50 protein-coding genes, 1 tRNA gene, 2 pseudogenes and 1 CRISPR repeat array (1 of these 54 running past the window's edge) are annotated in these 57,671 nt (G+C 42.1%); of the genes and pseudogenes, 28 read left to right on the top strand and 25 right to left on the bottom strand.

Features of this window, described 5'->3' with window-relative positions:
* Positions 1-20: 20 nt before the first annotated feature.
* The 14 genes and pseudogenes from J5A56_RS02000 to J5A56_RS01935 all read left to right on the top strand — a co-directional run bounded on the left by J5A56_RS02000 (position 21) and on the right by J5A56_RS01935 (position 13,527).
* On the top strand, positions 21-1,832 hold the full coding sequence (locus tag J5A56_RS02000) for a reverse transcriptase/maturase family protein (RefSeq protein ID WP_021671007.1): 1,812 nt from the start codon (positions 21-23) through the stop codon (positions 1,830-1,832).
* 101 nt (positions 1,833-1,933) lie between these two features.
* Positions 1,934-2,374: pseudogene (locus tag J5A56_RS01995) on the top strand (TraG family conjugative transposon ATPase); the annotation flags it as partial.
* A 27-nt stretch (positions 2,375-2,401) separates the two neighbouring features.
* Positions 2,402-3,031: a DUF4141 domain-containing protein gene (locus tag J5A56_RS01990; protein ID WP_004353763.1), complete on the top strand. Its 630-nt coding sequence runs from the start codon at positions 2,402-2,404 to the stop codon at positions 3,029-3,031.
* Positions 3,032-3,063: 32 nt separating this feature from the next.
* A complete protein-coding gene (traJ, locus tag J5A56_RS01985) occupies positions 3,064-4,101 on the top strand; it encodes a conjugative transposon protein TraJ (protein WP_211815472.1) in 1,038 nt (345 codons plus the stop codon).
* A 21-nt stretch (positions 4,102-4,122) separates the two neighbouring features.
* Positions 4,123-4,746, top strand: coding sequence for a conjugative transposon protein TraK (gene traK / locus J5A56_RS01980; RefSeq protein WP_004353758.1), 624 nt, complete (start codon positions 4,123-4,125; stop codon positions 4,744-4,746).
* 4 nt (positions 4,747-4,750) lie between these two features.
* Positions 4,751-5,053 (top strand): hypothetical protein, encoded by a 303-nt coding sequence (locus tag J5A56_RS01975; protein WP_021826045.1) that lies wholly within the window; start codon positions 4,751-4,753, stop codon positions 5,051-5,053.
* Positions 5,046-6,314 (top strand): conjugative transposon protein TraM, encoded by a 1,269-nt coding sequence (traM, locus tag J5A56_RS01970; protein ID WP_211815471.1) that lies wholly within the window; start codon positions 5,046-5,048, stop codon positions 6,312-6,314. Before J5A56_RS01975 ends, traM begins: the two co-directional genes overlap by 8 nt.
* A gap of 49 nt (positions 6,315-6,363) precedes the next feature.
* Positions 6,364-7,314, top strand: a complete 951-nt coding sequence (gene traN, locus J5A56_RS01965; RefSeq protein WP_211815470.1) for a conjugative transposon protein TraN — start codon at positions 6,364-6,366, stop codon at positions 7,312-7,314.
* Entirely contained in the window at positions 7,308-7,898 is a 591-nt protein-coding gene (locus J5A56_RS01960) for a conjugal transfer protein TraO (RefSeq protein ID WP_021670991.1), read from the top strand. The genes traN and J5A56_RS01960 overlap by 7 nt, the downstream gene beginning before the upstream one ends.
* Before the next feature lie 12 nt (positions 7,899-7,910).
* Positions 7,911-8,369 carry a DUF3872 domain-containing protein gene (locus J5A56_RS01955; RefSeq protein WP_211815469.1) on the top strand — a complete coding sequence of 153 codons (459 nt, stop codon included), beginning with the start codon at positions 7,911-7,913 and terminating at the stop codon, positions 8,367-8,369.
* 11 nt (positions 8,370-8,380) lie between these two features.
* Complete coding sequence (locus tag J5A56_RS01950) at positions 8,381-8,887, top strand: glycoside hydrolase family protein (RefSeq protein ID WP_021670988.1); 507 nt, start codon at positions 8,381-8,383, stop codon at positions 8,885-8,887.
* Between the two features lie 114 nt (positions 8,888-9,001).
* A complete protein-coding gene (locus tag J5A56_RS01945) occupies positions 9,002-9,703 on the top strand; it encodes a hypothetical protein (RefSeq protein ID WP_021670987.1) in 702 nt (233 codons plus the stop codon).
* Positions 9,704-9,710: 7 nt separating this feature from the next.
* Positions 9,711-12,005, top strand: a complete 2,295-nt coding sequence (locus J5A56_RS01940) for a DEAD/DEAH box helicase (protein ID WP_036918934.1) — start codon at positions 9,711-9,713, stop codon at positions 12,003-12,005.
* A gap of 415 nt (positions 12,006-12,420) precedes the next feature.
* The gene (locus J5A56_RS01935) at positions 12,421-13,527 is read left to right on the top strand and encodes a PIN domain-containing protein (RefSeq protein WP_021670984.1); all 1,107 of its coding nucleotides are present in this window, start codon (positions 12,421-12,423) and stop codon (positions 13,525-13,527) included.
* Between the two features lie 115 nt (positions 13,528-13,642).
* Here J5A56_RS01935 and J5A56_RS01930 read toward each other — a convergent pair whose 3' ends face one another.
* The 9 genes and pseudogenes from J5A56_RS01930 to J5A56_RS01895 all read right to left on the bottom strand — a co-directional run bounded on the left by J5A56_RS01930 (position 13,643) and on the right by J5A56_RS01895 (position 19,577).
* A complete protein-coding gene (locus J5A56_RS01930; RefSeq protein ID WP_211815468.1) occupies positions 13,643-13,903 on the bottom strand; it encodes a hypothetical protein in 261 nt (86 codons plus the stop codon).
* Between the two features lie 4 nt (positions 13,904-13,907).
* A complete protein-coding gene (locus J5A56_RS01925) occupies positions 13,908-14,162 on the bottom strand; it encodes a hypothetical protein (RefSeq protein ID WP_013265154.1) in 255 nt (84 codons plus the stop codon).
* A gap of 27 nt (positions 14,163-14,189) precedes the next feature.
* Positions 14,190-15,464, bottom strand: a complete 1,275-nt coding sequence (locus tag J5A56_RS01920) for a PcfJ domain-containing protein (RefSeq protein WP_021670982.1) — start codon at positions 15,462-15,464, stop codon at positions 14,190-14,192.
* A gap of 66 nt (positions 15,465-15,530) precedes the next feature.
* A pseudogene (locus tag J5A56_RS13350) lies at positions 15,531-15,830 on the bottom strand (PcfK-like family protein); the annotation flags it as partial.
* A 62-nt stretch (positions 15,831-15,892) separates the two neighbouring features.
* On the bottom strand, positions 15,893-16,324 hold the full coding sequence (locus J5A56_RS01915) for a hypothetical protein (protein ID WP_211815466.1): 432 nt from the start codon (positions 16,322-16,324) through the stop codon (positions 15,893-15,895).
* A gap of 657 nt (positions 16,325-16,981) precedes the next feature.
* Positions 16,982-17,329 (bottom strand): hypothetical protein, encoded by a 348-nt coding sequence (locus tag J5A56_RS01910; protein WP_036918906.1) that lies wholly within the window; start codon positions 17,327-17,329, stop codon positions 16,982-16,984.
* Positions 17,330-17,467: 138 nt separating this feature from the next.
* The gene (locus tag J5A56_RS01905; RefSeq protein WP_021670976.1) at positions 17,468-17,935 is read right to left on the bottom strand and encodes a DUF1896 domain-containing protein; all 468 of its coding nucleotides are present in this window, start codon (positions 17,933-17,935) and stop codon (positions 17,468-17,470) included.
* A gap of 25 nt (positions 17,936-17,960) precedes the next feature.
* Positions 17,961-19,193 (bottom strand): site-specific integrase, encoded by a 1,233-nt coding sequence (locus J5A56_RS01900; RefSeq protein WP_021670975.1) that lies wholly within the window; start codon positions 19,191-19,193, stop codon positions 17,961-17,963.
* Positions 19,194-19,503: 310 nt separating this feature from the next.
* Positions 19,504-19,577 (bottom strand) — tRNA-Ile (locus tag J5A56_RS01895).
* A 163-nt stretch (positions 19,578-19,740) separates the two neighbouring features.
* Here J5A56_RS01895 and ribF point away from each other — a divergent pair.
* The 6 genes from ribF (at position 19,741) to J5A56_RS01865 (ending at position 25,882) form a co-directional block, all read left to right on the top strand.
* Positions 19,741-20,712 (top strand): riboflavin biosynthesis protein RibF, encoded by a 972-nt coding sequence (gene ribF / locus J5A56_RS01890; protein ID WP_021670974.1) that lies wholly within the window; start codon positions 19,741-19,743, stop codon positions 20,710-20,712.
* 11 nt (positions 20,713-20,723) lie between these two features.
* Positions 20,724-21,551 (top strand): CPBP family intramembrane glutamic endopeptidase, encoded by an 828-nt coding sequence (locus J5A56_RS01885; RefSeq protein ID WP_021670973.1) that lies wholly within the window; start codon positions 20,724-20,726, stop codon positions 21,549-21,551.
* A gap of 258 nt (positions 21,552-21,809) precedes the next feature.
* The gene (locus tag J5A56_RS01880; protein WP_036918900.1) at positions 21,810-22,166 is read left to right on the top strand and encodes a winged helix-turn-helix transcriptional regulator; all 357 of its coding nucleotides are present in this window, start codon (positions 21,810-21,812) and stop codon (positions 22,164-22,166) included.
* A gap of 6 nt (positions 22,167-22,172) precedes the next feature.
* Positions 22,173-23,006 carry an alpha/beta fold hydrolase gene (locus tag J5A56_RS01875; RefSeq protein WP_021670971.1) on the top strand — a complete coding sequence of 278 codons (834 nt, stop codon included), beginning with the start codon at positions 22,173-22,175 and terminating at the stop codon, positions 23,004-23,006.
* Positions 23,007-23,015: 9 nt separating this feature from the next.
* Complete coding sequence (locus J5A56_RS01870) at positions 23,016-24,017, top strand: NADP-dependent oxidoreductase (RefSeq protein WP_021670970.1); 1,002 nt, start codon at positions 23,016-23,018, stop codon at positions 24,015-24,017.
* A gap of 134 nt (positions 24,018-24,151) precedes the next feature.
* Positions 24,152-25,882, top strand: coding sequence for a GH25 family lysozyme (locus J5A56_RS01865; protein WP_021670969.1), 1,731 nt, complete (start codon positions 24,152-24,154; stop codon positions 25,880-25,882).
* Between the two features lie 142 nt (positions 25,883-26,024).
* On the opposite strand, the gene J5A56_RS01860 is transcribed toward J5A56_RS01865, so the two are convergent.
* Positions 26,025-26,846 (bottom strand): AraC family transcriptional regulator, encoded by an 822-nt coding sequence (locus tag J5A56_RS01860; RefSeq protein ID WP_036918897.1) that lies wholly within the window; start codon positions 26,844-26,846, stop codon positions 26,025-26,027.
* Between the two features lie 276 nt (positions 26,847-27,122).
* Between J5A56_RS01860 and J5A56_RS01855 the strand changes: the two genes are divergently transcribed.
* The gene (locus J5A56_RS01855; RefSeq protein ID WP_021670967.1) at positions 27,123-27,968 is read left to right on the top strand and encodes an aldo/keto reductase; all 846 of its coding nucleotides are present in this window, start codon (positions 27,123-27,125) and stop codon (positions 27,966-27,968) included.
* A gap of 700 nt (positions 27,969-28,668) precedes the next feature.
* Here the strand turns inward: J5A56_RS01855 and J5A56_RS01850 are convergent.
* The 6 genes from J5A56_RS01850 to porQ form a co-directional block, all read right to left on the bottom strand.
* The gene (locus J5A56_RS01850; protein ID WP_021670966.1) at positions 28,669-30,279 is read right to left on the bottom strand and encodes a beta-N-acetylhexosaminidase; all 1,611 of its coding nucleotides are present in this window, start codon (positions 30,277-30,279) and stop codon (positions 28,669-28,671) included.
* Between the two features lie 186 nt (positions 30,280-30,465).
* Positions 30,466-31,281: a hypothetical protein gene (locus tag J5A56_RS01845; RefSeq protein ID WP_036918894.1), complete on the bottom strand. Its 816-nt coding sequence runs from the start codon at positions 31,279-31,281 to the stop codon at positions 30,466-30,468.
* Positions 31,282-31,422: 141 nt separating this feature from the next.
* Complete coding sequence (locus tag J5A56_RS01840) at positions 31,423-32,706, bottom strand: Na+/H+ antiporter NhaC family protein (protein WP_021670964.1); 1,284 nt, start codon at positions 32,704-32,706, stop codon at positions 31,423-31,425.
* 338 nt (positions 32,707-33,044) lie between these two features.
* Entirely contained in the window at positions 33,045-34,109 is a 1,065-nt protein-coding gene (locus tag J5A56_RS01835; protein WP_021670963.1) for a LacI family DNA-binding transcriptional regulator, read from the bottom strand.
* A 478-nt stretch (positions 34,110-34,587) separates the two neighbouring features.
* Positions 34,588-35,148: a hypothetical protein gene (locus J5A56_RS01830; protein WP_021670961.1), complete on the bottom strand. Its 561-nt coding sequence runs from the start codon at positions 35,146-35,148 to the stop codon at positions 34,588-34,590.
* Positions 35,149-35,233: 85 nt separating this feature from the next.
* Complete coding sequence (porQ, locus tag J5A56_RS01825; RefSeq protein WP_021670960.1) at positions 35,234-36,178, bottom strand: type IX secretion system protein PorQ; 945 nt, start codon at positions 36,176-36,178, stop codon at positions 35,234-35,236.
* Positions 36,179-36,318: 140 nt separating this feature from the next.
* Here porQ and J5A56_RS01820 point away from each other — a divergent pair, with 140 nt between their 5' ends.
* The 6 genes from J5A56_RS01820 to J5A56_RS01795 all read left to right on the top strand — a co-directional run bounded on the left by J5A56_RS01820 (position 36,319) and on the right by J5A56_RS01795 (position 42,401).
* Entirely contained in the window at positions 36,319-37,116 is a 798-nt protein-coding gene (locus J5A56_RS01820; protein WP_036918889.1) for an energy transducer TonB, read from the top strand.
* 65 nt (positions 37,117-37,181) lie between these two features.
* Positions 37,182-38,156, top strand: coding sequence for a polyprenyl synthetase family protein (locus tag J5A56_RS01815; RefSeq protein ID WP_021670958.1), 975 nt, complete (start codon positions 37,182-37,184; stop codon positions 38,154-38,156).
* A 229-nt stretch (positions 38,157-38,385) separates the two neighbouring features.
* A complete protein-coding gene (locus tag J5A56_RS01810) occupies positions 38,386-39,198 on the top strand; it encodes a TatD family hydrolase (protein ID WP_021670957.1) in 813 nt (270 codons plus the stop codon).
* 147 nt (positions 39,199-39,345) lie between these two features.
* On the top strand, positions 39,346-40,038 hold the full coding sequence (gene cmk / locus J5A56_RS01805) for a (d)CMP kinase (protein ID WP_021670956.1): 693 nt from the start codon (positions 39,346-39,348) through the stop codon (positions 40,036-40,038).
* A gap of 183 nt (positions 40,039-40,221) precedes the next feature.
* On the top strand, positions 40,222-40,929 hold the full coding sequence (locus tag J5A56_RS01800; RefSeq protein ID WP_021670955.1) for a glycoside hydrolase family 25 protein: 708 nt from the start codon (positions 40,222-40,224) through the stop codon (positions 40,927-40,929).
* Positions 40,930-40,991: 62 nt separating this feature from the next.
* On the top strand, positions 40,992-42,401 hold the full coding sequence (locus J5A56_RS01795; protein ID WP_021670954.1) for a zinc ribbon domain-containing protein: 1,410 nt from the start codon (positions 40,992-40,994) through the stop codon (positions 42,399-42,401).
* Between the two features lie 575 nt (positions 42,402-42,976).
* Here J5A56_RS01795 and J5A56_RS01790 read toward each other — a convergent pair.
* From J5A56_RS01790 to J5A56_RS01770, 5 genes are all read right to left on the bottom strand, one after another.
* Positions 42,977-43,360, bottom strand: coding sequence for a hypothetical protein (locus J5A56_RS01790; RefSeq protein ID WP_021670953.1), 384 nt, complete (start codon positions 43,358-43,360; stop codon positions 42,977-42,979).
* Positions 43,361-43,390: 30 nt separating this feature from the next.
* Entirely contained in the window at positions 43,391-43,873 is a 483-nt protein-coding gene (locus tag J5A56_RS01785) for a hypothetical protein (protein WP_036918885.1), read from the bottom strand.
* Between the two features lie 530 nt (positions 43,874-44,403).
* Positions 44,404-44,919, bottom strand: a complete 516-nt coding sequence (locus tag J5A56_RS01780) for a MarR family winged helix-turn-helix transcriptional regulator (protein WP_021672807.1) — start codon at positions 44,917-44,919, stop codon at positions 44,404-44,406.
* A gap of 250 nt (positions 44,920-45,169) precedes the next feature.
* Positions 45,170-45,634 (bottom strand): MaoC family dehydratase, encoded by a 465-nt coding sequence (locus J5A56_RS01775; RefSeq protein ID WP_021672806.1) that lies wholly within the window; start codon positions 45,632-45,634, stop codon positions 45,170-45,172.
* Between the two features lie 173 nt (positions 45,635-45,807).
* The gene (locus J5A56_RS01770; protein ID WP_021672804.1) at positions 45,808-47,151 is read right to left on the bottom strand and encodes a lipoprotein 17-related variable surface protein; all 1,344 of its coding nucleotides are present in this window, start codon (positions 47,149-47,151) and stop codon (positions 45,808-45,810) included.
* A 751-nt stretch (positions 47,152-47,902) separates the two neighbouring features.
* On the opposite strand from J5A56_RS01770, the gene nrdG reads away from it, so the two are divergent.
* Positions 47,903-48,388: an anaerobic ribonucleoside-triphosphate reductase activating protein gene (nrdG, locus tag J5A56_RS01765; RefSeq protein WP_021672802.1), complete on the top strand. Its 486-nt coding sequence runs from the start codon at positions 47,903-47,905 to the stop codon at positions 48,386-48,388.
* Between the two features lie 169 nt (positions 48,389-48,557).
* Positions 48,558-50,994: direct repeats of the CRISPR family, unit length 37 nt; unit sequence CTCCGAGAGTATCTTCCATTAGAACAAGGATTAAGAC.
* 696 nt (positions 50,995-51,690) lie between these two features.
* Here nrdG and J5A56_RS01760 read toward each other — a convergent pair.
* The 4 genes from J5A56_RS01760 to J5A56_RS01745 form a co-directional block, all read right to left on the bottom strand.
* Positions 51,691-52,332, bottom strand: coding sequence for a hypothetical protein (locus J5A56_RS01760; RefSeq protein WP_021672796.1), 642 nt, complete (start codon positions 52,330-52,332; stop codon positions 51,691-51,693).
* Positions 52,322-53,047, bottom strand: coding sequence for a DUF5932 domain-containing protein (locus J5A56_RS01755; protein WP_021672795.1), 726 nt, complete (start codon positions 53,045-53,047; stop codon positions 52,322-52,324). The genes J5A56_RS01760 and J5A56_RS01755 overlap by 11 nt, the downstream gene beginning before the upstream one ends.
* Before the next feature lie 26 nt (positions 53,048-53,073).
* Positions 53,074-56,613, bottom strand: coding sequence for a DUF5112 domain-containing protein (locus tag J5A56_RS01750; protein WP_021672794.1), 3,540 nt, complete (start codon positions 56,611-56,613; stop codon positions 53,074-53,076).
* A gap of 239 nt (positions 56,614-56,852) precedes the next feature.
* Positions 56,853-57,671: the 3' end of a putative transporter gene (locus J5A56_RS01745; protein ID WP_021672793.1), read on the bottom strand. 882 nt of this gene lie beyond the right edge of the window; only the last 819 of its 1,701 coding nucleotides appear in the window; the start codon falls outside the window, past its right edge; it ends in the stop codon at positions 56,853-56,855.

Below are 57,671 nucleotides of genomic sequence, written 5' to 3'. Positions count from 1 at the left end.
CGGAAAATGTGAGAGACATTATGAGAAGTCCAGAAAGAGTATTAAACAGTCTATCAGAACACAGTAAGGATGCAAGCTATAAGTTCGAACGTCTTTACAGAATTTTGTTCAATGAGGAAATGTTTTATGTTGCCTATCAGCGCATATATGCCAAAGAGGGTAACATGACTAAAGGTTCGGACGGTCAGACTATTGACAACATGAGCCTGAAACGAATTGAAAAGTTGATTGATACGTTAAAAGATGAGACGTACCAGCCCCAACCGTCAAAGAGGGTGTACATACCGAAGAAAAACGGTAAGAGAAGACCTCTTGGCGTACCGACTTTCAATGACAAGCTGATACAAGAAGTGGTAAGAATGGTATTGGAAGCCATATATGAGGGAAATTTTGAATACACCTCGCATGGTTTCCGTCCCAATCGAAGCTGCCATACTGCATTAACTCATATCCAAAAGGAGTTTAGCGGTGCAAAGTGGTTTGTAGAGGGAGACATAAAAGGCTTCTTCGATAATATAAACCATGATGTGTTGATCAATATTCTCATGGAGCGTATTGCGGATGAACGATTCATCCGATTGATACGCAAGTTTTTGAAAGCTGGATATATTGAAGAATGGCAATTCCACAATACTTACAGTGGCACACCGCAAGGGGGTATCATCAGCCCGATATTGGCTAATATATACCTTGACAAACTGGATAAGTATATAAAGGAATACATAGCCAAATTCGACAAAGGGAAGAAACGAAAATTCAGTAGAGAAAGTATGGACTTTGGCAATGCAAGAAAACGTATTGTGCGAAGATTGAAATCCGTAAAAGACGAAAGGCAAAGGGCAAAGCTAATCCTTGAACTGAAAGCAATAGAACAAGGACGGGCTAAATATCCCAACGGTGAAGAAATGGATACTGATTACAGGAGAATGAAATATGCAAGATATGCAGATGATTTTCTCGTGGGAATTATCGGAAGCAAGCAAGATGCGCAACTGATAAAGGAAGATATTAAAAACTTCCTTGCTGCCAGACTGGCATTGGAACTGTCTGATGAAAAGACACTTGTCACCCACACGGAAAGAGCTGCCAAGTTTCTCGGATATGAAATTACTATAAGAAAATCCAACGACCAAAAACGGGATAAAAGAGGAGCATTAAGAAGAACCTATGGTAAAAGGGTCTGCTTGAATATCAGTACGGAAACTGTCCGTAAGAAACTTTTCGATTGGGGAGTCTTGGAACTGACAAACCGTAACGGAAAGGAAATATGGAAACCGAAATGTAAATCGGGACTGATATTCAATGACGACCTTGAAATCCTTGATAGTTATAATCGGGAAATCGTGGGTTTCTATAATTATTACTCCATGGCCAACAACTGCGCCCATGCCTTGAATAATTTCAAGTACATCATGGAATACAGCATGTACAAAACGTTTGCAGGCAAATATAAGTGCCGCACACGTGGGGTAAACAAGAAATATCGTAAGAACGGTAGGTTTATCGTAACGCACATGACTAAAACAGGTGTAAAGGAAAGATACTTTTACGATGGTGGCTTCAAACGAAAGAAGCCCACCTATAAATCGGAATGTGACATCATGCCACGGACAATCTATACTGCGGGGCGGACAAGCCTTGTTGAAAGGCTGAAAGCCCGTGAGTGTGAATTATGTGGAGCGACAGACGACCTTGTTATGCACCATGTAAGAAAGCTAAAGAACTTGCAGGGTAAGGAAAGCTGGGAACGACACATGATTGCCCGCAAACGCAAGACGATTGCCGTGTGCAGGAGTTGTCACAAGAAGATACATGACGGAAAGATAGACTGAAATTAGTGGAGAGCCGGATACGCTGAGAGGTGTAAGTCCGGTTCGGGGGCGAGCATTTGGAAACCTACCATAGAAATATGATAAGGCGCTGGGTGCTTAGCCTACATAAGACGGTGAGAAAATATTTCGGGGAAGCCATTGTCGTAACGCAGGAGGTGGACGATATCATTCAGTCGCCTATAGTCAAGGAAAGTATTATTAATAACTCCGACTGCAAGATACTGCTTGACCAGCGCAAGTATATGACCAAGTTCGACGGCATACAGGCGATGCTCGGTCTTTCTGAAAAGGAAAAGAGCCAGATTCTCTCCATCAACCAGAACAACGACCCGAACCGACTCTACAAGGAGGTGTGGATAGGCTTGGGCGGTATGCAGAGTGCAGTCTATGCTACGGAAGTGAGCATGGAGGAATACCTGACCTATACCACGGAGGAAACCGAGAAGGTGGAGGTGATGAACAGGGCGGCACAGCTTGGTGGAGACATCGAAACGGCTATCCGTCAGCTTGCCATAGAGAAAAGAAACAATAAAAAGAAATAAGTACAAACCATCAAAACTATAGTAACAATGAAAAAGTACATTTTCATGGCTCTCTTAGGATTGAGCCTTTCTGTTCCCAAAGCCCACGCACAGTGGGTAGTAACCGACCCTGGCAATTTTGCCGGCAATATCGTCAATTCGGTCAAGGAGATTGCCACCGCCTCGAAGACGGTGAAGAATACCCTTGACGGGTTCAAGGAGGTGGAGAAGCTTTACAACGACACCAAGAAGTATTACGATGCCCTGAAGAAAGTGAACAACCTCATCGGCGATGCCTACAAGGTCAAGGAGTGCATTCTGATGGTGGGCGACATCTCTGAGATTTACGTCACCTCGTATAAGAAGATGCTTTCGGACAAGAACTTCCGCCCTTCGGAACTCGCGGCGATGGCTTCGGGCTATGCCAAGCTCTTGGAGCAGAGCGGTGAGAGTCTCAAAGAACTAAAGTCCATTGTTAAGAGCAATGTCTTCTCCATGAACGACCACGAGCGCATGCAGGCCATCGACCGCATCTACACCACGCTGAGGGAAAATCGTTCTCTCGTGTCGTACTACACAAGGAAGAACATTTCCGTGAGCTACGTGCGTGCAAGGGAAAAGAACAACCTTGCTTCTGTCAAAGCGCTCTATGGTAATACGGCAAGCAGATATTGGTAATTGGTCATTCATACATCTAAACACACTTGCTTATGGATTTTGCCAGTTTACATGAGCTGCTACGCTCAACCTATGACGAGATGATGCCACTCTGTGCCCAGATGACGGGCATTGCCAAAGGCATTGCGGGCTTGGGTGCACTCTTTTATATTGCTCTTCGGGTATGGGCTTCCATTGCCCGTGCCGAGGCGATAGACATCTTTCCCTTGCTGCGCCCCTTCGTGCTGGGCTTTTGCATCATGTTCTTCCCGACAGTCGTACTGGGTACGATGAATGCCGTTCTCTCGCCCGTAGTGCAGGGAACGGAGATGATGGTACACCAACAGGAGGGGAACCTTGCAGAACTTACTGCCAAGCGAGACAAGTTGCAAGAGGAAGCCTACCTTAGAAATCCTGAGACAGCCTACCTTGTTTCCAACGAGAAGTTCGATGAGAAGATAGAGGAAATGGGCATCATCGGACCTGAAGATGCCGTGACGATAGCGGGTATGTATGCCGAGCGTGCTGCCTATCAGACCAAGCAGTGGATCATGAAGATGGTACACGACCTCTTAGAACTCCTATTCCATGCTGCAGGGCTTATCATCGACACGCTACGCACCTTCATACTCATCGTTCTTGCCATTCTCGGTCCGATAGTCTTCGGCATTGCCGTATGGGATGGTCTTGCAGGCTCACTTACGGCATGGTTCTCACGCTATATCTCTGTTTACCTGTGGCTGCCTGTCAGCTCTATTCTTACGGCACTGCTTACAAAAATACAGGTGCTGATGATAGAGAAGGATATCGAAGCGCTCAGTGACCCTAACTACCTGCCTGATTCGGGGACGTGGTACTACATCGTCTTCTTCCTTATCGGTATTGTAGGCTACTTCTGTGTACCTACCGTGGCAGGTTGGATTATCGAAGCGGGAGGCGGTATCGGCTCTTACGGTCGTAATGTCAACCAGACAGCACAGCATGGTGCGCAAGGCGCATATACTGGTGGCAAGGCTGCTATGGCTGGCGCAGGTGCTGCTGTGGGAAATGTCGGAGGACGTATCAAGGGTGCACTGCTCAAAGGAAAATAATCAATCAAAAAAGAAGAAAAAATGGAATTCAAATCACTTGGTAATATCGAGACTTCATTCAGACAGATAAGGCTCTACGCCTTTGTCTTTGCTATCGTCTGCGTGGCAGTAAGCGGTTATGCTGTCTATGCCTCGTACAGCTTCGCTAAGGAGCAGAGGGAGAAAATCTATGTGCTTGACCAGGGAAAGTCGCTCATGCTTGCCCTCAGTCAGGATGCAAGTCGTAATCGTCCCGTAGAAGCAAGGGAGCATGTACGTCGTTTTCATGAGCTGTTCTTCACCATTGCACCCGACAAGGATGCCATTGAGAAGAATATGGAGCGTGCCTTCGTGCTGTGTGACAAGTCGGCTTTCAACTATTACAAAGACTTGGCAGAGAAGGGCTATTATAACCGTGCCATATCGGGTAATGTCAATCAGCGCATAGAGGTGGACTCTATCCACTGTAACTTTAATACTTACCCTTATGCGGTAACGACCTATGCACGGGAGTTTATCGTCCGCCAGAGTAATGTCACAGAGCGTAGTCTTGTTACGACCTGCACGTTGCAGAACTCTGTCCGTTCGGACAACAACCCACAAGGCTTCCTGATGGAGAACTTCCTCGTTAAGGAGAACAGAGACATACAGACTTATAAACGATAAGGCTATGGCAAGGAAAAGAAACTTTTTATTCTCACGTCACTATCTGCGCTTTCACCTATGGCTCCGCCATCGTTGTGAACGGCTCACGATAAGGCAGAGAAAGGAAATCGTCTATGGGCTGAGCTTCATCTATCTGCTCTGCTCACTCTGGATGATAGCACAGTTTTTCCTTCCTCCAAAGAAGGAGAAACTACCCATCCCCACGGGAAAGCTGACGGACAGTCCGATACGGACGGACAGCACTTTACAAGAGTTACACGGCAATTTTTACCTACAACATCATCAAACAATCAAAGAAAATGGATAATAAACAGAAAGAACAAATGAAGAAAGGCTTGGTCTTCGGAGGTCTGGGACTGCTGTTTGCCCTTTCAATGTGGTTTATCTTCGCACCTTCGGGCAAGGATAAGACCGCAGCGGAGCAGGGACTCAATGATAGCATCCCACAGGCAACGACGGAAAAGCTCACCGAGAATAAGTTCAAAGCCTACGAATTAGGCGACAAGGCACACGAGGAGGAACAGACCCGTGAGGAGATGGGCAGACTATCGGACTATTTCGCACAGAACACTGCCCCATCAGAGGCGCAGCGTGCAGAGACAGATGCTTCTACGGCAAAGATAGAAAATTCCATGCATCGCTATGAGGAGAATAACCGTCTCTTGAACTCTTTTTATGCTCCTGACCCACACGAAGAGGAACGTGAGGCAATGAGACAGGAGATTGACAACCTTAAAAAAGAACTCTCTGCCAAAGACAGCAGGGAGGACAATGAGGAGAAACGGCAGCTTGCCTTGATGGAAAAGAGCTATCAGATGGCAGCGAAGTATCTTCCCAAGGCTTCAACTCCACCATCTTTGGGTAATGACTTTACCGAGGGTAAAGGGCAAACGTCAACGGACAAAGGTCAGAGTATGGGCAGTAATATAAGCGGAGGTTCGGCCGACTTGCCTGCAATGGAAATCTTGGCGGAACGCAAACAGGTAGTATCCTCACTGGGGCAGCCGATGAGCGACGCTGACTTCATCAAGGAGTATGGCACGAAAGCACGCAACTTGGGCTTCCATTCGCTCGCAAGCACGACTGCACCTACAATGCGCAACACACTCAGAGTGGTGGTGGACAGGACAACGACGCTCAAAGAGGGAGATAATGTCATGCTCCGTCTGCTGGAAAGTGCCAAAGTACAGGGACTGCACATTCCACGGCAAAGCCGACTCATAGCCGTCGCCAAGATAGAAGGTAACCGTATGCACCTGCTTATCAAAAGCATTGAGGTGGACGGACATATCATAGCCGTCAAGCTCTCGGCATACGATACGGACGGACAGGAGGGCATGTATATACCAGGTTCGGAGGACATCAATGCACTTAAGGAAGTCGGGGCGAACATTGGTGGTTCAATGGGAACATCTTTTACCTTCGCTTCCTCTGCCAAGGACCAGATTATCTCCGAGGCTGCCCGTGGGGTGATGCAGGGTGCAAGTCAGCTACTTCAGAAGAAGCTGCGCACCATCAAGGTAACGCTCAAAGGGAGCTACCGCCTTTTCTTGGTTCAGTCCAAATAAAACAATCGAAAATGATAAGTAAAAAATAACATCAAATAAAAGAGGAACAATGAAGAAAATTATTTTATCAATGGCTATGCTTGCCATGGTGGGAGCAACAGCCACAGCACAGAAAAACAATGATGGTCTGACACCAAGCCGTCCGCTTACTTCGGGAGAGCTCTTTCAAGGTATGAGCCGTGCCATACCAACGGGGCGTGTCGTACTGCCGTATGGTCTTGACGTTACCTTTGACAAGACCGTGCATCTTATCTTCCCTTCTGCCATCCGCTATGTAGACTTAGGTTCGCAGAACATCATCGCAGGGAAGGCGGAGGATGCTGAGAACGTACTACGTGTAAAGGCTTCGGTGAAGGATTTTGAAACGGAAACCAATATGAGTGTCATCTGTGAGGACGGCTCTTTCTATGCTTTCAACGTAAAGTATGCTGATGAGCCAGAGAAGTTAAGTATCGAGATGAAAGACTTTCTCTCCACGACGGAAGGTAGACTGCCGAGCAATCGCTCTGACATTTACTTTAAGGAACTTGGTAACGAGTCGCCCGTATTAGTAAAGCTGATGATGCAGACTATCTATCAGAACGACAAGCGTACCATCAAGCATATCGGTGCACAGCAGTTCGGCATGAAGTTCCTGCTTTGTGGCTTGTATGCCCATAACGGCTTGCTGTATTTCCACACTCGTATGGAAAACGGCACGAATATGCCGTACTCAGTGGATTTTATCACCTTTAAGGTGGTTGATAAGAAGATGGCAAAGCGCACCGCTATACAGGAACAGGTGTTGCAGCCGCTTCGTGCCTATCATCAGGTGATGCGGGTGCGTGGCATGGGCAGTGAACACTCCGTGTTTGCGCTCGAACAGTTTTCTCTTGCAGAAGACAAGCAGCTTGAAGTGACGCTCTATGAGAGAAATGGCGGTCGTACACTGACCTTTTATGTGACGGCAGAAGACCTGCAGTTGGCAAAGAAGATTGATAACCTCAAACTGAAATGGTAATGAAGAAGAGCAATATCATTCTGACAGTATGCGTTGCGGTGGCCATGACTTTCAGTCTGCCATCGCAGGCACAGCGACTGATACCCAAGCAAAGGGGAATAGAGGTCGTAGGGAGTGTTCCACTTATCAAGGGAGAAAAGTTCCTTGCTGCCGACAATTTCGGCATGGGAGCATCACTCACCCGATATCTGGGGCGTGAGAATTATACCTTTGTTATGGCAGAGTATGAACAGCAGAATATGCCGTACAGAAGTTATAACGTAAAGCTCAAGGATGCTCTCTTGCAGGTGGGCTATATGCACCCTGTTCTCTCCGACAGAGGTAAGAACGTGTTTCTCTATGGTGGCATATCCGCTTTGGGGGGCTATGAGCAGCTGAACGAAGGCAAAAAGCTACTGCCCGATGGGGCAACACTGCTCGACCGCTCCCACTTTGTCTATGGTGGTGCCGTGCATGGTTCGGTAGAAGTGTTTCTAACAGACAGAGTTCTCTTTCTTGTAAAGGCGCAGGGGCGGTTGCTCTTCGGCTCGGACGTGTATCGTTTTCGTCCGGCTGTTTCAGCAGGACTAAGGTTTAACTTTTAAGTAGAAGAAAAGATGAAGAAGATATTGAATACGATTTGGGTAATGGGTGTGCTGACCCTTGCTGTGTTTTGCCTATCTGCTTGTGATAGGGATTTGGATGTTCAGCAGTCTTATCCGTTTACGGTGGAGACAATGCCGGTTCAGAAGGACATCATAAGGGGGCAGACGGCTGAGATACGCTGCACGCTGAAGCGAGGCGGTGAGTTTGCTGACACTCGCTATACGATACGTTATTTCCAGTCTGATGGCAAGGGCTTGCTAAAAAATGACAACGGTACTGTCTTCAAGCCGAACGACCGCTATCCGCTAACAAAAGATGTGTTCCGCTTATACTACACCTCGCTCTCAGCCGACCGCCAGACAATTGATGTATATGTGGAGGATAGTTTTGGTAAGGTTCAACAGCTGACCTTTAGTTTCAACAACGAGCGAGAAGAGGGCAAGGACAAACCTGCATCTTCTCGCCACTAATAACATAATTGATGCGAACGATAAATGCTTTCATTTTACTTTGTGTATTCTGCCTGTTCTGTCAGCCGACCCTTGCTCAGCGCAGGGTCCGGCTGGCAGACTTACCACCTTTTGAGCGTGCAGTAGTTGTAGTGAAATACTTTGAGGGACTGCACGGCTGGAAGAATTATCCGTATGTTGGGTATGGGCATCAGCTGCAACGGGGAGAGCACTTTACGGCGGATATGACGGAACGGCAGGCAGACTCCCTGCTCCGTGCCGACCTTTGGAAATGCTTTGAACACTTCAAAGGCTATGGTAAGGATGCCCTGCTGCTGACCTTGCTTGCCTATAACGTGGGTGTAGGGAGATTGATCGGTTATGGTAGGCATCCAAAGAGTAAGTTGCTGCGAAAGATAGAATCTGGAGACAGGAACTTCTATCAGGAGTATGTTTCCTTTTGCAGGTACAAAGGAAAAGTCTTGAATGGGTTAGTCAAACGGAGAAAGGTTGAGTTTGTCATGTTTTATATGCCCTGATTTCACAAAGTGCGCCCCTTGTGCAAGTTTTATCGGCTTACAATGGTTTTTTCTTTCTGTTTTATTCTCCTTTATCACTATGAATGAGTAAATTTGCAGGAAAAAATTTATAAAATGGCTGAAAATGGGCATGGCTATAAAATTATCGAGAATCGTGAAGTTGAACCTCATATCAGATTCTTTAGAATACGACCAACAGATATAAAACTGACATTGAGGTCAGTTTTTGAATCATTGTCAAATAATAGTTGGATAATGAAATTTGACAACAGTTTTTTGAAGCAAACGTTTTCTGTCCGATTCCAAAGCACAATAGATTATATTTCTTCTAATATTATTCATGAAGGAGATGATTCCTTAACATCAGATTCTGCAGAATATGTCATTTCTGAAATTGCTCGAAGCGCAATAGTAGAGCAATTAGATTACTTAGACATTCCCTTAGGAGAGCTTATTAAGGAGCAAAAATCAGGGAATCCCGGTTTTGATTTCTATTCAATGAATAAGTCTGATATAATCTTATTCGGAGAAGCTAAGTATGTTGCAAAGCAGAATGCTTATGGCAGAGCGTTGGAGCAAATATATAGATTTCACACAGAGCAAAGAGATGTCGCAGATTTACTCGATATACAAAACTTATGTCCAGAAGCTTCATGTAATGAAGTATGTAAAGGAAATAAGGGGTTTATTGCTGCATTTTCAAGTAAGACTACTCCTACAGAAAAACTTATCAGTAATATCAAAAATAACGTTAATTACCAGAAACTTTTCTCTCATAAAGAGCTCATATTAGTTGCTGTAGATATTTGTCAATAGAATGATAATGGAAAACTTAATATATAAAATAAAAAACGGAGAGAACATTGAAGAGATTGTCTCTTTCGTTGTAAATCGGATATATACTAACGGACCAACAAATATATCTGATATGGAGATCCTTTCATATCTATCCCTTTACCAGAAAGACGTTTTTGAAAAATATAAGAAATCAATACTCAACTATATAGGAGCTTTCTACAAAGGGGCAGAATCTAATTCGCTTAAATCCAAGGTTTTTTCTTTATACCGTGATTGTATCTGGGAAGAATTTGCCCATTTATACACACCTGTTCAAGCAAATATAGTACATAATATATCGAATAATAAGTGTTTTAGTTTCTCTGCGCCAACAAGTACTGGTAAATCGTATGTCTTTTTAAATCTAATAAAAGAATCTCAACGCGATGTTGTAATTATCGTTCCGTCGAGGGCATTGATAAATGAGTTTTATATTAAACTTAATAGTTCTATTACTGATAAGAGTGTAAATATCCTTACATTTATTGATAAGATAAACACAAGAAAGGCAAATCGCAATATCTTTATTGTAACTCCAGAAAGGTGTCGGGAACTATTTAAATACGAAGATTTTAATGTGGAACTTTTCTTATTTGACGAGGCACAATTAAGCGACGAGGAAAGTAAGCGAGGGTTGTATTTTGATAGTATAGTGAGACGATGCCAAAAATCTTTTCCAGAGGCAAAATTTGTTTTTGCTCATCCATTTGTAGCCAATCCAGACTCCCAGATAAAGAAAAATCATTTTAATGAAGAGACATCTAAAGCATTTCGATATGAACAGAAAAATGTTGGACAGTTATTCATGTGTATGGATGAGGGGAGATTCTATCATTTCGGAGTGGAAAAAGATTTAATGGGAAAAACAAAAGTTTTATACGAAGGCGATCCTATAGAGACAGCCATTTGTAATGGTAAATCCATTTTGTTTTATGTGTCAAAATCTTCCATTCTCAACAAGTCATTTCTCAATAAATTTGAGAAATACATTAATCTTTGCGCAGATTTGAATATAGAAGATGTTGATATTTATCTCGATAATCTGAAAAGATATACAGGAGGAGATACTGTTGCAAATAAAAATTATTTTTCACAAATGTTATCTTTGCTAAGAAGAGGTATTGTTATACATCATGGTTCTCTTCCTTTACAAACAAGAATTATAATAGAGAAATTCACAAAGTCTGGTTTTTGCCGTTTGTGCTTTGCTACATCAACATTGGAACAAGGTATCAATATGCCTTTTGATATTGTGTTTTTGGATAGACTTGAAGGAAGTAAGCCATTGTCGGTTAAGAATCTTATAGGAAGAGCAGGTCGTTCTACAACAGATTTGGATTTTGATTTTGGGTATGTTATTATTAATTCATCTACGATGTCAAAATTTAGAAAAATAATGCTTCAGAATGAAATCCTTGACGACGTCTCTGCACTTGAAAAAGAAACTACACATGATGATGATTATAACACTTTTAAGGATGCCATACTAAATGGCACATTTTCTGATGACTACAACCTAACAAAAAGTGAACTACAGAAAATGGAAAGTAATGAAGTTCATGATATAGTAAATAGGCTTTTAGATTTAGTATTTCCAGATAATACTCTTATTGGTATAAATGAAATCAGTAGTGATTTGAAATGTAAGCTCGATTTGTATGAGTATTTCATAATATTGTATGAAATGTATCTCGGCAGAAGTCTAGTAGATGCTGAGAGAGATGTATTATCGACTGCTATCAAAATAATGTTATGGCGCGTTTATGGGAAAACATTTAAGAATATCTGCTGGTATAGATATTCTTATGCAAGCAAAACAAAAGAACGGGAACAAAGAGAAAGACAGGGAAAAGATACAAATAGAATATTTGTTAACTACTTGGTTGGATTTCACGATATTCCTGATAAGATGCTGAAACGTTATCCTTTATTTGATGCGAAGACCCTTGCACGAGATGTTGATTACGATTCCATCGTTTATGATACATATGATTATTTGGACAAACTAATAGGCTTTAAGCTGAGTGATGTGTATTATGCAGCATTGAAAAAATACTATTTGTCAAATCACGATGAGAGAGCTCTTAAATTGGCAAAGTATATTAAATATGGAACAGATAATGAACGATATATTTGGATGTTACGTTATGGAATGAGTTATGAGGATATTGAAGTCTTAGGAGAGCATATTGAAGACATAGATGAAAGGCAAATCACTTTCAAACCCTCTATAATTAATGTGCCAGAAGAAGACAGAACTGTGATAAATAGATTTATATAATCGCTATAAAAGAAATTTGGGATAATGGCTTTTTATTACTTTTGAGCCGTCTCAACTCACTGTCAAAAGTAACGAGATTTTTTCATAGGGGTTTCTTTGCTCCTTTCTTTGTCCGCCTGAAGCTCACGGTCTGTAAGGCTGTCGACTACTTTGGTCTGTCTGTTGTTCTTTATGGGTAACTGTTACGCTCTGCTAAGTTGAATATAAATTTCTGTAAGGGAATTAAGAGGTAGAGCTGAGGATAGAAGTATCTACTGCGAATTTGTCCCTTTCTGTTGTTATAAGGGAAAATCGTAAAAGAGTTAATAAAGCGACAATTTATCAAACTTCAGCTTTTATACATTAGATAATTAGTAAGTAAGAATAAAACAATATTAAGTTAAAAAAAGTAGTAACTTTGCAGAAAATATAATTTATGAAAGTAGTATTAGATACAAATATTATTTATAGCGATTTTCATTTGAATGGAGCTAAAATTAAAGATTTATGCGAATCAGCAAAATCTATAGGGGCTACAATTTACATTCCTGCAGTAGTTATAGATGAGTCTATAAATAAATATTGCGAAAAAATACAAGATTGTAAAACGAAAATAGATAAAGTTTTTTCCGACTTTGAAAGATTGACTGACAAAAAAGTGAATTTGTCTCAAAAATCAATTGATGTTATCACAAAAGAAAAAGAAGAATATGCCAAATTTTTTTATGCTCAAATTAGGCGTCTAAATATAAATATTATACCATATCCTTCTACTTCTCACAAAGATTTAGTAAGTCGCGACCTTGCTCGTAAAAGGCCTTTTCAAGAAAGTGGGAAAGGGTATCGAGATGCTCTTATATGGGAGAGTCTCCTTACAATATGCACTAAACCTAATGATTTGTTCGATATGCCACAAGTGGTGTTTATAAACAAGAATCATAAGGACTTTTGCTTAGAAGGTGATCTACATCCTGATTTGCGAGAAGATTTGTCTAAATTAAATATAAATGAAGATCATGTTGAAGTTGTAGAGAATATTGATGTGTTCATTAAGAAGTTTGCTAAGCCCAAACAAAAAATCCTTCAAAAAATCAAAGATGATTTTCAATCCCATGGTAGCTATGCAGATATTAATATTATTCATGAAACTGAACAGCGTTTAGATAAATTTTTATTATATCGACAATTTGATTACGAGAATAGTCCGTTTAGGCAGGAATTTGAAAATCCCTCTGTGGTAGAAATAGGAAAGCCTGAAATTAAATTAGATGAAGTACGACAAATATCAGAAAATGAAGTTGTAATTGAGTATACTGTCAATGTAGAATGTACTTTTGATTTCTTTTTATTTAAGGCAGATGCAATGTGCATGGATGAAGAAGAATTACCTCAGGTTTGGGACAATGATTGGAATAAGCATTATATGGCGGCATCTGACACAGCTACAATAAATCTGAAATTTTTCTTAATTGTAGATAATTCATTTACAAAAGTATTGTCAGATGATATTGAAATAATAGATAATGCCGACTATCAAAATTAAAGGACTTTAAAAGATATTTCCTGCGACTTTCTTTTGCTTCTTTTCTTTGGTCGCCTACTCGTTCAAAGAGAAAGAAAAGAAGCCACGCAATTCTCAATTTACGTGGCTCTTGCTATTATTCAGAAGGATATTTTTGCACTTTCGTTATTCTGTCTATTCGTTTGTTGGGATGTCTGTCAAAAGTCCACGAGTTGTTGAGAGCATTGCTCGAAAAATTTATCTCATCATCGGGCAAAGTGCTGTGAATGCTTCCACCCATGACTAGCCCACAATTTTGCAGGATTTTTTGCCGTGCTTCTTCTTTGTTCTCCGCAACCACATCAAACACTCCCTCGAAAATGTATTGCGTCCGTATTCTGTAAACTTTCTTCTTCATAATCTTAAAATTCAACCTTTAATAATCTGTATTCCTTTGGCTCTCCATTGGATAATTTGCGGTGTTTGAGCCAAAAGTGATGTGCGCCATAACCGTATGCAAAGAACTTGTCAAGTTCTGTTTCTTCAGCTATTTTGTTGATAGCTGACCTTAACTCCTCTTTGCTGTCGGATAGGGTTATTGCGTTGATAACCCTAATGAGAATATGCGGTATCTCATCTGCATAGTTATAGATGATGTTTTCAATCTCTGTTTTCATATCTCTGATAATTTAATGGTTCATACTTTATGCGGTTGCTTTCATTCTTCGGCTTATAAGTCCTCGATTAGCGTTGACAAGGTTTACTATCTGCTCGTGGTATTCTGTATTCTTGTTGCACACCCCACGACTTTGCACCACTTCCAAAGTTCGTAAAGATACTTCAATGGTTTCTATCCGCTTGCCCTCAATGGTAGCCGATAGGATAAGTGAGTCCTCTTTAAGATAATATTCGTTGGAGAATACGCAATGGTGCATGGTTGCTCCCTCCTCCAAATGTTCCTGCACGCTCTCCAATACGTGGACTTGGATAGTGCCGTCCGTGAAACAGATACCGAAAAATTTTGATTTGAGTTCCTTGAAACGTTTTTCGTCTTCCATTGCCTTCTTTTGCTTCTGTTCTATTTCCTCTCTTTCACGCTGTCTGAGAAGTTCCTCGTATCTGCGGTCGTGTTCGCCTTTAAGGTCTGTGGGGCATAAATATTTTGGATTATGAATATCCTTGCCTAATCTTCTAAGTGTATCTACATAATCACTCCAAAGGGAAATATCTGTAATATCATAACCCTTACGGACTGCAATCTTGTAGGACTGCCATAGTTCTTCAAAAGTTCTCTTGTTGCCAAGAAAGTAACGTAAGTGGTCTATACGACCAGCCTTTAGCAATGTTTCCACTCGGCTGTCTGTGAGCAATGCAGGAATAAGCTGGGTAGGCACGATGCCATAGAAATTATCCTTAAAACCATTTCTACGAAGTATGTCTGTAACCTTGAACTTCGGATATATCGGTGAGTAGGCAATATGCTGATAGGCTTCATTATCGTTGCGTATCGCCATAGGACTATAATAGGAAAAGGTATCAACATAGTGTCCCAAAACCCTCTGTATGGCAACCATAGCTTTTCGTCCCTGCATATTCCACCAATATTGCCCAATCTCAATGATTGAAGTTTGTGCTTTGTAACCTTTTTCCATACCCACAATAAGTAGGAACATACGTAATACTTGAAACTCTCCACAAGTGGTAAGTAGGGTGAAATACTGCTTCTGCTGCAACTTGCGCTCGTATGTTTCCTTGACCTGCAACTTTGCCCTACAATGAGGGCAAGTGCAAGTTTCTCTATGTTTGTTCATTATCCAACTATGCCCACAATCCATACAAGTGGTGCGACCTTTTGGCAAGCGGTAGGCAAAGTGGTCTATGCACTCACGGAATGCCCACTTGCTTTGTTGCTTGGTTATCGGGAGAAGGTGCTTGCTCTCTGCAAGTACTGCTTTCTCAAACTTGTTTCTCGGTTTCATAGGCTTAAAATCGAATAAGGATGGTTGTACTTGGGTTGTTGTATTCTCAGTCTTCTTCACTCGTGCGTTACGGCTCTGTATCTTTGCAAGTTCTTCACGCTGATATTGCTTAATGGCTTTCTGCCTTGCTTCAGCTTTTTCTTCCTCCGTGAGTTCTACAATGTGATTAACGGCAACTTGGCAAGAAATAGCCTTACCCACCTCTATATCGTCCTCATCATAGTAGTGAACAGCCATAGAGAAGATTTCATCATCATCAAAGCCGTTGCAACCGCTTTTCTGCACTTCATTAAGAATGTAGGTGATGCACTCCTCAATATTCTTGTTCGGTTTCATCAAGTTAGGGGCAAACAAGGGGTCTGTCATAGCACGCTGATTGAGATACTCGGCTATTGTCCGTGTGAAATGTTCTGTTCCTTTCATATTGCTTAGTATTTTGGGATTTCTACTATTTGATTGATACGCCCATATAGGTAGGCTCTTAGGCTTGTTCTGTCGGGTGCGTAAAACTCTGTCCATTGTCCGTACTGATTGACAAGGTATTTCTTCAGTACGTCAAAGAAGTCAAAGCGATAGCCTTGTAGGGGAACGGCTGTGCGGAAATAGGTGTTTGAGTTCACCGCCTCACATAGCCAATTCTTTTCCTCACGGCTCATACACTCGCCACGATTGAGTTTCACACGCAGGAGATATACTTTGCTATTACAAAGGCTCTCCAAAGGGAGTACGTCCCATTGTACAAACTTAATTGCCAACACTTGCTCACTCTTTTCAGCCGTAGGGTTAATGCGGTAATGAGAGGAGGAGCTATATCCTTTTCTGTTCATCGAAGATGTTGTATTTACTTTTTGCTTATCCATAGCGACATTTTTTTTATGCGTCCAAAGATCGGAGTATGCTGATTCCTTTTTGTAGCAAAATAGAGGTAGCGGGGCGGGCTTGCACAAGGTTTTGGCGGAAAATACAACCCGTAGGTGTGGAGATTTTCCAGACAAACCAAGCGGCACAGACCTTTTGAAAGCCACAAGCCCCGTACTACCTTTGCGGATAAAAAGGGAACAGCATCCGTCTCCTTGTCATCGCATATCGTGGAGCATTGGAAAAGAAGCAAAAGTGCAACGCTCGTAGTGGAAAATAGAAAAGGTGGCTATCTCAATATGCGAGATAACCACCCGATAAAAACCGCCCATCAGCTGGCAAGGCTGATAGGACTAAACATATTACCTTTTAGGGTAACTTCTACAATGCTCTCTTACAAACTCCCACTTGCCAAGGCGAAAACGTGTATACGCACGAACATGTACAGGCTTGTTCTAACAACACTGGACCTTTTTGAGATTTTGAGACAGAGCTCTATTCCATAAGGTCTAAAAAGAATAGAGATGTCTAATATTATGTATCTTCATAATTTTAACCTGTAGCTTTTATCCATTGAACTTTATTGTCCAGTGGGAACTACAAGGAATGCAAAGGTACATAGTTTCATAGAAATAAACAAAAGTTATTCCTTTTATTGCTCAAAGCAAGCAGAGCAAAATTGCACCGAGAAAGGCAATCCAAAATATGTATTTTAGCAGCGTAAAGGTAACTTGGAGAATGACTCTGACAATAAAGCGCAGTATCAGAAAACCTGCAATGACAGAGACGGCAGTTACGACTTGCGGCGTTACAATCTTCGAGATAAGCCAAATGGCACCGATAACGATAGAAAGCAGGATAGTGAGTTCGATGAAGCGTGTCCAACCGAAGTGGCGGACTTGCTTGGGAGAAGTCGGCTGCTGCCTGTTCCTCTCGGTTTTGTTCGATACGTCTGCCTTGATGAAGGCAGGTGTGTGCACGTCTTGATTCATGATGATTGTATTCATATCGGAGCTTTTAATAGTTCAAGAGCAGTTACAAGATACTCTTCCTCACAAAGCCAAGTGTTTGTTCAAACTCTTGGTGTGCGGGGAAGAATAGTTATCTTGGCTCTTGACACTACAAAAACTCCCGATGGTGTTACATCAAGTCATGTTCTCACTATCAACGGTTGGCAGACCATTAACCTCGATGATCAGAACGATTGTCCCTGTCAGTTCGGTGTAGAGTTTCTCATACTCTGGCGTTGCGCCAAAGTCGTCTGTCAGTTCATACTTGTCGAAAACGCTTTGCACAGCCTTATTCTTCAAAAGTATTGGTGTTAGTCTTTCTGGAAGAGGAGAAGGGAGTTCTTTCTCGAACTCATTCTCTAAGACAGAAACAAGGGTGTCGTACTTGGAGAAATGCAGTCCTTGATACAGAACTTCGCTTGCCATTACCTCTGCCTCTGGATGAGAAAAGCCTTGTGCTACTGCATCACAGTAGACAGTAAGGGCTTCATCGGCTCTTGACGTTATGAATGGTTTATCACCCAGCATTTCGGGGAAATGCTCACTGAGGTAGTTCTCTAACTTCAAACGGAAGTAAGAAAGTTCTTTCTTTGTTGTTGTCATAATCTTCTTGGTTTAGGGTTGTACATTATTTTGAGTTGATGCCCATAGCAACTTTGAACTTGTCTAACTTGCCAGCCAGTTCTTCCATGTCACGTTCAACTTTCTTGTTCGTTATTCGTGCATAAATCTGGGTTATTCTGATATTTGTATGTCCAAGCATCCTTGATACAGACTCCATTGGTACCCCTTTGGATATAGACATAGTGGCGAAAGTATGCCTTGCCATGTGGAAGGTCAGATTCTTTTTTATGCCACAAAGGTCGGCAATTTCTTTCAAATATGAGTTGATACGCTGATTGCTCATCATAGGAAAGACTTTCCCCCCTTTTCTATTGATGTCGTAGTACTTTCTTATAATGGCAAGTGGAATGTCAAGTAACATGACGTTTTCATCTACGCTTGTCTTGTATCTCTTGGTGATAAGCCATTGTCTGTCTTCTACGGTAACAATTTTATCGTAGGTAAGATTATATACGTCAATGTAGGCTAATCCTGTGAAGCAGGAAAAAATAAAAATATTCTTTACTAACTCCAGCCGTTCTATGTCAAAGTGCTTCTTCATAATACGGAGTACCTCTTCTTCTGTGAGATAGCCACGATCTACCAATTCATAGCGCAGCTTGTGATTCGCAAATGGATCATGCATGATAAGTCCTCTGTTCCTCGCATAGTTCACGACCGTTTTCAGGTTTCTCAATTTCTTGGTGATTGTGTTATGCACACCACCTACAACAGATGTAAGGTATAATTCGAAGTCCTGAACAACGGCACTTGTCAGTTCTGTCAGTCCAATATCCTTGCGATGATACTTTGCTTGTAGGAAATCCTGAAAGTTCTGCCTCACCACCTTATACTTATAAAAAGTACCCTTTGTTAATGTCTTACCAACTTGTTGTGTGATGGAGTCTATATACTTGTCAAAGACTGGCAGAAAAGTGGTATATTCTTTGTCTGTACCAAGGAATACTGACCTGATAAGGTCTATGGAAAGTTCCTCTGATGTTTCATATTTCCTGTAAATCTGCATCAGTGTTGTTGTCAGTGCATCTATAGAAGCATTAATGGAGAGTGCTTCTGCTGTTCTGCCAATCATTCTGCTGGTTTTGTTACTCCACTTGGATTTATCCACAAAAATTTTAGTGGATCCAAGATTTGCCTTTTCGCCACCGAGATATATTCGGAGCATTACAGGTGATTTTCCTTCTTTGTTCTCATAGTTGGAACGTAGGTAGTAGGATACCTTGAAAGTCGTTTTCATAACGCATCATTTTAGTGTAGCTTTTTGGCTACAAAGTTCGACATAAGTTCTTGAAAACGAAAGTTTTGCATGCCGTCAATTTAATAGTCATTTTCCATTCATTGCTACATTTTTTTGAGAGCCTGCTTTTGTGTAGCAATTTCTGTAGCAGAAAATGACCGAATGATGACTATCAAAAGGTATAGTTTGGCAGTCAAACGGATATGGATAAAAAACAAAAAATCGCTGTAAAACCTTGATTTTACAGCGATTACCCTTGTTCTGATGGCTAAAATGACGTGTTGTTTGACATCCTTTTGAAACCTATTTGTGGACCAGCCTGGGCTTGAACCAGGGACCTCCAGATTATGAGTCTGTTGCTCTAACCAACTGAGCTACAAGTCCTGAATTTCGTGAATTCGGGTGCAAAGATAATGAAATAAATGGAAAAAGGAGAATAGATGGTAAGGAAATTTAATGTTTTAACACATTTTGTTTGAGCGGAAGAGGGTTTATGAGTGATTTGGAGTACCTTTGCAGAGAATAAAGGATTTTTAAGACAGTTAGATTGAATACTATATATATAAAGCGAGGCGAGGAGTATGAACTTGTAGAACAGGTTGCAACCATCGGATTCTTTGATGGTGTGCATCGTGGACATAAGTTCTTGATTAGTCGTGTCATTGATGAGGCTGGACAATCGGGAATGGCATCGGCAGTCATCACCTTCGACCGACATCCGCGTCAGGTGCTACTGGCTGACTACCAGCCACAACTGCTGTCGACACTCGACGAGAAGCTATTGCTACTCTCGAAGACACGTATTGATAATAGCTTCGTACTACATTTCGATGCTTCATTGGCTTCACTCTCTGCGCACGACTTCATGCAGGAGGTGTTGTGCAAACAGCTGAACGTGAAGAAACTTATCATTGGTTATGACAACCGTTTCGGACATAACCGTTCTGAGACTTTTGAGCACTATGTTCAGTATGGCAAAGAGTTGGGTGTTGAGGTTATTCGTGCCGATGCCTTCCTACCAGATGACGAGAAGGTAAGTTCTTCGATTATCAGGAATTACCTCCGTGAGGGTAAAATAGAGGTTGCCAATCGTCTTTTAGGCTATAATTATACAATTGAAAGTCGTATTGTAAACGGATACCAAAATGGGCGAAAGATGGGTTTTCCAACAGCCAATCTTGATGTGAGTGGCTGTCAACAACTTCTTCCGGCATCTGGTGTTTATGCTGTGATGGTGCGTTTGAAGGATTCTGTTGGATGGAAACGAGGGATGCTGAATGTTGGACAACGACCGACTTTCAACGGCACAACCACTTCGGTAGAGGTGAACCTTTTTAATTTCACAGGTAATCTCTATGGGCAGGAAGTCCTTGTTTGTTTCATTAGTAAGATAAGAGACGAGCGTAAGTTTGAGTCATTGGAAGCCTTGGCAGAGCAGTTGAAGCAAGATAAGAACCGCGTCAACCGCTTGTTTGATGAGGCTTATAACATACAAGAGAATATTATTAATACACCCTAAGATTCGCAGAAATGAACAATAAAAACGTTTTGAGCGCAACGCTTTATATCATCTTATTTGTTTCACTTTTCATCTTGATACAAAGTCTTTCTTTCGAGGGAGGTAAGCAGCTTGTACGTCTACTTGGAGTGGTAGGGACTGCTGATGGGGACTATCTGACGAAAAATGGTGAGATACTTGCAATAACAGCAGTCATCAGTAGTCTTGTAACCTTTATCCTCTTCATCAGTACAAAGTGGGCACCCGTATCTGGCAACTATTTGAAGACGCGTCCTTGGGGAGTACTCATGTGGTCAGCCCTCATAGTTTTAGGTTCGATACTCCCTATGCAATTCCTTGCCGAGAAGATTAATCTAACGATGCCAGAGGGAACAGAAGAGATGTTTAAAAGTATCATGAAGGTGTCTTGGGGCTATGTCGCCTTAGGAATCATGGTACCCTTCGCTGAGGAGATAGTCTTCCGTGGAGCTATTCAACGCGTATTGCAAAACGCGTTAGGCGAGCGAAACCGATGGATAGCCATTGTCGTTTCAGCCCTCATCTTTGGTGTTATCCATTTAAATTTAGCACAGGGCTTACACGCTTTCTTGATTGGTCTGCTATTGGGTTGGCTCTATTCGAAAACGGGTAGTATCCTGCCAGGCTTCGTATTTCATTGGGTGAACAATACGGTGGCTTATCTTATGTTCAACCTCATGCCACAGATGAATGACGGAAAACTCATCGACTTCTTCCACGGCAACGACCGCATGATGTATGGTGGCTTGTTCTTCTCACTCTGCATCTTTGTCCCAGCACTGTTCCAGTTATGGGTAAGAACAGAGAAAGGAAAAAAGTAACACACAAAATCTGTTAGGAAACAACATAATTCTTATTTATATGTTGCTTCCTAACATCTTTTATTTTCTTGTTGTCATCTTTTCTTTCTTTGTAAGTTAACGTAGCCCACTACTCCTGCGTTACAAAGGCTGTCAATCTGTTCGACAATAAAACAAAATCAGTTTAGGCTCTAATGGCTGATAAAGGTTAAACGTTTTCAACTAACTTTCTGATAGTAAGTATACAACTATTCGTTGGAAATGTGTAAATTTACAGCCATGAAGACGATTAGTAAAGAAATAGATTCACGATATTCGGCTTGTCCAATTCGTCAAGTGATTACTCGCATTGGTGATAAATGGTCAATGTTAACCCTCTATATACTCGGTAAATCGGATAAGAAGAAGATGCGTTATTCAGAGATTCATGAGTATATGCTTGACTGTTCGCAGAAGATGCTCTCTCAGACGTTGAAGAATCTTGAGAAGAACAAATTGGTAAACCGCAAGGTATATCCCGAAGTTCCACCCAGAGTAGAGTATAGTCTCACCGAATTAGGTCGATCGTTCCTCAGTCCGCTTGATGCGTTAGTTGGTTGGGGAGCAGATAATATGTATAAAATGATAAAAGATTAAATAGGTGTGCTAAATAGAAGCTATTCAAAAGCTACGACTCAAATATTACAAGTAAAGACTGAACAGGTAGCGTACAGGCAGGTAGGTGATGTGAATAATCCTCCACTACTTTGCCTTAATCACCTTGCAGCAACATTAGATAATTTCGACCCAGCAATAATGGATGGGTTGGCAGAACATTTCAATGTAATCGGAATTGATTACATAGGCGTAGGTAAGTCTTCTGGCAAGTCACGCCTAACGATTGAGGAGATGGCAGACGATGTAATTGATTTTGCTCATGCTTATGGTCTTAAAGACATTCGTCTTCTTGGATTTTCATTGGGTGGATTTGTTGCACAGCAGGTTTTGCTTCGTGCGCCAGCCTTAACCACGAAGGCTATTCTTGCAGGAACAGGCGGCGCTGGTGGTGTAGGCATAAAGAATGTAGCGAAGATTACGTATTGGGATATGTTCAGAGCCTTTCTCACAGGTCGTGATCCTAAGTATTATCTCTTTTCCCCAACGATTGAGAAAGGTAAGAAAGCAGCGAATGACTTTCTGAAGCGCATTGCACGTATAGAGGATAAAGATGACAAGATAAAGCTTTCTTCTTTCCAAAGACAGCTAAAAGCCATTGGTGTATGGGGAAGACGAGAGAAAGACGATTTGTCGAAGATCAAGGTTCCTGTATGGGTTGTCAATGGTGATAATGATAGGATGGTTCCTACGCCTAACTCGTATGACATAGCAGAAAGATTGCCCAATGCTCATCTGACGATTTATCCAGATGCAGGTCATGGAGGTGTTTTCCAATACCATGAGGTGTTTGTTCCAAAAGCAATAGAGTTTTTTAAGTAGTAAAAAGATATGAAAGCAATACAGATAGACGGATATAAGAAAGGTGATGTTAAGGTAGCCTTACGTGATATAGAAATACCAAAGGTGGGCGATAACGACTTGTTAGTAAAGGTGAAGGCTGCTGCTGTCAACCCGTTAGAGTTGCTTATTGCACATGGAGATGTGAAGATGGTTGTACCTTACCGCTTCCCATTGACCATCGGTAATGAGATGTCAGGTGTGGTAGAGCAGGTTGGTGCGTCGGTAAAGGACTTTCAGATTGGTGATCGTGTGTTTGGTAGACTTCCTATCAATCGTATCGGTGCCTTTGCAGAATATGTTGCAGTGGATGCTGCGACAGTTGCTAAGACGCCAGATTATCTTTCAGATGTTGAGGCTGCTGCTGTGCCATTGACCGCACTGACAGCTGAGCAGGCACTTGATATTCTGAAGTTAAAGTCAGGCAACAGTTTGTTTATTTCTGGTGGCTCTGGTAGCTTCGGCGCTATGGCTATCCCATTGGCTGCAGCACGTGGATTGAAGGTTATTACCAGTGGTGGTGCAAAAGCCAAAGAGCGCACGATGGAACTTGGTGTGAGCCAGTATTTCGATTACAAAACAGAAGATTACACCAAAGTGCTGAAGGATGTTGACGGTGCAATAGATTCACTCGGAGATAAAGAGTTGCCAGGACTTTTCTCAGTTCTTCGAGAAGGTGCAACGGTTGTTTCATTGAAAGGTATGCCTAATGGAAGTTTTGCTAAGTCGTTTGGCTTACCACTCTGGAAGCAATGGCTGTTCAAACTGGTCGGTATGAAGAATGAGAAGTTGGCAAGCAAACGCAATCAGCATTATCATTTCATCTTCGTGACCGCTGATGGTGCACAGTTACGAAATGCAGCGTCTATCCTCGAAGTTCGTCAGATACGCCCAGATATAGGTAATGTTTATACGTTAGAACAAGCAGAAGAGGCTCTGCGCGATGTTGCTAACCATCGCTCACAAGGGAAGGTAATTATCTGTAATTCATAATTCTTTTATAATTCAGAATTATTCGAACGGAGTTCTCATCAGTACGTCATAATTATGTCAGCCGTTTTTCTCATAATCAGTGGGCCAAATTACAGAATTATTGGTAACTTTGCAAAGATTTTAAATTTATTTTGATGTTTAATTACCGCCCATCAAGGCGAACCCAGTATATAGGAGGGGGCATTTTGCTTGCACTCCTATTTATATATATTGTCTTTCGTTGTCTGCCTCCTTCGCAAGAGGAGGTGGATAAGTGTGCTGTGACGCTTCGTCAAGAGGCTTATTATACGTTAGTGGCTGACGGTAAGGCAGTGGCTTACTTTGCTGATTATGCCGACTCGATGTTTGTGAGCGGCTCGGTCAAAAAGGATTCAATCCATGCACGAAGTATTGTACAGCGCGGTTATTGGGTGAACAGATTGTCCACAGTGCCTTCTTGCCATGGACGTATTCTGATACGTTGGGATTACAAACCGTCAACAATCGTTAATCTCAAGGCGAATGGCGTAAAGGCTTTGCTTTGTCACACAATCAATCAGATGTATGCAGAGTTGGACGGATTGCAGACGAAGCGCAATGAGATGGGCTATTATCTTCGTGTACATAGCGTTCAGGATTACGGCTACAATAAGATTGCAGACTATCAGACTGACGTGATACATCAAATGGATTCGCTCCGATGGATGATAAAGGTGCTCGATTCTGTTTCTTCTTCAGCTGTTCAGCTGCGCATCTTACAAGAGAATCGCTATGCTATTCAGCCATCCTCAAAGAAAGGGAAACCCACTCGCTGCAACCGATTGAGTATTGATAAAGAGGCGGGTTGTGTACTCCTGCAAACCGAAAGCAAAACAACTCCTATTCGGGTGATTACTCGTTTGCAAAAGGGTGGGGCGGTAGACGCATTGAACGCATACTATAAGACCCACGTGGCAACTATCAGCAGCCTTGCAAAAGGCATTCGTATTGCAGGCGGACGATACGAGGGTGAGAGTCAGAAGAATGTCCCGAATGGTTATGGAAAGTTCTATGGTGACGATGGTAGCTTCTATGACGGACATTGGAAGAACGGCAAACGTGATGGATTCGGTATCTATGTCGCACCTCACGAGTATCTGCAAGTGGGGGAGTGGAAGGCAAATGTGTTCAAGGGTGAGCGTCTTACCTACACAGCCGACCGTATCTATGGTATCGACCTGTCACGCCATCAGCACGAAAAGGATAATAAGGTGTATAAGATCTATTGGGACAGGCTACGTATCACCGACCTCGGTACGCTGAGTACGAAGACTATCAAGGGGAAGGTGGATTATCCTGTTTCCTTCGCTTACGTGAAGTCTACGGAGGGTTGTACGGTGCTAAACGCTTATTACGAAGCTGATTATAAGGCAGCACGTGCGCATGGTATTCGAACAGGTACCTATCATTTCTTTTCTACCATGTCACCAGGTGCAGCGCAAGCAGCCTATTTCCTCAAGTGTAGTAAGTTTAATAAGGGCGATCTACCCCCAGTCTTAGACGTTGAGCCGACCGATGCACAGATTGTTGCGATGGGTGGAGCAGAGGCGATGTTCCGCAATATTCGTGCGTGGATGAGCCTTGTGCAGAAGCGAACAGGTAAACGTCCTATCCTTTATATCAGTCAGACTTTTGCCAATACTTACATGCCATTGGCACCCGATTTAGGCGACAACTATCACATTTGGATAGCCCGTTATGGCGAATATAAGCCCAACTTCAAGTTGGCTTACTGGCAGTTAAGTCCTGATGGTAAGGTGCGGGGTATCCATGGCGACGTCGACATCAACGTCTTCAACGGCTATCGCAACCAGTATGAGGAGTTCCTTAAACGCCATTGCTTCTAAGGGGAGGGAGAAAGTCTTTATAAAATTATCCGATAGAAAGGTAGTATAAAGAACGAAATAAAAACATAGTAAAGCTGTATTAGACTTCTAATGCAGTTTTACTTGTGCCATAAAGCGATAGGAACCATCGTTCTATTGAGGCTTATGCCTTACGATTTCTATATTTACTCGGTGTCATACCTAAATGTTTTGAGCAGTAACGGCTGAAGTAGGAAAGGGACGTAAAATTCATTCTATCGCTAATCTGTGTCAGTGAAAGGCTCTCGTCATCAAGGTATTTCCGTAAAATAGGAATAGTAACACGGTCAATATAAGCGGTAATAGTGTTTCCCGTAGTGCGTTTGATGGTACGTGAGAGATACTTCAAGGACACGTGTAGCTGCTCAGCAAAATAGGTTGCGTCCCGCTGTGTACGTGTAATACCAGTGGAAAGCATCCTTAGAAATTCGTTGACAACATAATTGGCATGGTCTACATCCTCTCGATTACGATAATAGACTGCGTGGAATCCAAATATATCATAGATCATTGTAAGGCACATACTTTCCATAATTTCGTAGTAATAGAGAGATTCCTTTTCTCCAAGTCTGTCACGAAGGTGGTGAATATCAGCTAAGAATTTCTCTGCATTCTCCGCAGAAAGCGGGATAATAGGGTCTTGATAGAGACTCATACTTCCTCTGATGCTGTAATTGTTTGGGGGAAGTGAATTTCTAAGAAAGTAAGCATTAGCAGCGAAACACTCTATTCGGAAATCGTTTGTGACGGCAATATTCTTTACCTCGTCAGGGCGACTTATAACGATAAGGTCATTCTTATTGATGTGAAAACACGACTCGTTATAGACGAAGCTACCCTCCCCATTTATGCAGATAATATGAAAAATGCAGTGAGAAAACCGCTCATCCTCTATCATGTGGATATCGGTTGAATAAGCAAGGTCGAAGTCCTTTAATATCATCATATTGCAAAAATAAGCACTATTTTGGTCTACTCCAAATCTTTTTTGTGTAAAAAGTGAAACAAGAGGTAGAAAAAGTGAAACAAACCATTGATTTCTTTTGCGTAATTTTGCACCGTCAAACGATAATAACAAATTTTGTTGTCGATACATAGGTGCAGTCCTTTCATAGGATAAAGTGCTCTTTTATAGGTTCTTAACTATCGAGTATGAGTCCGCCTAACGACATAAAATAATACGTAGAACTAATAATTCATTAATAAATAAGCAAGACGAAATATGGAAACAATCAAATTAAGCAACGGAGTTGAGATGCCTCTTTTGGGCTATGGAGTATTTTTGGTAAGTCCTGACGAGTGCGAACGCAGTGTAAGTGAGGCTCTGAAAGTAGGCTATCGCCTTATTGACACCGCCCAGATTTATGGTAATGAAGAAGGTGTCGGACGTGCTTGGCGCAAGAGTGGACTTAGACGTGACGAGCTTTTCCTCGTAACTAAGGTGTGGCCTTCTAATGCAGGAGAGGAGAAGGCTGCTACAAGCATTGAAGAGAGTCTGCGTAAACTTGATACAGACTATATTGACCTTCTGCTCATTCATCAGCAATATGGCGATATCTATGGTACATGGCGAGCTATGGAGAAAGCCTATCGTAGCGGTAAGGTGAGAGCTATCGGTGTGTCTAACTTTCAGGCAGGACGCTTCTTCGAGTTTGTTCATTATGTAGATGTAAAGCCAATGATCAATCAGTTGCAGTGTAACGTTATGGCACAGCAGAACGATATTGTGCCAGTCTTAAATGAGACCGATACAAAGATGATGGCGTGGGGACCACTTGGCGGAGAAGGTGTAGACGGTATTGTGCAGAACGAAATTCTCTCGGCTATAGGTGCCAAATATGGTAAAACAGCTGCTCAGGTGGCACTCCGTTGGCTTACTCAGCGAGGTATTGTAGCCATTCCAAAGAGTGTACACGTAGAGCGTATGCAGCAGAATTTTGATATCTTCGACTTCAGTCTTACCGCTGATGAAATGACAGAGGTGGCAGCGCTTAACCAGCAAGATGCAGGATTTATCGACTTCAATAGCCTTTCTTTTGTCAAGTATCTTATTGAAAAATACGGATAAACTTGGCAGAAAACTGATTGAAGGGCTGGGATGTTAAAACGCAAAGCCTAATAATTTGTTATTATCCTTACTCTTCCTAACAGAGATTATTGCGGTAAGTGGCTTGTTAATTTATTAGTCTTTTCACGCATTAGTTAATCGTTGTTTTGTAAAGAAAGTTCAAATCTTAAAAATAAAAAGGGCGTTAATTGGCTTCCAATTAACGCCCTTTTGGCTTGCAAAAGGTGCCCTTTAAGCCCCTTACTAACGCCCTTTTGAAGTCCTATTAGGTACCTTTTGGAGGACACCCCCGCAACTAATTGATTACAAAAGACTTACAAAGGTGTTAGATTTGCTTGTTTTTAGCTCAAATGCCAGTCTGATCTTTGCTTATTTTGTAAATATATTTCTAACCTTTGTAACTTAATTTAAATCTCCACACAGAACTACGGAGCGTTAAAGACTTTGAGATTTGAACACTTATTCCTTTGAACTTTGAGATTTGAACTCTTATTACTTTGAACTTTGAACATTGAACTTTTTGATTTGTTCTTTAACTCTTAAGTTTTGAACTCTCCCAACAATGGTAATCATAATTATGGATTTTAAACTATGAATTTTGAATTTAAAAAAAGGGCTAATAAGCTGCGAGGATAGCCCTCACACCTTATCAGCTGAATATATTTTAGCTGGTATTAGACGGTGCTAATACGCTTTGAGATTACTTCTTCTCCTTGTAGAGGTCTTGACAAGTCTTCCAACCGAAGTGCTTGTAAAGCTCGTTAAGGCGTGTCTCACGCTCCTTGAAAGAAGCAAAGTCCTTCTTATCGTTCTCTGTCCAACCAGTCTCTGCCATAGCTGCAACACGTGGGAGGAGCTGGAAGAAAGCGAGGTCGCGACCGATAACATACTCTGTCCAGAGGTTTGCCTGTACACCCTTAACGTGCTTCTTCAACTCTGGGGTAGCGTCGTCTGGCACTGGGTCGTAGTCGTAAGTTGTCTCAACTGGGAGGAAACCACCGATGAGGGTCATCGTGTTATCCTTTCTCTGATAGTAATCGAGATAGTAATAGTTTACTGGAGTCATGATTGCATCCAAGCCACGCTTAGCCGCTTCAATACCACCATTCACACCACGCCAGCTCATGACAGTTGTACCCTTGTCTACATCACCCTCAAGAATCTCGTCCCAACCGATGATGTTACGACCCTTAGACTCCAAGTGTTTTGCCACTTGATTCATGAAGTGAGCCTGTAGCTGAGCCTCTGCAGAGAAGCCGTTAGAGCCCTTCAAGCCGAGACGTTTGATTTCAGCCTGACAGCGTGGACAGTGTTGCCAACGAATACGTGGAGCCTCGTCACCACCGATATGGATATATTTTGATGGGAAGATATCAACAATCTCATCGAGAACATTGTTCACAAACTCGTAGGTCTTAGGGTTACCAGCGCAGAGAATGTCTGGGAATACGCCCCACTGCTCAGCCACTTTGTAAGGACCACCGGTACAACCAAGCTCTGGGTAAGCTGCCAATGCGCCGAGCATATGACCAGGCATGTCAATCTCAGGGATAACAGTGATATAACGATCAGCTGCATACTTCACAACTTCACGCATCTCATCCTTTGTATAGTAACCACCGTATGGAGTCTCATCAAAGAGTCCTGTCATACGACCAATAACTGTCTGCGCACGCTTTGAACCAACCTCAGTAAGCTTTGGATAGCGGTCAATCTGTGCACGCCAGCCCTGATCCTCAGTGAGGTGCCAGTGGAAGGTGTTGACATTGTGGAGCGCCAACATATCAATGAACTCCTTAATGAAACTCATCTTGAAATAGTGACGAGCGCAATCGAGCATTGTACCACGATAGCCGAAGCGTGGATAGTCTACGATACGAGCTGCTGGGAAGGTTACGTTCTCAGCCTTCTCCAATGGCAATGACTTGCGAAGCGTCTGTACACCATAGAATACACCACGTGGAGTCTTACCTTCAATAGTAATGTTCTTAGCTTTTATGGTGATGACATAACCCTCTTCATTCTCCAGCTTTGCATTGAGTTTCAGCGTGATTGTTGCTCCTTTCTTGTTCATTCCATTTGGCACAATACCAGTTGCCTCCTGTACATATTGTTTTAAGAAATCACCATTACGGCGCATTGCCTCGTCATTGCTTGCTACGTTGATAACGGTGTTAGCATCCAAAACGAATGGTGCACCCTTCTCAGCAGTAATGCTTTGTGGGAGAGGAACTACCTGGTAGTTCGCATCTGTGGCATGAAGTGAGAATGTAGCCATCATCAATGCCACTGAAAGTAAGATTTTCTTCATCTCGATTAAATGAATGTTTTGTATTTAGGTTTTTATATTCTGGACTTCAACTATCCATGCACAAAGATACGAAAAATATCTGATTAAATGCTTAATGAGGGTGAAAAGTGTAGAAAATCTACTTATTCTATTAAAAAGATAATGCCTTGTCCACGTGGGGCAAGGCATTATTATGTTTTAGTAAGCTTACTCTTCAATCTCAGAGAGGCTTCTGACGAAGTTGCTAAAGAAGTTGCTTGTTGTCTCAATGGGTGCATATCCTACGTAGCGGAGGCTTCGACGGACGTTACGACGAAGTACGGAACTATTGTTTTGTACAAATCCTACGGCGTTTTGTCTGAAGTGCCATTCGTGTGCAGTGTCCTTGGCTAAGTCTGAAATACTGCGTAATGTGAGGCGGTAGGCATTTGGGTCACTCTTGGTAACGAATGGGATTTCGTCTTCTTCAAAGCCAAAGACGGAGATGAGGACATTGCCTTGTAGTTCTGCCATAGCATGCAGTTGCAGGGTGTTTAGCCAGTTCTCCAACTTTACGAAGTCTACTTTGTTTCCACGAGTTCTTAGGTATTCGCCCATTGTGATGATACCACCTAAGTTCATACCACGTGTAAACATTGTTTCAGAGTTAGAGACAATGATTTTCAATAAGTCCAGCGTCTCGGTAGAGGTATCGATGCTATGCAGTTCGTTGTAGATGAGATTCTTGAGTCTTCGGTTTAACAGGGTGTTACTAAGTCTCACGGTCTTGGGAATTCTTGCCGTTAATGTCTTGCGTTCCTCCTGCTTTGCTCTGACATCAGCAATGATACTCTCTAGCAGGTTGAGCCCTTCATCCATAGAGTGTCTTGCGATGCCATTAATGAAAATAGGCATCACTTGTTGTGCTTCGACCATCTGTATGAGTCTTCGCCACTTGAAAGCAGACATTGGTTCGAGGTTCGACTGTGTGCCGAATGCGCCCGAACATAAGATTCGGAAGAAGTTTCGTTGAATGATATCCATTCCAGATGATTCTATTGGTTGCATGATGTTGGGTGTTGGGTGTTGGGTGTTGGGTGATGAATGATGGGTGTTGATGATATGTTATGAGTAACGGTGAGGATAATGGGTGATGGGTGTTGAATATTGGGTGATGATGATATGTTATGAGTAACGGCGGGGATAATGGAAGAGAATAGAGAGGAAGGCTGTGATGCCCAATAGTATTGGATAATACAAGAATGGGACGATGCTCACAGGGTTAATCTTTGCCAAACCTGCTGCCATTAATATCTGTGCACCATAAGGAATCAACCCCTGCGCACAACATGAGAAGGTGTCGAGGATGCTGGCTGCCTTACGTTTATCTACGCCATATCGGTCGCCTATCTGCTTTGCAATACCGCCCACGGTAAGGATTGCCACCGTGTTATTTGCTGTACAGATATCCACTAAGCTTACGAGAAAAGCAATGGTTAGCTCTGCTCCACGCTTGCTGTTGACGTGACGGGTAATAACCTTGATGAGATAATCAATACCTCCATTCTCGCGGATAATCTCCAACATTCCACCCGCCATCATCGTGATGATAATCAGTTCGCCCATGCCTGTGATACCTGTACCCATACTTCCAAACCAACCATAGACATCATAGCTGCCGTCAATGATGCCAATGGCACCCGTAAGGACGATTCCAATGGTCAACACAGCCATCACGTTTATGCCAAAGAGCGCGCAAATCAGTACTGCCATGTAAGGGATGACCCTGTAGATATCTACACTCGCCGTTTGTCCCATCGTATGAATGTCCTTACCCATAAAGATATAGGCAAGCAGAATCATAACTGCTGCAGGGGCAACGATGAAGAAGTTTACCTTAAACTTATCAGCCATCTTACACTCTTGTGTTCTTGTTGCCACAACAGTTGTGTCGCTAATGAAGGAAAGGTTGTCGCCAAAGAACGAACCACCCACGACGATCGCTACCACGAATGGTAGCGAACTCCCTGTGGAATTGGCAATACCCGCTGCGATAGGTGTTAGTGCCACGATGGTTCCGACACTCGTTCCGATACTCATAGAGATGAAGCAAGCAGCGAGGAAGAGTCCTGGCAGCAGCATGTTATCTGGTAGGACGGAGAGGGTTAGGTTGACCGTAGCGTCAATACTGCCCATGTCCTTAGCCGAGTTGGCGAATGCTCCAGCAAGTACGAATATCCACAGCATCATCATCATGTTGTCTGTACTGGCTCCCTTGCTGTATATCTCAATTCGTTTTGCGAGTGGATAGCCTCCTGATATGGCAATAGCAAAGATACTCGAAGCCATGAAAGCCACGGTAATCGGTACCTTATAGAAGTCGCCTGATAGGATGGAGGTGACCAGATACAATACGATGAATATAAGTAACGGACTCAATGCGAGGAGTCCTTTTTTGTTTTCTGTCATTTATTGGGTGTTGGGTGTTGGATGTTGAATGTTAGGTGTTGAGTGTTGAATGTTAGGTGTTGATGATTTCTATTAACCTATGATTCATTCCCTATTCACACTTACCATTTCTCGTCTTAAGTACGCGTACATCTTGTGTTAAGCCTCCGCACATTATGTGTTAACCCTCTGCACGTCATGTGTTGAGCATCGTCACCATTTTTATCAATGCCTTCCTTTATCTTTTTTCATCTCTTCTTCTATCTTATCATATCATATCCCCCCTTTTACTACCTCTCTTTCATCTCTTTTTAGCAATTTTGCCTCCCTCCCCTTTCGGGGAGGGTCGGGGTGGAGCTTTACCCCCACGTCCTATGATAAAAGTCTATATTCTCTTGTGTCAGCAGGTCAATAGGCATATAATTGACTGGCTCCACCTTCTTTTTCAACACGATAGCACGGAAGAGAGAGTCAACACTAAAATATCCCTGCTGGTAAGCGTGCTGTGCAATGAGGAACGAGATACTCCCATCCCGGAGACAATCAGCATTCTTATGCACCACGTCATAGCCCATAATCTGAACATTCTTACGATGTGTCTTCAGTAAGAACTTACCCACGACATGCGCTTTAGAGTTAAAGGTGATACAATGATGTACCTCTGGATGCTCACTGAAGAACTTTTCTAATATGTGGTCGTAACGTTTCCGCTCTTCATCTAAAGGCAGGTTTACTTCAAGAATCTTTATCTCAGGGAAGTTCTCTTCCATATAATTACGGAACCCCACCTCACGATTTTCCTGCTGCCGGCTCGCCATCTTACCATCTTTTATTTGCTTCATAAGCATGATGCTCTCTTCCTTTTGTGCAATGAGCATCAGCATTCGTGCCGCAAAACGTCCACTCTGGATGGAGTCCTGTCCATAAAACGACAGCGGTTGCAGCGATGGCATGTAAGAGTCAAGTAGGATGAAAGGAATGTTGCGGTCGTGCAATTCGTCCGTGAACTGGCGTGTTAACTCTATCGTTGTAGGCACAAGGATAACGCCATCAGGATTCTTCCTGAGGCATTTCTGGTAAGTTTCGATAAAGGAGTTGGAATCTAATCGGCTGTAATACATGATTTCCACGTCGAGATAAAAGTCTCTGCGTGCCTCTGCTGCCTTCATTGCGCCAATCTCAATCTCTTCCCAATACGCCTCGCTGCTATGCTTTGGAATCAGACAATAGAACGTGTAACTCTTGTTATAAGCCAGTGCACTCGCATATACATTTGGCTGATAATTCATTTCCTTTAACACCTTTTCCACTCGTTTCAGTGCCGTTTCCGATACATTCGGGCGTTTATGCAATACTCTGTCAACTGTTCCAACGCTTACACCAGCACGTTCTGCAATGTCTTTGATTCTTATCTTTTCTGCCATAAATATGGGAAGTGAATATAATATTTTTGCTTTGCAAATTTACTAATAATTGTTGGAATGTGCGAAAGCACAGCAGTAGTTTTTATGCGATACTCTTCTTTTTATTATTTAATCACATTTAGAATGATTTATAAAAGGATCTTGCGTTCAGAAATAAAGAGGAATGTCTTCACACAAGAAAATGTAATAAAAAATCATAACCTGAAAATCAATAGATGCTCTTTTGGCTTTGAAAAGACGCCCAATTGCGTTGCAAAAGATGCCCTTTAAGGACCTTACTAACGCCCTTTAAGAAGCTAATTAAGCACCTTTTGCGAAGTATTTTTGTAACTGCTTTATAATAAGTGAGCTGCAAAGGTGTTTGTGTTGGTGATTTTTGGATATGATAAAGATAAAAAAGAGACTCGAAGTGTAAGGATTTTTCTAAATATCTTGATGCCAAAAAACAACGAACAAGGAGATATCAGAGAGCTTGTTTTTAGAATGAATTTCTTATTTCAATGTAGTTCTTAAACAGCCAGGAATGACCTTCTGACAAAAGTTTAACCACCTCTGCGAAAACGAAAAGTCCAATAATGACCGAAAGGATAAAAACAAAACTGAAACCAAAGAATATCCATAGATCGCCATCCGCATACTTTTCCTGAAAACGACGGAGGCGTGAAGAGGATTTATTGACAAACTCACTGGTTGTTTCCGTTGCATTCATCAGTTTCTCACCAGCCTGCTTAGACACGTGTAGGGCACGATGGGAAGCCTCAACTAACTTACTCCTCATCTCGGCAAGTTTCTCTTTTGAAGGTGAGCTGATAAGATGGGTTGAGACAGTAGGAAGGTTCTTGGCTTTCTTTACTTCAATAGGAGATGCGTCAGCCAAAGGAATAACAGAACGAGCATGGGTGCGAAAAGACTTCGGTGCATCAAACCTACAGTTCAATACGTTACCACAATAGGGGCAGCGATATTTCATTGTCCCATATTTCTCAGTCTCAGCCACAAACTCGCGACCGCAGTTATTACATTTGACAGTATACCTCATGATGGGGGCAAAATTATAAAAAAATGTTGAAAGGAAAGAAAAAGCTTTGTTAATTCATAATTCAATTCATTATTATGAATAGTTTTCAGAATGAGTACGCAAGGTTTACCAATATTGAGTTGCTGGCAGCATGATACTTACCATAAGCGAGATTTAACTTAAATTGTTCAAGGTTGATACCCGCTCCAACGCTAAATCCAGCTCCGTGAGCACTGGCATTATCTGCCTTGCCAATGGTCATTTCGTCAGCTCTACGGAAGTTATAACCACCTCCAATCCAAATACTTTCAGACAACAAGATGTCTGCACCAAGATTGAGGTGATTGATAAAACGATAATCGTAATGGGTCAGGTCGACGAGCGTTGCCGATACTCTAACAGGGAGAGCTGCGAAAGTCTTGCTCACACCCACTTGCACATCGATAGGCATCTTACCATAATTCTCTTCGTAAGCCTTAATCTGTCCGCCGAGGTTCTTGGCAACCAAGGATACCGACCATTGTCTTTCAGGTTCATACCAGTTGAGACCGAGGTCAACGCCCACTGCCATAGAGTTGTAATTACCAATATAGGAAGTGATGAATTTTGCCGTGATACCACCCATCAAGTTACGTGCTAATTCATAGGCGAAGATACCTTCCACGGCAATCTCATTAGCGTTGAAAGTACCAGTCTGTACGTTATTTGCATCGACTTCCTTCATTTTTCCGTAGTTCATATACTGTACACCACCTGCGAGTGTAGCCTTTTCGCCCAATGCCTTAGTATAAGAAACACCCATATAATTTGCCCCTCGCATATAATTCATATAGCTAAGTCCCACCGTTTTATCGCTCACTGACGATGCCAACGCAGGGTTAGAGAACATCAGCGAAGGGTCGTCTTCAATGATAGTAATATTCTCACCGCCCAAAGCAGCAGCGTGTGCACTCACTGGAAGACGTAGGAAGTTGTATTCAGTTTGACTCTCCTGTGCCCTGATTACAGCCGCAAAAAGGACTAAGAGGAGGGTGAAAACGATTTTTTTCATTTAATCTAAATTAATTTCTCGGCAAAGTTACATCTTTTTCCGAATATCTTATTACTTTTGTCGTTGCAACTTTAATGTGGCGTTTTTGTGCCCATTATGGATTGTATAACGGCAGAAATAGGTGTTTAGTATATCTTATCTTGGAAATAAAGAAGTCAAATAGAGCAGATTTAGAGAATAAGCGGTGGGTTGGTTTCCTCTTGGGAATCATTGTTGCACTGTCTTTCTTCTTTGTTGCCATGGAGTATAATGCAACGGGGAGTGATGATGATTCGGCTAATACTAAGACCATCAAGAACGTCACGCTGCACGATATGGATATGTTGCCTGCCATCGATCAGCAGAACCTTGCCAAGACGCAAGAGGATAAGAAGCCAACGATGGAGGACCTGCTCAACCTCAAACGCCGTGACGTTCCGAATAAGGTGACACCTCACGATGCGGGAAGTATGAACTCGAATGATAAGAAAACGGGTGCGCCACAGGTGAGTGATGAACCGATAGTTATGCCTATGGTGTCCACAACTCCTGAACCTCCGAAGATAAAAGAAGAAGCTAAAAAGGAGATGGAGAAGATGACTGATGACACTTCCGACAAGGTTGTGGAACGCTATGACGACAAGGTTAGTAAGCGAATCCTCTCCGAAACACCTACACCACCAGGTGGATGGGTGGAGTTTATGAAATGGCTTACAAAGACATTGCAATATCCTGCCGCTGCAAAAGAGAACAAACTGCAAGGCACGGTGAATATTACGTTCATCATTAATACCGATGGTACGGTTGATGATGTCAATATAAAGAGTGGAAAAGTACCCGTTCTTAACGATGAAGTCCTGCGCGTTCTCAAGACAATGGGCAAATGGAAACCAGGCATAGAGAAGAATAAACCCTGCCGTTCGTTGATAGAGATACCGTTTGTCTTCCAACTCTCATAAGGTGTCTGATCTGTCAGAGACTAATTTAACGATGAATATTAAATAACTTTTAACCCCAACTCTATATGTATACTGCTGATGAAATTCTGAGTAAAATTAATGAGTATATTGACAATCTCACTTACGACCGTAAGCCACAGAGTTTGTATGACCCTATAAAATATGTCCTCTCACTCGGAGGAAAGCGCATTCGTCCTACGTTGATGCTCCTCTCATACAATCTTTTTAAGGACGACCCAGAGACAATCCTCTCACCGGCTTGCGCCCTTGAGACCTACCATAACTATACACTTTTGCACGATGACTTGATGGATGATGCACCACTTCGACGTGGACAGCAGACGGTTCATGTGCGTTGGGATGCTAACACGGCTATCCTTTCGGGCGACTCTATGCTGGTTTTAGCTTTCGAAAGAATGGAACAGTGTGACACGAAGTATCTCCGTGAGGTGCTCCGTCTTTTTACTATTACGGCACTTGAGATTGGTGAGGGTCAGCAGTATGACATGGAGTTTGAGAATCGTAATGACGTAAAGGAGGAGGAATACATTGAGATGATTCGTCTGAAGACGAGTGTACTATTAGCTTGTGCGATGAAGATTGGTGCTATCCTCGCTGACGCACCAGCTGAAGATATAGAAAATCTCTATAAGTTTGGCGAACAGATTGGTCTGGCTTTCCAGCTGCAAGACGATTACCTCGATGTCTATGGCGACCCAAAAGTGTTCGGCAAGAAGGTAGGTGGCGATATTGTCTGCAACAAAAAGACTTATATGCTCATCAATGCTTTCAACAAAGCGAATGCTCGTCAGCGTAAGGAATTAGAGAAGTGGATTAATTGCGAGAACTTTAATCACGAAGAGAAAGTTACCGCTGTCACTCATCTATACAATAACATCGGTGTTGACAAGATGGCAATTGAGCGCATCAACTATTATTTTGATGAGGCTAACAAATACCTTGCTGCTGTGAACCTGCCTGATGAACGTAAGGCTGAACTATTAGCTTATGCACAGAAGATGATGCATAGGAAGAGATAAGAAAAGCCCCACCCCGACCCTCCCCGAAAGGGGAGGGAGGCAAATAGGATAAGGTTAGGATAAAGTTAAATAGGTGCATTGATTGCTGAGAAATACTACTCGTCAAGACCTGTCATCCAACAAATCAACAACACCCAACATTCAACATCCAACACCCAACAAACACTTCATCAACACCCAACATTTAACACCTATCACCCAACACCCAACATTCATCACCCAACACCCAATGATTATCGACACCCACGCACATTTAGATGTAGAAGACTTTGCTGATGACCTACCAGAGGTTATCAATCGTGCTCGTGAGGCAGGTGTAGGAAAGATATTCCTACCTGCTATCGACCTCAAATCCATGGATACCGTATTAGCTGTATGTCGTCAGTATCCTGATATTTGCTATCCGATGATAGGGTTGCAGCCAGAGGAGGTACGCGATAATTGGCGTGAAGTATTGGACGCTATGCACGAACGAATCCTCCTCTCGCTCCGTCAAAAGGCAGAGGGAACAGCAAAACCAGGTGAGACGGTCATTGCCATTGGTGAGGTAGGACTCGATTTCTATTGGACACGTGAGTACGAAAAGCAGCAGCTTGCCGCCTTTGAAGAGGCTGTGAAATGGAGCGTTGAGACACGTCTTCCGCTGATGATACACTGCCGTAAGGCACAAAACGAGATGTTACACATCATGCGACCCTATAAGAAAGAACTGCCAGGGGGTGTCTTCCACTGTTTTACTGGTAATCAGAAAGAAGCAGAGGAGTTCCTCCGTTTCGACCGTTTTATGTTAGGCATCGGTGGTGTGTCCACCTTTAAGAGCAGTCATCTACGTGAAGATTTGCCTGCTGCAGTACCTCTCGACCGCATCGTCCTTGAAACCGATAGCCCTTATATGGCACCTGTTCCCCATCGTGGTAAGCGCAACGAAAGTGCCTTTATCGTAGAAGTAATGCGCACACTTGCCCTTAGTTATGGCATTGATGAATCCGAATTTGCCCGCCAAACCAATGAGAATGTGTATAGAGTGTTTGGTGTTAAATGATAGGTGATAATGAATTGACAAGCTGTTTATAACAATAAACATATTAAGCAGTAGCAATAAACATATTAAGCATCGGTATTCATAATTATGAATTGTGAATTATGAATTATGAATTAAGTGGATGTGAATTATGAATTAACAAAATATATGAAGAAAATAACTATCGCCATCGACGGCTTTTCATCATGTGGAAAGAGTACAATGGCAAAAGACCTTGCCAAGGAGATTGGCTATATCTATGTAGATACTGGTGCAATGTATCGTTCTGTTACACTCTATGCACTGCGTCATAACCTCTTCAATGCAGATGGTACAATCCGTGAGAAAGAGTTGCAAGAGCAAATGAAGGATATCAACATCAGCTTCCAACTCAACAAGGAAACTGGTCGTCCTGACACCTATCTCAATGGTGAAAATGTTGAAAACGACATCCGTACAATGGAGGTTTCATCACACGTGAGTCCTATTGCTACACTCGCCTTCGTACGTAAGGCACTTGTCGAACAGCAGCAGCGTATGGGAGCAGAGAAGGGTATTGTTATGGACGGGCGAGACATTGGTACCGTTGTCTTCCCTCATGCCGAGTTGAAAATCTTCGTTACCGCATCAGCTGAGGTGCGTGCGCAGCGTCGTTATGACGAATTGAAGACGAAGGGTATGGAGGCAGACTTTGCCGATATCCTCAAGAATGTGCAAGAACGCGACTATATTGACTCTCATCGTGAGACATCACCACTCCGTAAAGCTGATGATGCCATCGAACTTGATAACAGCCATCTCACCATAGCTGAACAAAAGAAGTGGCTTTACGACCAGTATTGCAAGGCTGCAGAGGTATAGTAGGAAACCTTTTTCTGCGTTGTGCTGATGGTCAGCACCATTCAATGTGTTGCTGAGTTGAGAACAAATTGTTGTGAGAAAACAGCAATAACTCAATGATTTATGAATTAAGAAATACTAAAATCCACAGAATTATATATTGTTCAGACGGTTATCTCAACTTAAAATGTTATCTTTGCACTTATGAAGTTTAAAAAGATAATAATGCTCATAGCCTGCATATTCTCTTTTGCAGGTCTTAAGGCACAATATACAATTCAATGTGAAGACACTTGCAGCCATGTACATGGACTTGATATGAGCCATTATCAGGGTGATGTATGGTGGGAAACAGTAGCAGAGAATAGCAATCATAAGCTCAATTACGTTTACTTAAAAGCTACTGAAGGTGGGTCGCGTATCGACCAACGCTATCTTGACAATATCGAAGCAGCACAACGTTACGGTATGAATGTGGGGTCTTACCACTTTTATCGTCCAGCTGTCCCACAAGAGGAACAGTTGCGTAACTTCCGTATGCAGTGTCGCCCACAAGACCAAGACCTCATCCCGATGGTAGACATTGAGACGACTGGCGGACTGAGTACTGAGGCATTGCGTGATAGCTTGCAGAAGTTTCTCATACTTATGACAAAGGAGTACGGTGTCAAACCCTTGGTTTACACCTATACAAACTTCTATAATCGTTATCTCAGCGGTGCACTCAACGGCTATCTCCTTTTCATTGCACAGTATAATGGGCGTGAGCCAGAACTGAATGATGGAAGAGACATCTTTGCTTGGCAGTACACTGGAAAGGGACGTATCAACGGTGTCAATGGCTATGTTGATAAGTCTCGACTGATGGGTAAGCATAGTATGCGCGAGATACGATACCGACGAAGGCGATAGCGTCGACACAAAGAGAAAAGGAAAAGAATATTATCACCCTACTATAATCTTACATTAGATAAATGATCATCAAATGTCCTGAATGTGGCCATCAAGTGAGCGATAAGGCTCCCGTATGCCCAAGCTGCGGTGTAGAGATTGCCGGACATATCATTAAATGTTCTTATTGCAGTGAATTATACCTCAAAGAGGAGCCATCTTGTCCGAATTGTCATCATACGGAACGCCATAAAGAGTCTTCCGCAACTACTACTGAGCACCACACTGATGGGGCTACTAACGAAAGTAACGAGCAGGAACCCATTGTACTTATGTCTGTTGACAAGGAAGACGCAACTGAAAATGAGGATGTGATTATCCCTACACAGGAAGCAAAAGAGAACGAAGGGGATAACTACAACGCTAAAATACAAGATTCTTTACGCAAGTCTGAAATAGAGGATGAGGCTGTTGATGCCGATTTCATCATTGACAACAATGCTGATGAAGAGGTGATTGCGAATGCTGAGGCAATTGTAGAGGGCAAAGAGAACGAGGAGGCGAACACTTCCGACAAGAATAACCATCTTTCACTGGCTGTTTCATTGCTCATCGCTGCCATCACTGCTGCCGTATTGCTCTTCCTTTATAACCAAGGCGTGGGTATCAGCAAAGCTAACAGCGAGCAGGAGGCTTTTGCACAAGCAATTAGTAGCAACGAGCCTACGGTATTAAAGAATTATCTCAAGGAAAATCCAACAGCCTCTAAAGCACATCGTGACAGTGTGTCAGCACGCCTAAAGGAGTTGTCAACAACCACACAGACGATGCAACAAGCCAATAATGACTTGTCTGTTGCATTGACCAGCAACTCAAAGGAAGTGCTACAACAGTTCATTGCGAAGTACCCAGACTCAAAATATCGTGGCGAGTTTGAAACCAAAATTGACGAGATGGATTGGGCACAAGCTGTTGCTAAAAACAATGAGGATGCTTTTCTCGGCTATAAGGCACAACATCCTAACGGCATCCACAGCAGGGAAGCTGATGAGAAACTGAAAAGTCTGATGGCATCATCTTCCCCTGCACAAGCAGAAAAGGAAGAGCCTGTGGAGTTAAAAGTATCGGAAGGGGAACGCACACGAGCCGTTGCTGCTGTACGCCAACTCTTGCAAGGTATTAATAGTAAGAGCAACGATAAGATTGCCGGTGCTGTTGCTCCATCATTAAACTTCCTCGGAGCAGGCGGTTCAACAGCAAAAGACATCCGTCGTTATATGACTGATAAACTTTATCAGGCTGATGTCAAGACGCTTAATTGGCGACTTGGTTCACCAGCAGAGGTAAGCAAAAAGAGCAATGAGGCTGGTGCAGAAGTTCGAGTAAAGATACCTGCAACGCTTGACATTGAACGAAAAGGAGGTAAGTCAAAGCGTAGCTATGTTATCACGGCAACAGTCAAAAATGGTAGGATAACCCAAGTCAGATGGTAATATACTAATCTCATCTCTTTTTCCTACTGGACCAATGATGTGGCTAACGGAAAGATAAAAAGACCCTTTCTCTGCTCGATAACGAGTTTTGAAAGGGTCTTTTATTTATCATTTTGTCTTGAATAATGAACTTGCCAAAGTGTTTTGGCTCAGTAGGAAAAAGGTGGGGAAATGGTACACAAATAGCTAATTATAAAAAAACTCTTTCCAAACTATGGAATGATAAGTGTTCCCAAATAAGAGAGAAATTATCACATAAAATACAAGAATAGTTTTGTTTCCGTTTTGCTGTCACTTTTAACATTTCGTATATCTTTCTGTGATATAACAAGTTAAGTGTTTAATAGAAATGACAGAAATGACAGGAAAATTAATTGCTGGTTCCAGCCCCTCCCCAAAGAGGGAGGGGGATAACCGAGAAACCCTTTGTAACAGTTTTTTCCTACTCACCCAAAAAGACCCTTTCTCTACTCGATGACGAGTTTTGAAAGGGTCTTTGATTTATCATTTTGTCTAAAACAATGAACTTATCAAAGTGGTATTTTGCTGTTGACACAATTTACTTAGATAAGTACTTAGTTTTCAATCTTATCAATTGTAGGCTTCTTAATCTCAGGCATTGGAGCCTTCACAACAGGTTCTGTCTGTCCTTCAGGCACATTAGGAACAATGACAGGAGCCTCTGGTTCTTCGGTTTTCTCTGATTCTGAAGTCTCTTCTTTAGGGGTTTCTTTTTTCTTTACCTCTTTCACTTCTACCTCTTTTTCTTCTTCCTTTGTCAACACAGGAATCTTCGGACCGTTATCAATGCCGATAACCTCACCCGACATGTCCACCTCATACTTACGAGGAGGTGCCATCTCACGTGTTTCCATAAGAATAGCAAGTACGATTGCACCTACCACTAATACAATCGCACAGATGGAAACAGGGACTTTATAGGTTGGTTTCTTTTTCATTATTTTCTTTTCTTTCCTTTGTCTTATTCCTTATTCAGTTATCTGAACGCAGTAAGGGAGAGGCTGCTGGAGTGTCAGAAAACTAATTGTAGGCTGGTTATCCTTCGTACAAATCAGTGTACTCTTGTCGCCTTTCACAGCCTTACCCATGTCGTATCCCAGTGCCTTTACCTGTGTCTGTAAGCCTGCGAAAGCCATACGGTTAAAGACATAGATATAGACTGTCTTACCATCTTGCGCCAAGAGTACCATACTGGAGTTACCACGTTTCATTGCAGTTGGTAGGAAGTCACTGGTTAAATTCATGTTCTTTACCCAGTTATAATCTTTTCCGAACTCGTCAGAGGAAACTCCTTTATAGCTATAACCTTGCTTCTCTAACACCTGTTTGCCCACTTGTAGCGTCTTTGCTTGGAAGATTTTAATTGCATCTGCCACCGAGACAACGTCTTTTTGTGCATGCACTCCTATTGTAAAGAGGAGTGTAGTGAGTAAGAGTAGTATCTTTTTCATATTTTTTCGTTCGTTTATGCTATACTTGCAATTGCTCATATTGCTTTGACACAACCGCATTATGACACGTTACAAAAGTATGAAAAATATAGAGAATAAGCAAGAAAAGAAAGGAAAATTGAGTTGACAAGTTTGCAAGTTTGCAAGTTTGCAAGTTGACATGTTGACAAGTTTACGAGTGAACAAGTTACTTGCAACAATAAACATAGCAAGTTTGCAAGTTTGCAAGTTTGCAAGTTGACATGTTGACAAGTTTACGAGTGAACAAGTTACTTGCAACAATAAACACAGTAAGTTTGCAAGTTTGCAAGTTGACATGTTGACAAGTTTACGAGTGAACAAGTTACTTGCAACAATAAACACAGCAAGTTTGCAAGTTTGCAAGTTTGCAAGTTTGCAAGTTGACGAGTTGACAAGTTGACGTGTTGCTTGTAACAATAAACACAGCAAATGGTGGTAATCATAATTATGAATTATGAATTATTAATTATGAATGCCCCCTTGTCCCCTTGTTTGCTAAAGGCTATCGTTTACTTTCTTTTCTTTTTAGACGCTAAGCGTTCCTCACGCATCTTAGCCATCACAGCCTCCTTTTCCTTAGTACGTTGTCCTGAAAGACGAGCAATAAGGTGGTCGAGGTCTACGGCAATATCCTTGAATTGAGCAAATTCTTCATTGTTCTCAAAGAGTTTCTCAACCATACAAGAAGGGATATTCTTAGCCTTCTCTTGTAGTTCTTTTCCATGTTTGGTAAGCGACACGTAGGTTTCCCTTCCGTCTCTCTCACCTTTCACACGGTCAACCAAACCGATTTGTGCCATACGCTGGACGAGTGGAGTCATAGTGTTTGAATCAAGATAAAGACGGTGAGCAAGTTCCATCACCTTCTGATTATCTTCTTCCCACAGAGCCATTAGCACGAGATATTGAGGATAGGTAATCCCCAAGTCCTCAAGGAATGGGTAATAAGTTTGAGTAACTAAGCGGCTCGCTGTGTACAATCTGAAGCAGAGTTGGTTCTGCAGTTTTAGTTGGTTGTATGCCATACTTTGATTCCTTAATGTTTTTGATAACTTCTAAATTGTGAAGTATGTCCTATTCAATGTGTTACCTGAAAATCTATTCTTACTGCAAAGGTACAATAAATTGCATTTATCGTTAATGATATAAGTCTACTTTTAACATTATTTGTATGGCTAAAACAATGCTTTAATGACAGAAAACAGTCATAGGCAGCCATAAACGATACGAATTGTCTATGACTGCCTACGGATTATTTAGAAGTTCTTATCTTACTTATTCAAAGTAATAAAGGAAAGTTGCAATACCCTCAAGTGCTGGTTTGCGCTCGCCTTTAATCTCAATCTGGAACTTGATACCAGCCTTGCAGATACCACGAAGGTTCTCAATACTATCGAGTGTGGCTACAAGGCGAACACGTGAGTTCACGAGGACCGGACGACCGAAGCGCATCTTATCCATACCATAGTTGACCATCATCTTGAGGTTGTTAACCTCGATAATCTCCTGCCACATGTGTGGAAGCAACGAAAGTGTCAGATAGCCATGCGCGATGGTGCTCTTATACTGGCTTTCTACTGCTGCACGCTTTGTGTCAACATGAATCCACTGATGGTCGAGCGTAGCATCAGCAAAGAGGTTAATTCTCTCTTGGTCAACGAGTAACCACTCGCTCTCACCAAGCTTCTCACCCAGTCGGGCAGCAAGCTCTTCGTAATTGTTTACTGTTAATTTTGCCATAGTTCTTGTTGCGTGTAATTTCTACATTACTACGTATGGTAGCTTTTCTTCATCCTTCTTCTCCCTCTTTATATATATAAGGTGGAAAGGATAACCTATCATTCGATGCACAAAAGTACAAAAAACTTTCCAATTGCCCAAATTGATACAGCAAGTGTGATCAGGTAATCAAACTAAAGGTGCGCCTCGAGAGTACGCTCTTTACTTCCAGTTATGGTCGCATCATTAACAAAAACAAGTTTATACTTGATTGTAAGGACGCTGCCCTTTTTAGCGGCACTCAACACCTCAATACGAGGTTCTAAGAAAAAGATGTCAGATGCCAAAGGATTGTGTTTAGGAACCCAAGCTGTAACCTTAAAATTACCATTTTCACTTTTTACCTTGTCAGCATACAGCATAATGTTTTCCCCATTACGCATTAATGTCATCTGTACTTTATCAAACCATAATTGCTGTGATAAACTCTTCACTTTATCGGTGTAATCACCATTAGCCTTATTGGCAAAGTGCTTTTTAAAGAACTCATTCGTTGCTGCACTGCCTGCAATGATAAGTTCATCATTCAAGGCAGAAAGCGGCTTAAAGCCTGTTACTTTCACTTGAAAGTTAGCCAATTCGGTTTCATGCCCATCATTTGCAACAAGATTAATGTTGTAAGTTAATGAGTTTGAGTTGTCGTCCCTGCTCGTCCCTTTGCGTAGTGGAATAAACTTATCTCTATCAAACTTAAGCAGATGAGTATAGAAAACATCAGCATGCTCATAAGCACCACGCATATAGTACTTGCTTGCTTCCTCAGTGTTAGCTGTTACAAGATTTGCATAATACAAGTTTTTATCGAAAGTTACGCTCGGCGAACTATTGCCCATGTTACCCTTTCTACCCTTATAGGTAATCGTGAATGCAATATGACCAGAATGTGCACTACCATCATAGCGTACATCGCTAATTGTTGTGTTTGCCCAATCGGCTGGAGTAAAGGTGTATTGATTGTTTCCGCCAACAGATGAAGACGAAAGGTCAATAAACTTCTGCATATATCCTGCAGTGAACTTACTATTATCCTTCAGACGATAAAGTGTATCGAAATCGAAGTCTTTCAGATAGTCAACGCCCTCTCTCCATTTTGCAACAGCACGTGAAGCCATCGCATAATCATTAGGTTTCTGTGCGAAACCAGTATAATCTACGTCCTTAGTGAAGGTCTTGCCACCGCTATTACCCGTAACTCTCAACGTAAACGTTCCCTGTTCTTCATCGCTTTTCACCACACTCACACTCGTAACGTTCAGCTGCTTTCCATTGACAGTTTTATTTCCTAAGTCGGCTTTTGCCTTTTCCGTTGCTTGATAAACGTTCATTTGTTTATCAAGATTGAAGAACTTTACAATGTCATCAGTCGTTACTTCAACTACTTTCTCTACTGTTGGTGGCGTTGGCGTCAATGAGTTGTCCTCGCCTCCGCAAGCGGCAAAAAGCAATACTATAGCTACCGCAAAAATAAATTTTCTCATTAATTATTATCCTGTCTCTAATTTGTAAATGGCGTGCCTTCGCTCCCCGTTCTCAACCTTTGCAATAATGATGTAAAAGCATCGGGACTTTGTTGCACGCAAAGAACCGAATGCAAAGATAATAAAAAAACTTGAAATACAATCATCTTTCTCTCTTTTTAAAGAGGAAAACAGTTCAACTATGAATGGTTTAGCAACGGTATGCTAAGGAGTATGCGCTGGCGAGCGATAAGACTATTACGCTCAAACGTGACGTTTCAAACTGCCAAAACACCTCCTGTTTAATCTTAGTATTACAACGTTTTGCTCACAATTCATCCCCTGTCATCCATATAGCATAATGAATTTAACCCTCCGCACATATGGTGTTAACCCTCCGCACCATATGTGCTAACCCTCCGCACAACGCGTGCAGAGCATTCGCACCATAGCAAATGGTGGTAAACATTCACAAACATAGTATGAGTTGAGACCTTAAAACATCCTATTTCGTTGGCTAAAGTGAAAACGCTAAAAACAAAACTGAACAAATAACTTCTTTCTATGCTTACAATAGATTTTATTCTAATCGGGTCAAACACTATCCATTTCCTTATAGAGCCAGATTTTTAGATAAAGTCTGTTTTGTTTGATACATTCTTTGTATCTTTGTAGCTAAGAATAAATATTTTCAAAAGGAGAGGTCGCAGCCTTATGCAGGTGGTGATAGTCCTTTGAACTTGAATGCTTTTCATAAAAGAGTTAGACAACGATGCTTCGTTATATCAATACAGATATTGTTTTTCAGGAGTTTCCCGATGAGGTGACGCTTGCCATCAACGTGTCGGGTTGTCCGTGTCGCTGCCCTGGCTGCCATAGTCAATTTCTCTGGGCAGATAGGGGAGAAGACTTGACGACAGAGGCATTGTCTACACTGATTCTTGAGATGGAAGACACAATAACGTGTGTGGGCTTTATGGGAGGCGATGCCGATGCTGAAGAAGTTGACAGGCTCGCTGAACACATTCGATGTCATCATGCAGGACTGAAAATAGGGTGGTATACAGGGCGCACAGCTATTTCTCCGCTCATCAATCAGCAACGCTTCGATTATATCAAAGTCGGACCTTATCTCCGCCACCTCGGTGGTTTAGATTCTCCTTGCACCAATCAGCGAATGTATCGTCGCTGTGCTGATGGCAGCTTTGAGGATATCACCTCCCGCTTCTGGAAGGCACAAGCTGGCGAGAGTTTATAAAAACCCGTCTTTGATTAAGATAATTTAAGTCTGCGCTCTTTGACATTCTGTAAAAAAATGACTACCTTTGCACTCGCTTTTAAGACGGTTAATTTGTGTTAACAAAAACTAAGTTGGTAGGTCTTATTATTATCAAAACCTCTGAAATAAAGGATTCGTAGGTCTTGCTCTCCGAGAGTATCTTCCATTAGAACAAGGATTAAGACCATATCATTATTATTGTTTTTTTGTTTTTTTTACTCGACTCCGAGAGTATCTTCCATTAGAACAAGGATTAAGACGCACGCTCATTTCCCTTTTGGTGCTGACTATTAGCCTCCGAGAGTATCTTCCATTAGAACAAGGATTAAGACACATAGTCGCCAGTAGAGTTTACAAAGCTACCAGCTACTCCGAGAGTATCTTCCATTAGAACAAGGATTAAGACGCAAACCCTTCGCTCATTATAGTTCCATCAGACTCGCTCCGAGAGTATCTTCCATTAGAACAAGGATTAAGACAAGACAATACACGCCTAACCGTCATTTCTCTTTTGCTCCGAGAGTATCTTCCATTAGAACAAGGATTAAGACCTTCAAAGAACACGTTTTCGTATTTCTCTACAGCTCCGAGAGTATCTTCCATTAGAACAAGGATTAAGACCACTTAAAGTTCTTTTTCTATTCATAGTTATTTACTCCGAGAGTATCTTCCATTAGAACAAGGATTAAGACCTTCGCTCATCGTTACACCATCAGACTCGTATTCTCTCCGAGAGTATCTTCCATTAGAACAAGGATTAAGACAAATCTTCGCTGTTACTCCTGCTAAGAAGGAGAAGGCCTCCGAGAGTATCTTCCATTAGAACAAGGATTAAGACTCTTCTGTTTCCTCTTCACCAGTCGATGCGCCAGACTCCGAGAGTATCTTCCATTAGAACAAGGATTAAGACGCCTAAAACTTCTCCTTCATAGTTTTTACAAGCTCCGAGAGTATCTTCCATTAGAACAAGGATTAAGACACTACCAACCACTCTTTGCATGCAGCAAATAACTCTTCTCCGAGAGTATCTTCCATTAGAACAAGGATTAAGACTTAAAGTACTATTAATAATACTGAATGTTATGCTCTCCGAGAGTATCTTCCATTAGAACAAGGATTAAGACCCTTTTACTGACTTAGCACCATTCTTGATGAGTTCTCCGAGAGTATCTTCCATTAGAACAAGGATTAAGACCTCTTGAAAGAGATTCTCTAATACTTGTCATAATATTCTCCGAGAGTATCTTCCATTAGAACAAGGATTAAGACTACAACTAAGCATACGCAAACTTTAATCATACTGCTCCGAGAGTATCTTCCATTAGAACAAGGATTAAGACTTTGTTGTTTATGAATTTATAATTATTTCGGGAAACCTCTCCGAGAGTATCTTCCATTAGAACAAGGATTAAGACGTAATACTACAACTTCTTTCTTTTAGCGTTCTTTCCACTCCGAGAGTATCTTCCATTAGAACAAGGATTAAGACACAGTATAGTAAGATTTCATACTTACGTTGTAAGCTCCGAGAGTATCTTCCATTAGAACAAGGATTAAGACAAATAGTACTGCGAATCACAGGGTTACCTGACTTATCAAGCTCCGAGAGTATCTTCCATTAGAACAAGGATTAAGACTCTTTGCAGATGTAACCTGTAACTGAAAAATTGTTCTCCGAGAGTATCTTCCATTAGAACAAGGATTAAGACAGCTGGTAATGACTTGAGGTTGATTGTTACACCAATCTCTCCGAGAGTATCTTCCATTAGAACAAGGATTAAGACTTCCCATCAGTGTCGACTTCCTCGCTTATCATGCGATTCTCCGAGAGTATCTTCCATTAGAACAAGGATTAAGACCCATGAGAATTACGGCTCCAAAGTTCTACCTTATCTCCGAGAGTATCTTCCATTAGAACAAGGATTAAGACCGCAGTGTGCGTAGAGTATCGAGGAAAGTTAGTGCGCTCCGAGAGTATCTTCCATTAGAACAAGGATTAAGACCTCTTGTTAAAGAACGATGGGTAAATGTTTACAATCTCCGAGAGTATCTTCCATTAGAACAAGGATTAAGACGTGAAGTAAAGTAGAGATTAGACAGTGCTCTTATGCTCCGAGAGTATCTTCCATTAGAACAAGGATTAAGACTACTGTCATAATTCTTATTCGTTTAGTTAATGATGTCTCCGAGAGTATCTTCCATTAGAACAAGGATTAAGACGTGTCTACATTAGATGGAACAGGGAAAATAGAATGCTCCGAGAGTATCTTCCATTAGAACAAGGATTAAGACACAACCATTTTGGCAAAACCTTTGTCTTCGCCATCTCCGAGAGTATCTTCCATTAGAACAAGGATTAAGACTCACCTGTTTTATCTGTTATATATTTTAATGTTCTCCGACTCCGAGAGTTTCTTCCATTAGAACAAGGATTAAGACACCAAAGTAGCTGCTGGTTTAATTTTACCAATCTCTCCGAGAGTATCTTCCATTAGAACAAGGATTAAGACCTGAGAGTGAAAGAGTACAACGAACCTTGTTGTATTCGCTCCGAGAGTATCTTCCATTAGAACAAGGATTAAGACACAGTGTGATAATGAATGAGTGTTTTTCCGTCGCTCCGAAGTATCCTCCATTAAAACAAGGATTTACCTCAGAACACTTTGTGTCCGTCATTAAGGGTGCGTACTTCGAGGGTAGCAAATGATTTTTATAACGGGAGATTTTACCTTTCAAGTAATTGCAAAGTAATCAATCTTCTTTTTATTCATTTAGAGAGTAATTCTCTGTGGTAACATGATGGGGGAGGGTAGAGATGGGTGGTGAATGCTATGTGCCTATCATCTCTGATGTTGTTAAGTTTACTCCTCTTAAAAAATGGTTTAAGGGGGAATAAGATGGGAAGTATAGGAAAAGCCGACTGTTAATCAAACCAAGATTATTAAATAAGCAAAATATCTTGGTGAGAAGTACGATTTAGTTTTTTAGGTGGCTTCTATTAATTAGCTCTGTTCGAGAATAAAACGAGAGTGAGCGAAGGAGTTATGTAGACATAACACTTGAGTGAACTGGCAATTTGAGCCAAATCCACCTTAAGATTAATAAAAGCAAATACTACGGTTCGGAACTTATATATAATGATATAAGGTCTAATTTGGTCTAAAACAACTTTCCTGTCATTCCTATCACTTCTAATAATCGTTTATATTATTAGTTTACAATGAGTTATCGTGAAATGTTAAAAATGACAGCAAGTGGTAATCAAAGTTATATCCATATATTTATAAGATAAACACATAGATGATAGACATATATAGTTGGATGCCGATAACGTAGGTAGGAACAAGTCTTGAACCAACCTCCAGACCGCCAACAAGGACCTTGTGCATCTTGGCTACGCTGTCAATCGTACCGCTTGCCACACCATAGCTAAGCGACATGATAATGATAATCAGCGATAGGGAGGGGATAAAACTGGATGAAAAGGAACTGGGGAATAGCTGTCCCGTCACGCTCAGGAGAATTGCATGGGGAACAGTCGTAAGAAGGAGCATCACAATCACATAAGCAATAAATTCAAACAATGCTATGCGCAGACCTACTTTCTCGCGATAGAGGATTTTATAGTGATTGTCGGATTTTGTTAGGTGGCTTCTCATGTTGGATAGCATCGCACAAAAGGTCGTATAGAGTCGGCTACGAACACAGGCTCCCGCTGCCATCACTATCATAATAAAATAGATGAGCAGGGGCGACAATTGGTTGCTGACGAACGACCCAAAGAACCATCTGATGCCTTCACTACTTAGCATAGAACGCATAGGAAGCTCGGGAAAAGCTGCCGTTATAAGCCATGAGAGCAGTATCAGTGCTAACTGGACTATGAGAAGCACTAAAACAATATAACCTAACTTATTCCTCATCAGCATGGAGGTTGTCAATGTCAATAATACGTAGTTCTAATGCACGTACTACAAGGCGTGTGGCGTTGACGCTCACACCATTGTTTCCATCAGGGAAGAGTTTCTGTACGAGTTCGTTCTGTCGCTTCTCCAAACTCTTTACGCCGAAAGGCATACCACGCAGGTTGGTAATCTGTTCTTTGGTATAACCGAGTGCAAGGTGGCGAAGGAAACGCTCATCATATTCGTCAATCTCGTAGCTGACCATCGCCTCTTGGTGCATCAACTGACTGCTCACACTCATCTTAAATCTGCTTACAATCTTTTCGAGGATAGGCTGATTGAAGACCATACGCTTGCCCGACATGACACTCGCCACGTCACCACGTGTCAGTAGTTCGCCACTCTTCAGGCAGATACCATCGGCACCAGCATCGAGAACGTCGACCCATAGCTTTTCATTTAGTATCTCACCCGTGAAGATAAGCACCTTCACGTTAGGGTAAGTCTGTTTTGTTTGTCGACAAATCTCTACGCCCACTGTTGTTGAACCACCCAATCCAAGGTCGAGTAGGACGAGGTCGGGGAGGCTCTGCTTAATTAGTTTCCAATAAGCGACTTCGTTTTCAGCTGTTCCGATAATCTCAGCTTCAGGTATTTCATTTCTGAAGATACCCTCTGTTCCTTTTAATTCCAATGGTACGTCTTCAACGATAATGACTCTAAAATTCTCCATAGGTATGTTTCGTTTTATTTTGTTTCTTAATTAGCTTTTGCCAAGACCACATCTATTCTTACGCCATTGGGTGTCTCAACGGCTGAAATACCACAGCCACGCTTATTGGTTGACTCACCATTGTCACGTGCTATCTGTCGGCAGATGAAGAACATCAAACGGTCGGCAGAAGGCTGAAAGAGGCCACGGCATGCGTCATCAGAGAGGTTCAGCGTAGAGATAAGGATATGTAAGGTTACATAGCCAGGCTGATGCTCTTCGGCTGTGACCGTTAGTGGTTGGTTGTTATTGATAAGATATAATATGTCAAATAAATAAGCAAGGAAGACTGGGTCGCCACTGATGAGTGGTGAAACAAATGGTTTTGTTAGCTTTGTAGAACTTACTACTATCGAGAGATTCACGGGACGTGATATGAGTTTTACGGCTTCTACCTGGCTCATTGCCTGCTGGCTAAGAATCTGATAGAGTTCTTTATAGTAGGTTGCTAACTCGTCAATAGCCTCAAGCTGTCGGTCAGGTCCGTCAACAAGCTGTCGGATACGTGACGGATAGTACATCGTTTCATGCTTGAGCGTTGAGAGACAGTTGTCAAGAATGCTATTACTGATATATAAACGCTCATTCTCATATTCCACACAACGCACCTCATCTTCAAGCATCTCAATGTTTGTCTGGCTCTTCTGGTTCTCTTCAACAGATGCGATGAGTGCTTCCTTAATCTGATTGACGATGGCAAGTAATCGTACAGGGAAGCGATCGCTGACCCCTTTTTCCACCTCTTTAAGTTTGTTTTCTTCGCTCACATCGCTGAGGAGGATGGTGTTAATCTGCTTCACACGCTCCAAGCAGAACTGATAAGAGAGACGATGACGATAATACATCACGTAATAAACGGGGAAGATGGAAAGTAGGAAGAGTACGAGAAGGGCAACAGCCACATTCTTATTCGTCTCCGACTTCATCATCATTCGACAGTATTCTCCCAATGAATTGTCGGCATAACGCTCTTTGAAGAGGTGGGTATAAACGGAGTTGTTGTATTTATAGAGGTCCCACTCATGTAGTGCCAATGCTGCCACAGCACTCTCGTTACGTATGTCGAGAATGATACCGTAGTTCATCGGAATACTATCATGATACCATTTGATTTCTGCTGGAATATTCGGAAGACTGCCAAGTCGCTTCATTAGTTCCTTTCCCTTTGGGCAGAGCTTTAGATATTGTTGGTTAAGGTAGTAGCGACAAGTATCAGCGTAAGCCAATGTCTTGCTATAAGCACCATTGATATTCGAGAAGTAAGCTGAGTCGGCATAGATGGCTGCAAGCGTGTTATAATCCTTCTTTGCAAGGGCTGTTGCCTTATCGGTGATCCTAACTGGTCGGGTTTGAGCCGTCAACAAGGTTGCTGTCGTTAGGAAGAAGGCGAGCAGAATACGACTGATACCCTTTGGCAAACGGAAGAAGAAACGACTTCCCTTATCTCGCTGACTCTCTACGCCAATCTCACAAACAGAGAAAATCTGACTAATCTTCTTGTATTTATTGATGATACCATTACAGTTCATCAGTCCAAAACCATGCGAAGCACTGTCTTTTTGGTCGTAGATAGGCTTATGGTCGAAGATATGCAACTGCTGTTTCTCAGTGAGTCCGCAGCCTGTATCAGTAACAGATATCTCAACATAGTAGGGTTCTTCAACAGATGTAATCGTCACTTCACCACCTTTCTCAGTGAATTTACGAGCATTATCAGCTAAGGTATTGACCATGAAAAGTGTCAGGACACGGTCGGCTTTGACAACTGCCTTGGTGTCATCAACGCGTAGTTTTATTCCTTTCATATGGAAACCCATACGTCCTTTCTTCACGATGTCGAACACCTGTTGTACAGGGAAGCTCTCAATATGCAGTGATAGTCTTCCTTGTCGGAGCTGTATCCACTCTGTGAGAACAGAGTTTAGTTCGTTAATCTTATCCGTCAACTCACGAATATAAGTGTAACGTTCAGCTTTCACTGCTTCGCTTTCACCACCCTTTTTGAGCTTCTCAATCTCATGCAACATACGGTCGATGAGTGGGATAACACTGTTTACAAGCGAAACTTTTGCCCGTTGTTCAAGGTTCTTACGCTTGTTATCCGTGAGATGTAATTTGTTTATATGCAGTTGTTCAGAGATTTCTTCATACTGTTCCGCTAACTTCGCCATGTGTTGTTCGTTGTGTTGACGCCACTGTTCAAGTGGAAGGAGGAGGTCGTCTAAGGAGCCTTGTGTGTCTTTTCTTCGACGAAGATAATGGAAGAGGAAGAGGGAAGCGAGTACGAAGACGATAGAGAGTCCTACGGCTAAGATGATGAGATTCAGCTGTTGTGAGGTACGCTCTAACTGTTCAGCACGTGATGTGAGGTATCTGTCTTGTCGCGTTTCGTCCTGCAAGTCAAGATAGATGTTACGGTTGTAATCACTCTGTTGCTTGTTGTTTATTGCCGAATAAGCCACACTAAGTTGTTCACGGATAGATGCAACGAGGTCGGGTGCCTGCTTTATAGCTGGATTGTTGTGTAGAGCTTTGTTCAAACAGATAATCGCAGAGCGGTAATCCTTTATATGCCAGTAGCATGACGCCAAGGTACGATAGGAACCAGCTGTTTGATAGACATCACCATAACGTCGGAAGATATGGAGTGAACGTAGTGCTAAGTTGCCTGCAAGGAGATTTTCAGGCATGTGTTCAAGATTGATATATTGAAAAGAAGGAAGATTATCGTGTATCAACGTCTCCCGAGTCTTATCGTTCAGAATCAGTTCGCTGATAGCCTGCAATGAGTTTGCTTCCCAGTAAGGAAGTTTGTGTTGTCTCGCAAGCATGTAACAACGTATGAGATATTCAAACTCTTTCTGTTCTATGGCTTTTTGCGTACTTGTGTTGATGATGCCACCGGCTCCGATATTATAGTAATAAGCTAAGAGCTGTGCCAGGTCGGTTTGTATCTCTCCGTCAGGGTTAATCTGTTTTAGTGCTTTGATAGATGGTTGCTCCAAGCCTACATAATAGTAATATGTAGATGTGACGATAGCAAACTCAGAACGTGCATAGATCATACGACGACGCTGGCGAGGAGATAAAAGGTTCTCATCCTCTTCAATACGATGAAGTCGTTTTTGTGCCTTCTCATAGTAATCGTAGAACTCCTTATTGAGTGACTCACGCTGACAAAGACGCATAAACTGGATGTCAGCAACTAACAACTCAACTTGGTTATCTGTGATTTTAAGAACTGAGTCGAGCTTGGCATAAGCTGCAGTAAAGCGCATCTTCATCAAGTCAACGAAAGCAAGATTGTTCAATGCTTCCGCCTTTCCTGCATCATAGCGCTCTGCTAAGTGATAGGCTTTATTCGCATAGAATTTAACGGAGTCGAGATTACGATAATGTAAAGCGTAAGCCTTGTCGTTATCAGCATCAACTTCCTGTACATGTGGCGTATTACATGCAGCAAACAACAGAAGGAATAGGCAAGCTGCCCATCCCTTTATTATACAGTATGTCTTTGCTCTCTTCATCTACTTTATATAGCCTTTGCCATTGCTCATCTACAAATCAAAGGCAAATATACAAAACTTTTCTCAAATATTATGTAATTCACAATTCATAATTATGATTACTACGGTCTGATTTATTTATTGCACAAGCTACTTGTTCACTCGTCACCTCGTTCGTTACGGATGAGGCTACAAACAGATTTGGGTGCATCAGAATTCTGATGCACCCAAATCGTTTTGCTTTCTATCTTATTTCTGTATTAAGCATAACAGAAGAAGAGGACTATTACCTGCGCTAAGAAAATTCTAAGGAACATACTGAGCGGATAAACTGTTGAGTAGCCTACAGCTGGAGTCTCACCTACACAGATTGAGTTAGCATAAGCTAATGCTGGTGGGTCAGTATAGGTTCCAGCAAGCATACCCATGATAGTAAAGTAATTGAACTTATACTTCAGACGAGCAATAGTGCCGACAATAAGGATTGGAATAACCGTAATGATGAAACCAGTGTATACATATTTCAAGCCATCTCCCTGTGTAACAGTATCCCAGAAGGTAGCACCAGCCTTGATACCTACAGAGGCAAGGAAGAGAGTTAAACCAATCTCACGTAACATCATGTTAGCCGAGGTTGTTGTATAGGTCACAAGTCCCATACGATAACCGAAACGGCCGATGAGGATAGCAATAACCAACGGACCACCTGCAAGACCGAGCTTCATAGGTACAGGCATGTGAGGAATTGCTATTGGCAACATTCCAAAGATGATACCTACGATGATACCCACGAAGATGGTAGCAATGTTTGGTGCATTAAGACGCTTTTCTGAGTTGCCCATCATTGCTGCAACACGGTTTACGTTCTCCTCTGGACCAACAACCATGATACGGTCACCCACGATAAAGCGGTGGTTACGACCTGCAAAGAGGTCCATACCCTGACGGCTGATACGTGTTACGTTCACGCCATATACTGAGCGGAAGTGCATATCGCCTAATGTCTTACCGTTAATTTTGCTATTGGTGATGACGATACGGCGGCTTACCAACTGCTGTGGCTGGTCTTCCTCGTGCCA

The sequence above is a fragment of the Prevotella melaninogenica genome (assembly GCF_018128065.1).
Lineage (GTDB): Bacteria > Bacteroidota > Bacteroidia > Bacteroidales > Bacteroidaceae > Prevotella.
Note: the sequence above shows the minus strand (reverse complement) of the source record. Positions and strands in the feature narration are given on the sequence as shown.

Coding starts and splice junctions, on each gene's coding strand:
- J5A56_RS02000 (WP_021671007.1), top strand. CDS start 21: ATGAGAAGTCCAGAAAGAGTATTAAACAGTCTATCAGAACACAGTAAG.
- J5A56_RS01990 (WP_004353763.1), top strand. CDS start 2,402: ATGAAAAAGTACATTTTCATGGCTCTCTTAGGATTGAGCCTTTCTGTT.
- traJ (WP_211815472.1), top strand. CDS start 3,064: ATGGATTTTGCCAGTTTACATGAGCTGCTACGCTCAACCTATGACGAG.
- traK (WP_004353758.1), top strand. CDS start 4,123: ATGGAATTCAAATCACTTGGTAATATCGAGACTTCATTCAGACAGATA.
- J5A56_RS01975 (WP_021826045.1), top strand. CDS start 4,751: ATGGCAAGGAAAAGAAACTTTTTATTCTCACGTCACTATCTGCGCTTT.
- traM (WP_211815471.1), top strand. CDS start 5,046: ATGGATAATAAACAGAAAGAACAAATGAAGAAAGGCTTGGTCTTCGGA.
- traN (WP_211815470.1), top strand. CDS start 6,364: ATGAAGAAAATTATTTTATCAATGGCTATGCTTGCCATGGTGGGAGCA.
- J5A56_RS01960 (WP_021670991.1), top strand. CDS start 7,308: ATGGTAATGAAGAAGAGCAATATCATTCTGACAGTATGCGTTGCGGTG.
- J5A56_RS01955 (WP_211815469.1), top strand. CDS start 7,911: ATGAAGAAGATATTGAATACGATTTGGGTAATGGGTGTGCTGACCCTT.
- J5A56_RS01950 (WP_021670988.1), top strand. CDS start 8,381: ATGCGAACGATAAATGCTTTCATTTTACTTTGTGTATTCTGCCTGTTC.
- J5A56_RS01945 (WP_021670987.1), top strand. CDS start 9,002: ATGGCTGAAAATGGGCATGGCTATAAAATTATCGAGAATCGTGAAGTT.
- J5A56_RS01940 (WP_036918934.1), top strand. CDS start 9,711: ATGGAAAACTTAATATATAAAATAAAAAACGGAGAGAACATTGAAGAG.
- J5A56_RS01935 (WP_021670984.1), top strand. CDS start 12,421: ATGAAAGTAGTATTAGATACAAATATTATTTATAGCGATTTTCATTTG.
- J5A56_RS01930 (WP_211815468.1), bottom strand. CDS start 13,903: ATGAAGAAGAAAGTTTACAGAATACGGACGCAATACATTTTCGAGGGA.
- J5A56_RS01925 (WP_013265154.1), bottom strand. CDS start 14,162: ATGAAAACAGAGATTGAAAACATCATCTATAACTATGCAGATGAGATA.
- J5A56_RS01920 (WP_021670982.1), bottom strand. CDS start 15,464: ATGAAACCGAGAAACAAGTTTGAGAAAGCAGTACTTGCAGAGAGCAAG.
- J5A56_RS01915 (WP_211815466.1), bottom strand. CDS start 16,324: ATGGATAAGCAAAAAGTAAATACAACATCTTCGATGAACAGAAAAGGA.
- J5A56_RS01910 (WP_036918906.1), bottom strand. CDS start 17,329: ATGAATACAATCATCATGAATCAAGACGTGCACACACCTGCCTTCATC.
- J5A56_RS01905 (WP_021670976.1), bottom strand. CDS start 17,935: ATGACAACAACAAAGAAAGAACTTTCTTACTTCCGTTTGAAGTTAGAG.
- J5A56_RS01900 (WP_021670975.1), bottom strand. CDS start 19,193: ATGAAAACGACTTTCAAGGTATCCTACTACCTACGTTCCAACTATGAG.
- J5A56_RS01885 (WP_021670973.1), top strand. CDS start 20,724: ATGAACAATAAAAACGTTTTGAGCGCAACGCTTTATATCATCTTATTT.
- J5A56_RS01880 (WP_036918900.1), top strand. CDS start 21,810: ATGAAGACGATTAGTAAAGAAATAGATTCACGATATTCGGCTTGTCCA.
- J5A56_RS01870 (WP_021670970.1), top strand. CDS start 23,016: ATGAAAGCAATACAGATAGACGGATATAAGAAAGGTGATGTTAAGGTA.
- J5A56_RS01865 (WP_021670969.1), top strand. CDS start 24,152: ATGTTTAATTACCGCCCATCAAGGCGAACCCAGTATATAGGAGGGGGC.
- J5A56_RS01860 (WP_036918897.1), bottom strand. CDS start 26,846: ATGATGATATTAAAGGACTTCGACCTTGCTTATTCAACCGATATCCAC.
- J5A56_RS01855 (WP_021670967.1), top strand. CDS start 27,123: ATGGAAACAATCAAATTAAGCAACGGAGTTGAGATGCCTCTTTTGGGC.
- J5A56_RS01850 (WP_021670966.1), bottom strand. CDS start 30,279: ATGAAGAAAATCTTACTTTCAGTGGCATTGATGATGGCTACATTCTCA.
- J5A56_RS01845 (WP_036918894.1), bottom strand. CDS start 31,281: ATGGATATCATTCAACGAAACTTCTTCCGAATCTTATGTTCGGGCGCA.
- J5A56_RS01840 (WP_021670964.1), bottom strand. CDS start 32,706: ATGACAGAAAACAAAAAAGGACTCCTCGCATTGAGTCCGTTACTTATA.
- J5A56_RS01835 (WP_021670963.1), bottom strand. CDS start 34,109: ATGGCAGAAAAGATAAGAATCAAAGACATTGCAGAACGTGCTGGTGTA.
- J5A56_RS01830 (WP_021670961.1), bottom strand. CDS start 35,148: ATGAGGTATACTGTCAAATGTAATAACTGCGGTCGCGAGTTTGTGGCT.
- porQ (WP_021670960.1), bottom strand. CDS start 36,178: ATGAAAAAAATCGTTTTCACCCTCCTCTTAGTCCTTTTTGCGGCTGTA.
- J5A56_RS01815 (WP_021670958.1), top strand. CDS start 37,182: ATGTATACTGCTGATGAAATTCTGAGTAAAATTAATGAGTATATTGAC.
- J5A56_RS01810 (WP_021670957.1), top strand. CDS start 38,386: ATGATTATCGACACCCACGCACATTTAGATGTAGAAGACTTTGCTGAT.
- cmk (WP_021670956.1), top strand. CDS start 39,346: ATGAAGAAAATAACTATCGCCATCGACGGCTTTTCATCATGTGGAAAG.
- J5A56_RS01800 (WP_021670955.1), top strand. CDS start 40,222: ATGAAGTTTAAAAAGATAATAATGCTCATAGCCTGCATATTCTCTTTT.
- J5A56_RS01795 (WP_021670954.1), top strand. CDS start 40,992: ATGATCATCAAATGTCCTGAATGTGGCCATCAAGTGAGCGATAAGGCT.
- J5A56_RS01790 (WP_021670953.1), bottom strand. CDS start 43,360: ATGAAAAAGAAACCAACCTATAAAGTCCCTGTTTCCATCTGTGCGATT.
- J5A56_RS01785 (WP_036918885.1), bottom strand. CDS start 43,873: ATGAAAAAGATACTACTCTTACTCACTACACTCCTCTTTACAATAGGA.
- J5A56_RS01780 (WP_021672807.1), bottom strand. CDS start 44,919: ATGGCATACAACCAACTAAAACTGCAGAACCAACTCTGCTTCAGATTG.
- J5A56_RS01775 (WP_021672806.1), bottom strand. CDS start 45,634: ATGGCAAAATTAACAGTAAACAATTACGAAGAGCTTGCTGCCCGACTG.
- J5A56_RS01770 (WP_021672804.1), bottom strand. CDS start 47,151: ATGAGAAAATTTATTTTTGCGGTAGCTATAGTATTGCTTTTTGCCGCT.
- nrdG (WP_021672802.1), top strand. CDS start 47,903: ATGCTTCGTTATATCAATACAGATATTGTTTTTCAGGAGTTTCCCGAT.
- J5A56_RS01760 (WP_021672796.1), bottom strand. CDS start 52,332: ATGAGGAATAAGTTAGGTTATATTGTTTTAGTGCTTCTCATAGTCCAG.
- J5A56_RS01755 (WP_021672795.1), bottom strand. CDS start 53,047: ATGGAGAATTTTAGAGTCATTATCGTTGAAGACGTACCATTGGAATTA.
- J5A56_RS01750 (WP_021672794.1), bottom strand. CDS start 56,613: ATGAAGAGAGCAAAGACATACTGTATAATAAAGGGATGGGCAGCTTGC.